The organism is Campylobacter concisus (assembly GCF_002914005.1).
Classification (GTDB): Bacteria; Campylobacterota; Campylobacteria; order Campylobacterales; family Campylobacteraceae; genus Campylobacter_A; species Campylobacter_A concisus_N.
Genome location: NZ_POZU01000061.1, coordinates 1 through 51078, shown reverse-complemented (window position 1 = coordinate 51078; position 51078 = coordinate 1). Strand labels below are relative to the sequence as shown.

Below are 51078 nucleotides of genomic sequence, written 5' to 3'. Positions count from 1 at the left end.
GTTTTTAATCATATCGTTTTGGATAGAAATTTTTGAGTCTATTTCAAAGCCATCTATAAAAGCAAGCGCTGTATGAGAAATTTCATTTTCTACTTTAAAAACCAAATCCTCATTTACATTTTTACCAAATATATTTTCCAAAAGATCTTTTGAAACACTAAAATCAAATGATCCTTTTGAGCCAAAAAATCCTTTTTTATAATTATTATTAGAAATTTTAAAGCCCTTGATATTATTTAGATCATTCACTATCCTTTGATAGTTTTTCTCCACCTCATTTGAAGCAAAATAAACCGCTCCAATGGCTACCACGATAACTACGATTAAAGCAGATATCACCTTTTTCATGCTTTTCTCCTTTTTGTAATATGTTGTAAAAAAAACCAAATTCCAAGTAACAAACAAACCATGGCAATAGGCATAATATATCCATGCTCACCAAGATAGTAGCTTGCACCTACAAAATAATCACCCGCTTTAAAGCTGGCAAATCCGATAATGATCGCCCAAAGCACTGACGAGATCAAATTTATAATACTAAATTTATAAAATGAATACTTCGTAAGTCCAAGTGCGATAGGAACCAAAGTTTTGACGCCGTAGATAAATTTCTTGATAAATATTATCTTATCGCCGTGTTTTTTAGCCAAAATTCCTGCATAAGCAAGCTTTCTTTTATGATTTTTGATATAAGGCATAAGTGAGTTTTTATTAAATCTTGCGACATAAAAAATTAGTGTGTCACCGATTGTATTTGCCACAGCAGCGATAATTATACTAAGAGTGATATCCATCTTGCCAGCAAAACTTAAAATTCCAGCGGCGATTAATGCAACCATGCCACCACCAAGACTATAAAAAAACAATACAATATAGCCGTATGTTGAAACTGAGCTTATGATATCTTGCATTAATCTCCTAAAAGTTTAGATGCAGAGGCTATTAGCTGTTCATAGGCATAGCCACTTTGCTTTAAAATTTCTTCTCTTGCACTGATGACTGCTCCACCAAAGCTAGCTCCCGCAAAGAAACCATCATTTGTGGCATATGCGTAAATATCACTTGAAAATTTAAAATCGCTTACTTTGCTGTAATTGCGTCCAATGTCACCAAAAGCTACTGAAAGCTTTGTATCAAGCGTGATCTTGGCATCTTTAATATCGTGGATAATGCTATCTTTAAATATAAAAAGTACAAGTGAACTATCTTCATAACCAAGCTGTATACCGATACTGCCGCCACTTATGCTAACTGGTAAAATTTCACTTGGCGAGTTAATGTTGCCAACAACCATAATGCCATCTCCACCCATACCACCAACTACAAAACCGACCTTTTTAATACTTGGAAAGATGATCGTTGCTTTTGACTGCTCGATTAGCTCTTTTATAGGAGCGTTTCTAGCGCCTCTCATCGTTGTTATAAACGAGTTTGCCGAGTCTAGCACGAGCTCCTCGCTGGCAAAGCCAATTGAGAAAAATAATAAAATTGAAAAAAGAAATTTCATATCTTGCCGTTATTTTGCAAAATCAACAGCACGAGTCTCTCTGATGACGCTTACTTTTATCTCGCCAGGATACTGCACCTTGCTCTCGATCTCTTGAGCTATCTCTTTTGCTACAAGTACGGCCTCGTCATCGTTTATGAGCTTAGCGTTTGCTATGACGCGAATTTCACGGCCTGCATTTATTGCATAAGCTTGCTTGATGCCATCTTTACTTTTTGCGATGTTTTCGATCTCTTCGACACGCTTTAGGAAGCTCTCAAGCACCTCACGCCTTGCACCTGGACGAGCCGCACTTAGTGCGTCAGCTGCGCAAACAGCCGCACTTTCTATACTTGTTGCCTCTTCGTGGCCGTGGTGAGCGTAGATAGCGTTGATAACTACTGGATGCTCTTTGTAGCGTTTGCAAATTTCAGCTCCAAGATCAACGTGGCTGCCCTCATACTCGTGAGTTAGCGCCTTGCCGATATCGTGAAGTATGCCAGCTCTTTTTGCAAGCTTCTCATCTCCACCACACTCAGCTGCAATGATGCCAGCAAGGTGAGCTACTTCAAGGCTGTGAGCCAAGGCATTTTGACCGTAGCTCGCTCTAAATTTAAGCTTGCCTATTAGTTTTACGATCTCTGGATGAATTTTATTTAGACCAAGATCCATGACGATGTTTTCGCCCTCTTCTTGTATGCTTTGCTCAAATTCTTCAGTCACTTTTTTGTGAAGGTCTTCTATCCTAGCAGGTTGGATTCTTCCATCCTCTACCAAAAGCTCGATCACTCTTGTTGCGATCGCACGTCTGTAAAGGTTAAAGCTGCTTAAGATGATCGCATGAGGCGTGTCGTCGATGATGATATCAACGCCAAGCACCATTTCAAGGGTCTTGATGTTACGTCCTTCTTTGCCAATGATCCTACCTTTTAGCTCATCGTTTTTAATATTTACGACATTTATCAGACGCTCAGCCGCAAATTCTCCAGCAAATCTTGACGTGGCCTGCGCCAAGATATAATTAACCCTCTTTTTGGCTTCTCTTTTTGCTTCTTCTTCATACTTTCTAACTATATGAGCGATATCTGCACGAGATTTTTCCTCAACCTTTTTAAGCACCACTTCTCTAGCTTCTTCCTCTGTTAAGCCAGCAGCATGCTCAAGAACTCTAATCGCCTCTTCTACTTTATTTTGGTAAGTAGCCTTTAAATTTAACCCCTCTTCGTAAGTGGTCTTTGCATCTTGCTTATCCTTTTCAAAAAGCTCTTTACTTTCGTTTAAAAGCTCTTGCTCATTTAGCAAAATTTTCTCTTTTTTGGTTAGTTCATCAAATTTACTCACATACTCTTTTTGAAGCTTTGTTGTTTTGTCATCGTACCTTTTTTTAGCCTCAAATTCAGCCTCTTGTACTGAAATTTTAGAATTTTTAAGCGTTAGCTCAGCTTCATACTCAATAGCTTTTGCCTTTGCTTTTGCTTGTTCTAAGAATATGTTGTAGTTTGCATCATTTATCTTTTTAGCGTATAGATACCCTGCTCCAACGCCCGCCACACCGGCTCCTAAGCCTATTAAAACCTCTATCATTTATTCCTCTTTTTATATAATTTTTGTTTGGGGTTATATAAAAGTCTGCTACCACGTCTTGTGCATTTGAAAGCACATCTTTGGTATAAAAGTCTTTTATCTCAAGAAAAACTATCCGTTTTGGCTTAATAGGCAAAGAGTCAAAAAATCTATCATAAAATCCTTTTCCATGCCCTATCCTAGCCATAGCTCCATCAACCCCAATCGCTGGAACTACCGCCATATCAAGTCTAACATTATCCATTTTTTTGCCAGATGGCTGTCTGACATTAAATTTATAAGTTATAAATGGTAGTCGCAATCTTACCATCTTTAAGCTAAGACCTACCATAAAAGGGGCAAAAATTTCACATTTATGTGATAAATTTCGCCTTATTTTAAGCACATCAACTTCGTAGTTAAGTGGCAAATAAAACAATACTTTCTTAGAATTTGTAAAATTTATCAATTTCAAAAGCGTTTTCGTAGCTTTATAGTGCGAGCATTTGGCCTTAAATTTAGTAAGTTTCATTAAATTTGCTCTTGCATTTTTTCTAAATTCATTTTTTTCTAAATTAACGCTCATTTTATGCTCTTTCTTGTATAATCCTGAAATCTTATTCAAAAGGAAATTTATGACATTAAAACGAGCAATTATAACATCACTTTGCATTTTTGCATTTTTTGGATGCGGCGACGAGAACAAGCAAAAAAACGAGCAAAATACAAGCGAACAAACGCAGGGCAAAATTTTAGATAAAAATGCCAGCAAAGATGAAAATTTAAGCAAAGACTCACTCACTCCAAAAATGAGTGAAAGTGTCCAAGATAGCGAGATAAAAGAGATAAATCTAAAGCTGCTAAGTGGCACAACTATGCAGATTACAAAAAGAAGCAATGGTTTTGACGTAAAAGATGGTAAAAAAGCAACTCTTTACGTATTTTTCGCCACTTGGTGTCCACCTTGCAAGGCCGAGATCCCTCACTTAAATAACCTAAGCGAGAAATTTAAAAACGAGCTAGATATCGTTGGGGTACTACTTGAAGATAAAAGTGAAGATGAAGTAAAAGATTTTGCTCAAAAATATAAAATAAAATACGAAGTCGCGGTCGGCGAGGGAAATTTTTTATTTGAAAAAGCGATGGGTGGCATAAAAGGCTTGCCTGCGTCAGCACTTTTTAAAGCAAATGGCGACTACGTTCAAGGCTACATCGGTCTTGTACCTGAAGAGATGCTTGAAAATGACATAAATAGGGCAACAAAATAATGCTTGACTTTCTAAAAAAAGGCCTTGAGAAGACTTTTGGAGCGATAAGCTCAGCTAAGAAGTCAAAAAAGATAGACAAAGAGAGCTTAGAAGAAATTTTACTAGAAGCTGATGTTGCATACGAGATCGTGGAAGAAATTTTATACTACTTACCACCACAAGATGAAGTTGACAGAGCTGATCTAAGACGTGTTATGAGTAGCTATTTTATCTACGAAAACGAGCGTGTGATTGAGCCTGATAAGCCATTTGTCGATCTCATTCTTGGCGTAAATGGTGCTGGTAAGACGACAACGATCGCAAAGCTTGCAAATTTATATAAAAATAATGGCAAAAGCGTCATTTTAGGCGCTTGTGATACATTTAGAGCTGGAGCGATCGAGCAGCTGCGCCAGTGGTCAATTATGCTAAATGTGCCAATAGTCGCCACACAGCAAGGTCACGACCCTTCGGCTGTTGCTTACGATACGATTAGCTCAGCCCTTGCAAAAGGTATCGACCGAGTCATCCTTGACACAGCCGGCAGACTTCAAAACCAGACAAATTTAGCAAACGAGCTAGAAAAGATTGTTCGTATTAGCAAAAAAGCTTATGAAAAAGCGCCACATCGTAAAATTTTGATTCTTGATGGCACGCAAGGTAACGCCGGAGTTGCGCAAGCGAAAGCATTTAACGATATTGTCTCGCTTGATGGTGTCATCATCACAAAGCTTGATGGCACCGCAAAGGGCGGAGCGCTATTTGGCGTGGCAAGAGAGCTTGAGCTACCTATATTTTATATAGGCGTTGGCGAGAGCATGGATGATATCATCAAATTTAACCCAGATGAGTTTTTAGACGAGCTAATGGACGCCATTTTTGAGTAGGGTAAAATTTCTTAGTAAAATTTGCTTTTTCGCTGCTCTTTTGGCAATTGATTTTCTTGCATTTACTCCAAAAAGTCCCACGATCATCGAAAATTCGTGGGATAAAGCAAATCATTTTTTAGCTTTTTGCGTCCTATACATCCTGCTCTATTTTGGCTATGAGTTTAAAATTTTAAAAAATTTAGCCCTACTTTTAGCCTTTGGCGTGCAAATAGAGCTCGTTCAAGCATTTTTACCAAACAGGAGCTTTAGCCTGCTTGACATAGTAGCTGATATGATCGGAGCAGCTTTTGGAGTGATAGTAGTTGAAATTTTAAAAAGGATAATTTATGGCAAAAGCAAAGCCAGTTTTTGAGTGTCAAGCCTGCGGTAATCAACAGGCAAAATGGCTAGGTAAATGCCCGCAATGTGGAGCTTGGGATAGCTTTGTCGAGCTTAGCCAGCAAGAGATAAAGATAAGCAAAGAGATAGCAAAAAGCACCGGAGCACCTAGCAAGGCTGTAAGCATCGACGAGGTAGAAATTCAAAATTTTACGAGATTTAGCACCAAAGATAGTGAACTCGACCTCGTTCTTGGTGGTGGCGTTGTCGAAGGCTCACTAGTTTTAATAGGCGGCAGCCCAGGCATCGGCAAATCAACCCTGCTTCTAAAAATCGGCTCAAATTTAGCAAAAGACGGTAAAAAAACGCTTTATGTAAGTGGCGAAGAGAGTCAAAGCCAGATAAAAATGAGAGCCGACAGGCTAAATGCTGTGGATAAAAATTTATACCTACTAACTGAAATTTGTCTAGAAGATATCCTGCTAGAGGTGCAAAAAAGCGACTACAAAGTGCTAGTAATCGACTCTATTCAAACGCTTTATAGCCAAAACATAAGCTCAGCTCCAGGCTCGATCACACAGGTTCGCGAGATCACATTTGAGCTGATGAGACTTGCAAAAAGCCAAAATATCTGCGTTTTCATCATCGGTCATATCACCAAAGAGGGCTCGATCGCAGGGCCAAGAGTACTTGAGCACATGGTCGATGTGGTGCTTTATTTTGAGGGTGACGCGAGCAGAGAGCTAAGAATCTTGCGTGGGTTTAAAAATCGCTTTGGCTCAACGAGTGAGGTTGGCATATTTGAGATGAGTCAACAAGGGCTCGTAAGCGCAAATGAGGTCTCAAGTAAATTTTTCACACGTGGCGGAGCGATGAGTGGCAGTGCGATCACCATCATAATGGAAGGTTCAAGGGCACTTAGCATCGAAATTCAGGCACTCGTTTGCGAAAGCGCCTATCCAAAACGAAGCTCGACTGGCTTTGAGAGAAACCGCCTAGATATGCTGCTCGCACTTCTTGAGCGAAAGCTAGAAATTCCACTTGGACACTACGACGTCTTCATAAACGTTTCAGGTGGCGTTAAGATAAGCGAAACTGCGGCCGATCTAGCCGTCATTGCAGCGATAATCAGCAGCTTCAAAAACCGCCCTATCAGCAAGGACAGCGTATTCATCGGCGAGCTAAGCCTAAATGGCGAGATAAGAGAAATTTTCAACCTTGATCAGCGCCTAAAAGAGGCAAAAACACAGAAATTTAAAAATGCGATCATCCCAAACAAGCCACTTGACACGCAAGGACTAAAATGCTTTTACGCAAAAGATATCACGCAAGTGCTTGAGTGGATGTAAATTTTCCTTACCAGCGACTTGATATCAATACTTTGATGGGGCTAGGCCATGTTTTTTGAAATTTATCTTTTGTATAAGTCTGAGAGCATCTATGCTTTTTCTTTGAAATTTAAATTATAAAAATTCCATTCTTTGCTTATAAAATACCTATGCTCTCTTATCCACTTTAAGCTTTGCCACTTTTTCTAAAATTTCAAACATACTCTTGCCACTATCAAATTCACTCTTTATAAATTTATAAAGCTCTTTAAATCTCTCATCAGCTTCAAGCTTATAGGTGTGAGATTTTTTAGTAACTTGTATAGGTATAAATTTCTTCTCTCTGGCGTTGTCTTCTTTTTCAAGGTTATCTATATTCTGAACACCTTTTTCGTTTAGCTCTTTTAATATATTAACAGCATTTTTAGCATCTTCGCCAGATAAAGTTATATTAAACCGCTCTTTTAGTGCATATTTAGCCCACTCCTCTTTAAACTCATCAACGCTCATATCACTATCAAGCAGATCAATAGTCCTTGAGTTTTGCATAAATAGCAAATCGCTATCGCCACGATATTCATTTAAAAATTCATTTACAGTGTATGGGGTATCTCTTAAAATTTTTGGCTTATCGTTGTCTGGTTTTGCTTGCTGACCTTGTATATATTCAACAAATAAACCCTTGCTTTCATTTATGAAATTTTTAAGATCTGATAACTGCTCGCTTGTAAAATCAGGATCATAGCCTCTAAGCTTTCCTATGATAGTGACTTTTGCTTCATCACCTTTTGTAAAGCCAGATAGCGGATATATGTGCCTATCATAAGCCGCAGCTTGAGCTTTTCTATCAAGCCTTGCATATTTAGGAAAGCTCATACCATATCCCATATCGTTACTAAGTATCTCGTTTATATCATTAAATTGAAAGCCCATCTCTCTTGCTATGTTTTCTCTTGAGAGATAGTTAGTAGTTGAGAGGTTATTAGAAATTTGCATTTTACTATCCTTAGTTTCTTTAGCTCCATTAAATCTTAATTAAAGATATCGTCTTTTCTTTAAAAAATTTTATAAAAATACGTTTTTTAAATTTATCAGAAGTAGTTAAAAGAAATTAAAAAGCTTTATAAAAATGCATAAATTTCAGACAATCATCACTGTAGCTAAGGCAAATCCGCCGTCGTGAGTTATGCTAAGGCTTGCTTCTTTGATATTAAAATTTGTATAAATTTTTGGGCTAAATTTTATCTTTGGTGCATTTCTTGCGTCTTTACTGAGCATAATGTCTAAAAAGCCACACTCTTTGCTGATGCCCACACCAAGGGCTTTGCTAGCTGCTTCTTTGGCCGCCCAAAATCCAGCCAAAGTCGCATCATTTTTTGCTAGCGCGATCTCATCATCACTAAGAAATTTTTTTAAAAAAAGCTCGCCGTGACGAGCCTTTAGTCTTGAAATCCTATCTATCTTAACGATATCGATGCCTATCATTGCACCACAAAATCAGTAAAAAATATATTTTTTATGTAGCCATCATTTAGCACTTCATTTAGCTTGCCGACGATCTCGTCTTTTAGCCTATCCTTGCCCTTTGCGGTGCTGACTTCTTCGTAAGTTTTAGAAGAGAGCGTTCTTATGATGATATCTCTTAAAAGTGCCTTTTTCTTATCAAGCTCAGGAGTTAGCAACTCATCGCTTTGCTCCATATCGATCTTAGTTTTAAGAAATCTTGAGCCATTTTCGCTAAGCAAATTTACAATGAACTGATCAAGCGGATATATCGGTCCCATATTTGAATAGTCGTTACTACCATGCTTTGTCTTATTTTGAGCTGGCATGGACTGCGTTTGAGTCTGAGCTGGTGCTTGCATCATGTTTGCCTCTTTTGGCTCGTCAGAACTAAGCATCAAAAACGCGACTAGCCCTCCAATAACTAGCAGCAAAACAAATATTGCAATGATAATTATCATTAATGCACCATTGCCACCTTTTTTTGCTTTTTTCTCTTCAACTTCTTCAGCCATCTTTCCTCCTTTAAGTTTTGGCTATAATTATACAAAAAATTCACAAAAATGAGAAAAGATGATACATAAAACAAATGCTGCCAGGCTCTTAGACAAGCTAAAAATCGAATATGAAATTCTTGAGTATGAAGTCGATCTAAACGACCTTTCAGCTGTTCATGTAGCACAAAGCACAAGCCAAGATATAAAGCAAATTTATAAGACTATCGTTTGTGAGTGTGAGCCTAAAAATTTTGTCGTTGCCTGTGTACAAGGTGATCTAGAGCTTGATCTAAAGGCGCTTGCTCACGCATGCGGAGCAAAACGCTGCGAGCTTATAAATTTAAAGGATCTAGAAAAAATAACTGGCTATATTAGAGGTGGCTGCTCGCCACTTGCTATGAAGAAGCATTTTGCGACTTTTATAGACGAACGCGCTAGAGAGCTTGATTACGTGCTTGTAAGTGCTGGAGTGAGAGGCAAACAGATCAAAATAGCACCAAATGATCTTTTAAAAGCTTGTGAGGCCAAATTTGCACCTATCGCTAGGCTAGCTCTTTAAAAACTCTATAAATTTAAATTTCTCTCCCAAAAACTCAGGCGAAAGCAGAAATTTTGCTTGTTTAGCTGCATTTTCGTAGGCTTGCTTGCTACCTTTTTCAAGTACTAAAGATAAAATTTCATCTATACCAAAATCACAAACTAAAGCTTCATTTTGTTTTTTAAATTTAAGCATCAAAAAGCCAGCCTCACAAAAAGCCTCTTTTACTTGCTTAAAGCAAAGACTATATGTTAGATCCGAGTTTTTAAAATATGGCTCGAGATCTGAAATTTCAAATAAAGAAAATACTTGATGATCTTTAAAAACTCTTAGACTAAAATCATTTTTTGGCTCAAATTCGCCGTAGTCAAAGCTTAAAAATCTCACCTTTTTTGCCGCATTTGCAAGCTGGAGTGCAAATTTGGCGTAGCTAGTTGATATCTCGCCCTTTTTTATGCCAAATTTCTTTGCAAGAGTTAGTAAGTTTTGATCTGCTTTTTGCCAGTGAAATTTTAGATCACTATCCACAAAAAGCATATTTTGCCCATCTATCACCTCGCAGCTAAATGCGTCAAGCAGCTCATTTGATATGACAAAAATTTCATCAAACGAGCACTCGCCCAAATTTTCATAGTGCCCTACTCTAACCTCGTCGCCAAAGCGTTTTTTAAATGTCTCAAGCTGTTTTTTGCGTAAAATTTCATGAGGCTCAATGATAATAAACTCTAAATTTTTTAAGATCTCTGGCTCGAGTGTAAAAATTCCTTGAACAAAATCAGCTAGCATTTCACCTGAGTTTGCGCCGATCTCCACAACCTTACAAGAGCTAGAAATTTCGCCTTTTCTAAGCAGCTTTAAAAAGTAGTTTGCAAGGCAAGCACCAAAGAGATAGCCAACGCTTACATTTGTATAAAAATCGCCCTTTTTGCCGATATCTACGCCGAATTTATAGTAGTTTTCATTGGTCCAGATATCAAAAAACTCGCTAAATTTCATAGATCAGGTAGCTTCCAGCCTCTGTAAAACGCAAACATCCTAACCGTAATGCCAGCAGCAAGCAAGAGCATAGTAAAAAATATATTGGTAAGACCTAGATGATATAGCACAAAGTAAGCAAGCCCCACACCAAGGCTTATCGTGCCGTAAAGTCCAGTGCGTAAAAACCATGGAATTTCATTTAGCAAAATATCTCTTAAGATACCGCCGCCAACACCATTAAAAAAGGCGATCATCATCACACCAAAGATATTGTAGTTATACTCAATGGCAACCATCGCACCAACGATCGAAAAACAGACAACATCGATCGCATCTGCGAAAATGAATACAAATTTTCGCTCCAAACCTTCTCTTTTTATGTGTAAATTTGCCACTCTTGAAACAATCAACATAAAAATGACAACGCTTACTGGCATATAGTGCGTGAACGAATAAACTGCCCTACCAACGAGCATATCACGTACAACACCGCCTCCAAGTGCAGTCAAAAACGCAGACAAAAAGACACCAAGCCAGTCGCACTCTTTTTTTAATGCAAATAAAAAGCCACTAAGTGCGGCAGATGCGATACCAACATATTCTACAAAAAGTATTAAGCTCATATTTTTTCCTTAAAAATGTTATTTTATAATGAAATCTCATAAAAGCTCATTAATAATATTTTTACCATTGGTTTATTTTAGGCTATAATGGCAGAAAAATTTATACAAGGAAATTTGATGAAAAGACTTTTAACTCTGCTTTTAATAAGCTCATTTTTTGCGTTAAACTTAAACGCCGATGTGATTCAAAATCAAAAACTAAAAAATGCTATAAATATTTTAAACGCTTTTGGTGCAAGAAATTTAAAGCCAAATACTAAATTTGAAGGCATTAAAGCGATTGCCATTATCCCAGACGTCGTAAAGGCAGGCGCTGTTGTAACTGGTTCAAAAGGTAAAGGCATATTTATCGCCAAAAACGACGATGGTGAATGGTCAAGTCCATTTTTTGTAAATTACACCTCCGGAAGTATCGGATTACAACTTGGATATAGCTCAGCTGATATGGTGATTTTGTTTAAAAATTCAGAAGCCTATGCAAATTTATTTAATGCAAAAGATACAATCAGCCTAAAAGCAGAAGCTACTGGTGGCGTTGGTAATGAAGTAGCGATCACAAGTGATTTGCCTGAAATTTCAGCATTTGCTGAGGAGCGTGGCAAGACAAGTGGTGCTTTTGTAGGCGTTAGCTTAGATGTGGCAAGGCTAAAAATAAATAGACAAGATACAAATGATTACTATGAGCGAATGTATGATTTTGAGAATATCTACAATAATAGCCCAAAAGCTAGTAAATATACTCTCAAATTTAAAGAAATAATCTCAAAATACTTCTTATAGCTCAAATTTCTTGGCTCATTAAGTGGGTCAAGAGCTCTTTTTATTTTTACTTTTTTGATTAATTTTATAGAAGTTATGGCTTAGCTTTTTACTAAACCATAAATAGTGAAACAAAGCGTTTTTTAGGGATTGGAGAAAATTGAGTCATATACTCAAACGCTTCTTCGTAATCGCCATCTGTATATTGTGCAACTTGTTCGATAAGCTCGTAAAGCTCCTCATCGTCCATAGAATCAAAACTGCCTCTATTTTCTAAAACCTCTAACAAAACGGCGTCTAATTCAAGCTCGTCGTAAGTCATTTTATTCCTTAATTTTGATTTAAAAAATGCGACACTATACCAAAACAATCTTATAAAATACTTTACTTGAAATTCGTAAGAAATTTTATGCTTTTTTTATAAGTAAAGTTGTAAAATCCTTATATTCATTATCATTTTAGTTAGGTTTTTGTGGATAATTTTGAACTATTTTATAAGCATTTTAAAGAGTTTTTAGAAGCCTTTGGGCAGAAAAGCTCAGAGTTAAAAGAACAAATTTTGCATGTACTTTTCATTAGCAACTCTCATCTAAGTGCTCAAGAAATTTCTTCAGAAATTTACAAAATCCACAAGAATGAAATTTCAATGACATCAATTTACTCGTTTTTAAATTTTCTCGAAATGCATCATCTTGCAAATTGTTTTGAAGAAAATGGAGTAAAGAAATTTGAACTAAATTTAAAATCCTCGCACGATCATTTGATATGTGAAATTTGTGAAAAGATAGTTGATTTTGAAGATGAGATGATAGAGCAAAGACAAGAGCAAATTTGCAAAGAAAAAAATTTTAGCGAGCAGTCGCATACGATGATACTTTATGGTATTTGCAGTGATTGCCAAGAAAAAAATGGAAATTAAATTTTATCATTTCATTTTACTTTTTGATAATGAAAGACAAAAAAATTTCAGATTTATTTAAGCTATGAAATAGATAATACGCAATTAAAAAAGGATGAAAATGGATATAAAAACACAGACTTTAGCACAAGTTGCAAGCTATTTTTCAATGATAGCTCACACAAACGGCAGACTAAGAGTAAGAGTTAGCCCAAAGATAAAAGAGCTAAGTAACAGCGTAAATTTAGCTAGCCTAAATGATGTGATAGCTCAAATAAATGGTATAAAAAATGTAAAATTTAACAAGCTAATCGGCTCTGTAACGATCGAATATGATCATGAAATTTTTCCAAAAAACCTTTGGGAAGATCTTTTAAAAGGGCAAAATTTGGAAGAGATTTCAACTAGAGTAAATGAAGTTGCAAAAGAAGTGAAATATGCTTAATGAACTTTTAAATGCATCATATACCAGCGAAAAGAATGCACTTAGCTTATATGAAAATTTAGCTTCGTTTGGTGATATTTTTAACGATATCGCAAATATCAGAAAAAATGCGATCATCTTGATAGAAAAATTTGCAAGCACACATGATTATGAGCTTGCTTGTGAAAATGAAGCTATATTTTTGCCGGCAAAAAATAAAGAAGATGCGCTGATACAAACTTTAAACTATGAGTTAGAGCTAAATAAAATGTATGAAAAATTTTGTGAAAGCTTAGATGACGAGGAGCTAAAAGATCTATTTTTTAGACTTTGGGCTACTTCAAATAACGAATACATTGCCTCTTTAAAGCAACGCTTAAAAGAAATTTATAGTGGCTGTGAAATAAAAAATGAGCTAAATTTAAATGAAATTTCACAAAATTTTGAGCAAAATGGCATAACAAATATTTTAGAAAACTATCAAAATGACTTTAATGAGATAACTAAAAGCTTGCAAAATATCGCAAGCGGCAAGGCTGATAAAAGCGAGTTAGCAAAGATAACTAATAATCCAAATTTCTCGTTTTTTAGCGGACTTGCGCTTGGGGCATTAGGCATTTCAGTAGTTAGTAAAAATTTTAATAAGGATGAAGAAAATGAATAATTTACAAAATCAAACAAAGAAAGGATTTAAAATGGCATTACCATTTTTAGCAGGTTTAGCAGTAGGCGGTTTAGCAATAGCTGCTTGGAATAAAAGAGATAAGATCAAAGAGTACGCCCAAGATGGCTTTGATAAAGGCAAAGAGGCTGCAAAAGATCTTTACAAAAAAGGTAAAAGCGTTGCAAAAGATGCAAAAGACTTTATAGCACAAGAAGAGAAAAAAGCAAAACGTGGTGCTGAAAAAGTAGAAAAAGAGGCTGAAAAAGTGGTAAAGAAAACAAGAAAACCACGCGCTAAAAAGCCAGCTACTCCAAAAGCTATCACACCAAACGATATAGCATAAGGATAGAGAATGCAAGAAAATAGTCTTTTTACACTTTCAAGCACAAGACTTCCATTTGATCACTTCATCAGCGGTGCTTTAATCGCTGGTATGGGTGCAGCTGCACTTGGCTTTAGTGACTATCTAAATAATAGAGCGACTAAAAAAGATGTTGCTAAAAAGATAGCGAAATACGCTGTAACAGGTGGTTTTGTAGGTGCTATTGGCATTCATGCTTCAAATTTAATAGCACAAAAAAAATATCTAAATGCAGCAGCTTTTACAGCAGCTGGTATCGGCGGTCTTTTGATAGCAGAAAAACTAATAAAATTGGAGAGTAAATAATGAATAACCCTTACATCAATGAAGAAAATGTAGCAAGTGAAACTGTAGCTAACAATGCAGCAGCTACTCAGCCAAGCGCAATCGATAATGCAATAAACAATGCAGCTCAAAATTTGCCATTTGTACCTGAAAACTTTAATGCTGCTGGTTTTGTAAAAGGTCTAGTTTTAGGTGGTATCGCAGCTTATGTACTGACTAATCCAAAAGCGCAAGAGTGCGTATTTAAAGCGATTATCAAAGGTGGCGAGCTTATAAATGCTGGCATAGAAGAACTAAAAGAGCGTTTTGAAGATGTCAAAGCAGAACTTGACTCACAAAAATAAGATCACTCTAGCTCACAAGAGTAAAAATAGAGCAAGGTTTATTTGCGAGAGCCTAAACGCTAGAAGCGATGTTAGCGCTATCGAGGCTGCGATCTCAGAGCGAACTGATGCACTAAGTGTTCGTGTAAATAAATATGCAAAAAGCATCATTGTCGAGTTTGATAAAAGCTATGAGAAAATTTTAAACTTTATTGAAAGCTATGAATTTCCAACAAAGGCAAAAGATCCAAATTTGCCAAGCAAGGCAAATATCTATAAGGCTGCTGCTGCACTTGGCATAACACCATTTATGAGCAATAAAACTCTAAAATCAGCCGTGACTCTTTATGCCACAGCGCCAAATTTAATAGAAGGCGCAAAAGAGCTAAGGCATGAAGGCGTTACTTCAAAAGTACTTGAGGCAACTGCCATTGGTACTAGTCTAGCAATGGGCGATCATTTAGCAGCAAATAGCACAAATTTGATGATAAATATCGGCGAATATATGGAAGAAAGCGCTAGTCACAGAAGTGATGATCTCATCAAAGAGCTAGCAAAACCAAATATCGAAGAAGTCTGGGTCGAGAGAAATTTAAATGGTGAAAAGACGCTTGAAAAAGTAAAAACCGAAAATTTAAAAAAAGGCGACATCGTAGTAGTCGGAGCTGGTGAGACGATAGGTGTTGATGGTTATATCGTTGAAGGTAACGCCGACGTAAATCAAGTCTCAATGACCGGAGAGGCTGAACCTATACCAAAAGCTAGAGGCGACCGTGTTATAAGTGGCACTGTTGTCGATGAAGGTAGGATAAAAATTTGGGCTGAAAATGTAGGTAGCGACACAGCGACAGCTAGGATCAAAGAGTACATACAAACTTCACTCAATGAAAAATCAGCCATTGGTGTAAAAGCGTTAAAACTAGCCGATAAACTTGTGCCTGTTACGCTCTCGCTTGCTGGACTTTCATACATTATAAATAAAAATATGAATAGCGTTGCTAGCGTACTTCAAGCGGATTACTCTTGCGCATTAAAGCTTGCTACACCAGTTGCTTTTAAATCAAGCATCTCAAAAGCAGGCAGAAACGGCATTCTTGTAAAAGGGGCGAAAGCTATCGAGGCTTTAAGCACAGTTGATACATTTGTTTTTGACAAAACTGGTACTTTGACACATGGACGCCTAAGCGTAGTTGAAATTTACTCATTTAAAGAGGGCTTTTCTCAAAACGATATATTAAATTTAACTGCAAGTGCCGAGGAGCACTACTTTCATCCAGTGGCTGAAGCAATAGTTGAAGCTGCTAACAAGCGTGGCTTCCACCATATTCATCACGATGAAGTTGAATTTATTGTAGCTCACGGCGTAAAAACTGCGATGCACGGCAAAGAGGTAGTTATAGGCAGTAGGCACTTCTTGGAAGATGATGAAATGATAAGTTTTAAAGCTCATGAAGCTTTAATAAGTAAAGCATTAAATAGCGGCTTAACTTTACTCTACGTTGGATACGACAAAGAGCTAGTTGGAGTCATCGCTATGAAAGATGATATGAGAGAAAACGCAAAAGACATGGTGGCAAAACTGCGCAGTCTTGGCGTAAAAGAGGTCGTCATGCTAAGCGGCGACATCAAAAGCAAGGCTGAAGAAGTAGCACGTGAGCTTGGACTTGATAGGGTCTATGCGGAGTGCTTACCAACAGATAAAGCAGCTATCATCGAAGAGTTAAAGAGCGAGGGCAAAAAAGTAGCCTTTGTGGGAGATGGCATAAATGATGCTCCAAGCCTAACTAAGGCAAATGTGGGCATAAGTATGCACAAGGGTGCTGATATAGCTAAAGCGACGGCTGATATAAGTCTTTTAAAAGACGACATCATGAGCGTAGCTCTTGTAAAAGAGCTAGCAAATAAAACAATGGATTTAATTAGCTCAAATTTCCGCTCAACCGTTGGCGTAAACACAGCTATACTAAGTGCTGCGACACTTGGCATGTTAAATCCAATAGCAACTGCCATGCTTCATAATGGCACAACGATTTGGCTTTTATTAAACTCAATGAAGGGCGTAAAATTCAAATCAAAATAAATTTGAAAGGGTAGATGGTGCTTGATAGTTTCTTAAATTTTTTAAACGGCAAAATGGACGTAGCCAACGACTTTTTATATGGATATTTTTTAGTCATTATTCTTGTGGCTACGGGAATTTATTTTAGTTATTTGACTCGTTTTGTGCAGTTTAGGATGTTTTTTGAAGCTTGCAGGGTCTTGGTTGAAAAAAAAGACAAGTACAATAAGCACCATTTAACGCCGTTTCAAGCACTTATGATCTCGACTGCTTCACGCGTTGGCATAGGCAATATCGCTGGAATTTCAGCTGCTATCGTCGCAGGCGGTCCTGGTGCTCTTTTTTGGATGTGCTTGATGGCATTTTTAGGATCGGCTTCAGCTTTTATAGAGAGTACGCTAGCACAAATTTATAAGACAAAAGACGTTTTTGGATTTAAAGGCGGTCCAGCTTATTACATCAAAAATGGCCTTGGCATAAAATGGCTGGCTTCTCTTTTTGCGGTGATTCTCATCATCACCTACGCATACGGCTTTAACGGCCTTCAAAGCTACACCATGACATCAGCTTTTGAAATTTACTACGATAAAGCTGGTAGCAACGTTAGCTTTGCGCAAAGCGGACTACCTATTGGTATCGGCCTTATTCTTACGGCATTTGCGGCGGTTATGTTTTTTAGCAAAAGCCACATCATCGGTAAGGTAAGCTCATACATCGTGCCGTTTATGGCACTTGCCTACATCTCGCTAGCACTTATTGCTATCGTTTTAAATTTCAAAGAAATTCCTGATGTTGTTAAGATGATTTTAGAAAATGCCTTTGATTTTAAAGCGATATTTGGCGGATTTGCTGGCAGTGTGATCGTAATAGGCATCAAAAGAGGCCTTTTCTCAAACGAAGCTGGCATGGGTTCAGCTCCAAACGCAGCAGCCGCAGCACATACTAGCCACCCAGTAAAACAAGGCCTAGTTCAAGCAATGGCAGTCTTTATAGACATGACTATATGTATCGCATCTGGCATGATCGTGCTATTTTCACAGGCCTATCTTATGAAGCAAACTGGCTCAAGTGGCGAAATACTAACGGCACTTCCGCTAGTACAAGCTGCAATGAAAGAGTATTTTGGTGAATTTGGAGTTCATTTTACCACTCTTGCAGTCGTACTTTTTGCCATCACTTCACTTATTGGCAACTACTACTACGCTCAGGCAAATATGAAATTTTTAACCAAAAACCACAAGCTTACGTTGCTATTTAAGATAACGGCCGTCGTTATGATATTTATTGGTGCTCAGATGAATTTAAAGCTCGCTTGGAATATCGCTGATATCACAATGGCTGCAATGGCAACTATTAACATTATCGCTATATTCTTACTTTCAAAAGTAGTGATAATAGCAGTCAAAGACTACGAAGCTCAAAGAAAGGCTGGGCTAAATCCAGAATTTGACCCAGAAAGTCTTGGTATAAAAAATACAAGTTGCTGGAATAAAAACTAAATGGAGAAGAATTTGAAAAACGAAACAAAAATAAGTGGTAAACTACTTGATATAAACACTCATAGACAAGTATCAAAAGTCGGTATGGGCATCACTTTAGCCTCAGTTTGCTTAAGTGCCCTTTTTATGAAAAGAAATAAAAGCATTAAGAAATTTCACGTTGCTTCAGGCATTGCATTTACTTGTTTTGCTCTTTATCATGCTGGACTTTATGACAATGGAATCTTTAAAAAAATGATAATAAAAGCAAAAAATGAGGTAAAAAAGGCATAAAATGATACTTAGCGACGCAGAAATTCTAAGCTATATAAACGAAGATATACCTTACTTTGATCTTACTACGTCGCTTCAAAATATCGATAAAAAAGCCTCACTTGAAATTTATTCACGTGATGAAATTTGTGTTAGCTGCGTTGATGTAGCCGCAAGTGTTGCAAGGCTACTTGGGTGTGAGAGTGAAATTTTTGTGCAAAATTCTCAAATTTGTAAAGCTAGCGATGTAATCATAAAAATTTATGGCAGCTACGAAGATGTGCATAAAGCTTGGAAACTAGCTCAAGTCGCACTAGAATATGCTAGCGCCATCGCAACTTATACAAATAAAATGGTAAATACTGCAAAGAGTGTCAATGAAAAATGTGAAATTTTAGCAACCAGAAAGAGCTTTCCATTTGCTAAGAAATTTTGCGTAAAAGCAGTACTTGAAGGTGGCGGTAAAATGCATAGGCTTGGGCTTAGTGATAGCATTTTATTTTTTAAAAATCACATGAAAGCCTACGGTAGCTTTGATAAATTTTTATCTCATTTGCCAGAGTTTAAAGCAAAAATGGCTGAGCGAAAAATATGCATCGAAGCCGAAAATTTAGATGAAGCAAGCAAGCTTCTAAAAGCAAAGTGCGACGTCGTGCAGTGTGATAAATTTAGTCCAGAGCTCATCGAAAATGTACTCTCTTTAAGAGATGAGATTTCGCCAAATACCATTATCCTAGCAGCTGGTGGTATAAATTTATCAAATGCAAAAGATTACGCAAATGCCGATGCGATAGTAACGTCAGCGATGTATTCAAAAGGCGTTGCTGATATCAGCACCAGACTTGAGATTTTATAAATTTTTACAATGACCGATACAGCAAAACATCTATCAAAGTTAAAAATTTACAGAAAATGCATTTTGGCTCTGGAATTTGAACGATACGCAACAAAAAATTAACATTTTTTATTTCAAATTTATCTCATAGCTACAAGCAAAAATACAAACTAATAAAGTTAAATTTTCTAATTTGTTTTCTCTAAAAATAATGACACTTATATTTCGCTTTACACCATGTGCATATAAAACTCAATTAAAATTTTAAAATTTATAAACAAGCACATCACACTTTTAAATTCAGTAACAGACGATAACGAGTGAGTAAGATTTATAATTTGCCTAGAAATTTTCAAATTCCAGGCAAATTTCAGTCAAGTCTATCTTCTAACGACATGTAAAAACTGCATATGTTTGCGGTATTGCTCGATGACGTCGTTTATCAGCGTGGCCTCGCTCCAACCAAGCACGTCGTAGTCCTGACCGCCCTCTTTTAGATAGACTTCAGCTCTATAGTAAAGATCATCGCCGTCAAGCTCTCTGGTGTAGTCTGGGCTCTGGCTCTTGGTGAGATAGACGCCATATCTAAAGTCCATCTCGTCGCCAAGTCCGACATTTAAATTTACAAAATTTTCGCCATTTGTGACCTTTGCTTCAAGGCCGTTTTTGGCAAATTCCTCTTTTAGCTCGTTAAAAGCTTTTAGTACAACCTCGTTTAAAAATTTCTTGCCGTCTTTCTTGCCTGGAAGCGTGATGATCGCACTTAGGCGCTCTTGCCACGGCTTTGAAAGATCACTAAGAGGCATGTTGCTAAAGTTATTTGTCTCTTTTTTGGTTAGATCCACACGTAACGCCTTAAATAGCCCATAAATGGCACCAAGTAGCACTATAGCAAATGGCAGCGCGGTCGTGATCGTAAGTGCTTGAAGTGAGCCAAGACCGCCTGCTAGCATCAAAAATGCCGCCACGACACCCACTGTAACGCCCCAAAAGACCTTTTGCCAAACTGGTGTATCATCCCTACCGTTTGAACAAAGCATATTCATCACGATCGCCGCAGAGTCGGCGGAAGTGACGAAAAATATAACGATCATAAAGACTGCGATGGTGCTTAGCACGCCTGAGAAGCTAAATTTCTCCAAAAACATAAAAAGCGCCGAAGCTGAGTCAGAATTTACAGTCGTTGCTAGCTCGCTAAAGCCGCCTTGCACCAAAGCGATCGCCGAGTTACCAAAAAAGCTCATCCATGCAAATGTAAAGCCGGTTGGCACGAAAAGTACGCCGATCACAAATTCTCTTATCGTCCTACCCTTTGAAATTTTGGCGATAAATAGCCCCACAAACGGTGACCAAGATAGCCACCAAGCCCAGTATAGCAGCGTCCAGCCGCCAAGCCAGCTCTCGTTTTGCCTCTCGTAGGCGTAGAGGTTAAAGGTGTTTGAGATGAGCGTAGAGATGTAGTCGCCGCTGTTTTGCACAAACGACTTTAGAAGCTGCGTCGTATCGCCCAAAAATAGTATCAAAAACATAAAACATATAGCTAGCGCGATATTTGCGTTTGATAAGATTTTGATGCCCTTATCCACGCCGCTTGCCGCTGAGATGGTAGCTGCAAAACAAAGCACTATTAGAAGCGTGATGTGCATAGTCGGCAGGCCAAAAACGTGCGTAAGGCCAGCATTTACCTGAAGCACGCCATATCCTAGCGATGTCGCCACACCAAAAAGGGTCGCCACGACAGCAAATGTATCGATGGCGCTACCTATCTTGCCATAAATTTTATCTCCGATGATCGGATAAAACGCCGATCTAAGCGTGAGTGGCAAGCCGTGCCTATACGAGAAAAAGGCGAGGATAAGCGCCACAATGGCATAAACCGACCATGCGCCCATGCCCCAGTGAAAAAATGTGATATTCAACGCAAGCTTTTGCGCTGCGATAGTTTGCGCGTCGCCAACTGGTGGGTTTAGATAGTGCATGAGCGGCTCGGCCACACCAAAAAACACTAGACCTATGCCCATGCCAGCGGCAAAAAGCATAGAAAACCACGAGATATTTTTGTGCTCTGGCTTTACGTGATCGGCTCCTAGTTTGATCTCGCCAAGCTTACTAAAGCCAAGGATGATGACGCTTAGCAGTATGACGGCTACGGCTAGGATGTAAAACCAGCCAAATTTGGCCGCGATGTAGTTTTGCATACCCTTAAAAAACTCATTTGAGAAATTTGGAAATATCGCTGCAAATGCCGTTATTAAAACTATGACAACAAGCGATGGGATAAATACTGAGTTGTTAAATTTTGACCTTTGAAATTTAAACATTTTTCTCCTTTTTGTAAATTTCAACTTCCTTTCAAACTAACAAAAAAGAGTAAATAGGTCAAATTTTCTCTTTAAAGTTTTTATGAAATTTTAAGCTTTAGCCACCAAAAATAGCCACTTTGAAATTTATCTCAAGTCGCTTTTATCTCTCTTTGGTTTTGCAAGAGTTGTTAGCACTATGACGACAAAAGCGATACCAAATGTGATATACAAAATGATCTTTGGCGAGTCATACTCTATCCTCGATCTTGCAACCTCTTCGCCGCTGGCCTCCACTAGCTCGCCACGCTTTATCATATCGCTGATATCTTTTGCGCTAAGCTCTTTAGATGCTCTTGTTAAAATTTCTATGACGCCAAGATCCGCCACCTCATAAACGCTATGCTTTATGCCATAAAATGGCTTTATCTTGCTAAAAAAATAGATCTTCTCACCGTTTGCATAGACTGCGCCATACTCGCCATCTTTTACCAGCCCTACCTCACGCCAAGAGGAGCTTGGGGCAAATTTATATAAAGAGACTGTTTGCGCCTCTAAGTGCCTGCCATGCTTTGAGCGCCGCCACTCTTCGCCTTGCTGTAAGAAATACGCTGAGCTCTCATCTACAAAAACGTCAGCATAGAGCCTTTTTAGCTCGCCTTTTAGCTGGTAGTCTGAAATTTTAGCCTGCTCGTTTTTCGTGCTATCCCAAAAGTAAATTCCATCTTTGCTGGCAAAAAGAGGCCAAAACGAGTGCACGTTATCCACGCTATAAATGGCACTATAAGGCATATTTTGGGTGCTAAATTTGAGCTCATTTGCAAACGCCGCCCCACTTTTTGGCTCAAAAAGATATTCTATATCATGCTTTGGGTCATAGCATATCCGGCGCGTCTCATCTGTGTAGCTTGCATCAAGCCTATAAAAGCCCATAAACAAGCTTTTGCCATCTGTGTAATATCCGCTAGGAGCGCCATTTTCTGCCGTGATGTATCTTAGCTCGCTAGGCTGCGCGTCAAGCTTTTCGCCCTTGTAGTAAAGCGTGCCGCCATCTCTTGCAAAGCCAGCGTCAAAGATAGGCTCTAAATTTGTGCTTTCAACCCTTTTTGTCCTGTAAAAATAAGGGCTATCATCGTAGTTTTTTATAAAAACGTGAACAAGGTTTTTCATAATGGCGCCAAATTCGCTAAATCCTGGCTCTTTCTCGCTTCTAGTGCCACAATAATAACTTATCTTGCCATCACTTATATAGCCATTGCCAAGCACTTTGGCACTTTTTGGATCAAGACCAGGTAAAATTTCTCTAGCGCAATAGACATGATTTTTATCAGCCGCCACGTTTGAGTAGTCGTATGCGTGTTTTAGCTTTAAGACCCTAAAACTAGCCTCATCGACGCCTTTTAGCTCATACTTGCCGCTGCCTGAAATTTGAACGTAAATTTTACCCTCAGGCGAGCGGTAAAACTCGCTACTATCAATGTTTGCAAAGCTTCTTTGATGCTCGCCCTCATGCCATAGATAAAGCATCGCCAAAACAAAAAATAGTGTCAAAATGACAAAAAGATAAAGTATCTTAGTCGCAATTTTTCTCATAATCTATAATCATCTACCCTTTTTTTAAGCTTTTTTGCTTGCTTTTTATTTTTAAAAATAGCGGCAAGCACCGAAACCGCAAATGCTATAGCAAGAAATATCCAGTAGGCATATTTTTGCGAGTAATCATCAAAGTCGCTTATCGCATCGATCACCACCTCGCCCTCAGCTGGCGTCATAGCGCCTTGATCTACCATTTTTACTATCTCATCAAGTTTTAAATTCTTAACATTTGAGCCATAAGGACGAGTGAGAATTTCAACCACACCAAGGTCGTTTATATCATAAACGCTGCTGTTAAAACGCCAGCCATAGCCGACGTTATCAAAATAATATGTCTTATCTCCGTTTGCATATACTGCTCCGTAGCCATCGTTTCTTACAAGGCCGATCTTTCGCCACTGCTCTTTTGTATCAAGCCTTACGATGCAAGTGTGGCGTGAGCTTAGACTGTGATCATTTTTCGTGTTGTGCCAAATTTCATAGGTTTTTAGAAAATACGTCTTGCCATCACTTATCACCACGTCGCCATATAGCGGCGTTATCTCGCCTTTAAACGGATCGTCGCCATCTCTTACAAACTCGCCCTCATCTATGCTGTTATACCACTGCCACTTTCGTTCCCAGTGATAGATCCCACCTTTACCGCGAAAAAGAGCGTGATAGGCGTGCTCGTCTTCTAGGTTAAAAAGTGGCTCGTACGGGGCAAATTTGGGGTCAAATTCGTGATCATTTGCATAGACCATGCCAGAATTTGGCTCATAAAGATAGTGAATGCGCCATATCTCGCCGATATCACGCATTTGCGGGCTAAATTTGATCCCTAGTTTTGTGCTGTCATAATAGACATTTTCTCCGTCAGTCGTAAAATGCACGCTCTTTCTGCCAGATGCCTGCTCGATGTAACGCATTTTGCTGGCATTTGCGCCCTCTAGCTCTTTGCCCTCATGATAGACCTTTACTCCGTCGCTTGCATAGCCAAATCCCAAGATCGCTGCTAAATTTGTGCTATCAACCTGTCTAAATTTATAGATATGAGTTTGCGCTTTTGGTGTATTAAACATTTTATGTGAGAGGATGTCCCAAAACTCTTTAAGTGCGGATATTTCAAGGTTCGTCTCGCTTACGCTATCGCAAAAATATGTTATCTTGCCATCACCAAAGTAGCCATTACCAAGCGCTCTAACGCTTTTAGGATCAAGTCCGCTCATAACGAGGTTACCGCAATATACCGCCTTATCGCTAGCGCCAACGTTTCTGTTGTCGTATTTGCCAGTGTCAATGTATCTAAATTTACTGGCTTTCACGCCTATTAGCTCAAATTTACCACCACTTGGCACCAAGGCATAGACCTTGTCATCTTTGACGTAAAAAAAGCTATTATTTAGCTCTTTACTATCGCCAATGTCGTCATCTAAAATAGAAACTAACCCAAAGATAAAAAAGTAGGTAGCAAAAAATATCACAACAATGGCGATCACTACAGAGATTAGCGGATGTTTTTTTAACATTTTAGCTCCGTTTTAAACAAATTTAGCGACCTCATCATGCCGCAAACCTTTCATGTATTTAAATTTCAAAACACCTATCCAAATATAAAATATCTAAAAATCAAAAACTGATAATATACTACTCTAACTACTGTATTTAATAGCCAAACAACATATAATGCCAAAATAGCTCCAATAATACTAAATTTCTTCAAAACCCCATAATAAATCACCATCAACAAAAAAAGAGAAAAGCAAAAAAACATAATCATATAAAATAAATTTTTCAACCTTTCATATAAGTCCGAATTTTCTCTATTTGTCGCGATTAGCCTAATGCTATCTATCTTATTTAAAAACCCAACTCTTTTATATTTTATCTGGACTAGATCGCCTACTTCATATTTTTCTATCTCTGGTGAAAACACCCCACTAAATCTCTCTTTACCTATCAAAAGGCTCATGCTTGTGGCTAAATTTTGTCTAACAACTCTCGTATTTAGCGCGCTTATCCTACACCGATCTTTTTCAAGCTACTCTAGCTCCTCGGCGATCTCTAAAACTTCAAAATACTCATTTTCTAGGCTTTCAAGCTCGGCTTTTGCCTTTTCAAGCTCTTCATAAAGCTTGGTAAGTCCCACTTCTTGATAAATTTTAGGATCGCTAAGCCCCTCATTTAGCTCAGCCACTCTTGCTTCAAGAGCTGAAATTTTATCTGGATATGTGCTTAAAATTTGTGTTTGTTTGTAGCTTAGCTTTGCGCTAGTTTTACTCTTTTGCTTGGCTTCATTTTGACTATTTGAGAGCTCTTTTTCAAATTTATCAAGCTCTTTTAGCTCATCTTCAAGTTCCAAATAAACGCTATACTCTTCATGTAAGACATTTATCTTTGTGCCCTCAAACGCCCAAAGCTTATTTGCCATCTTATCAACAAAATATCTATCGTGGCTAACTAGTAAGATCGCTCCCTCAAAGCTTTGCAAGTAGTCTTCTAAGATGTTTATAGTTGCGATATCTAGATCGTTTGTCGGCTCGTCAAGGACCAGCACATCGTAAGTTTTAGTAAAAAGAAGTGCGAGTGCCACGCGGTTTTTCTCGCCGCCACTTAAAACACCTATCTTTTTGTCTAGAAATTCCTTTGGAAAGAGGAAATTTTTAAGATAACCATATACGTGCATATTTCGCCCACGAACCAGCACGTGATCGCCGCCATTTGGGCAAAATGTCTCTATAAGGCTCTTCTCATCATCAAGGACATTTCTAGCTTGATCAAAGTAGCCGATGCTCACCTCGCCTCTTTTTATCTCGCCGCTACTTTGCTTTTCAAGCCCTAGCAAAATTTTAAGTAGCGTGCTTTTGCCGCTACCATTTCGCCCGACTATGGCGATCCTCTCGCCTTGCAAAACTCTTGCGTCAAATTTTTCAAAAAGCACCTTACCATCTATGCTTTTGCTTAAATTTTTAAACTCAAAGAGCATTTTTTTGCGGTTTTGGCTCTGCGTTTGGTTGAAATTTTTACTCGCGCGCTCAAGCTCAAGCCTCACGCGTCTTATCACGCCTGGGTTTTTCTTGGCCTCCTCGCGCATGGCGAGCACTCGCTCTTTTCTGCCTTCATTTCGTTTTAGTCTAGCTTTTACGCCGCGCCTTAGCCACTCCTCTTCAGCTTTTAGCTGCTTTAGTAGCGTTTCATGCGACTTTGCAAGGCTTGCTAAAATTTCCTCTTTTTTGGTTAGATAGTTTGCATATCCGCCCTCGAAATTTTTTAAGCTTGCATCCTCGACCTCAACGCACCTGGTTGCCAGTGCATCGATAAAATACCTATCGTGGCTTATAAAAACTATGCTTTGATTTGAGCTCTTTAGCATATCCTCAAGAAATTTGACCATATAGACATCAAGGTGGTTTGTCGGCTCGTCAAGCAGCAAGACATCTGGCTTTTTAAGGATGAGAGCACCCAGTGCTACGCGTCTGATCTCGCCGCCACTTAGCGAGCAAATGGGTCTATTTTCATACTCTTTTAGCTTAAATTCTTGCAAAATTCGCTCGATCTTGTACTCGATATTCCAGCCATCCTTTGCCTCTATAAATTTTAAAAGCCTCTCTTGCTCTTTTAAAATTTCTTTGTTTTCAGGATCATTTGCTAGCAAGACGCCACTTTTTTCATACTCGCTTATCGCATCAAATATCTCTTTTAGCTCGTTATTTAGTGCCTGCCTTACGGTAAAAGTTGCGTTAAAATTTGGAGTTTGAGCTAGCATCTCGACGCTTATTAGGCTTTGCACTATGCGTCTGCCACTATCAGCTGCCACTTCGCCAGAGATGATCTTCATAAGCGTGCTTTTACCGCTGCCATTTTTACCGATGATCGCTATTTTTTCATTTTCATTTACACTAAAATTTACAGCGTTTAAAATCTCATTTGCACCAAATTTTTTACTTACGCCTATCAGGTCGATTAATGCCATTTTTCTCTCATTTTTTAAATTTCTCGCGATTATATCAAAAGGGAGCTAAAACCTAATTTTGGCTATAATCGCCAAAATTTTTAAAATAATTAAGGAAAATTTAATGAACTTATCTATGAGAAAACTCGTAGTTCCGATATTTTTGGATATGTTTTTACACTTCATTACGCTTATCATCAACACCTACATGGTAACGAAAGTGAGCGTGCACCTAGTTGGCGCCATGGGTGCAGGCAACCAAGTGATGGATCTTTTTATGACTATTTTTAACTTTCTAAGCATTGGCTGTTCGGTAGTAGTAGCCCAAGCACTGGGAGCTAAAAAGAACGATCTTGCTTCAAACGTCATACACGCAAGTATCACGTCAAATACGCTCTTTGGTATCTTCTCAGCTATCGTCATCTACGTCTTTGGCTACAACATCTTAAATTTACTAAACGTGCCAAAAGAGCTTATAAATGATAGCTTCTCATACCTGCATATCCTTGGTTTTGCCTTGCTCTTTGATGGTATCGGAATGGTGCTAGCTGCGGTACTTCGTGTTTATAACCTAGCAACTGCTGTTATGCTAACTTCAGTTTTAATGAACGTAATTACGATTTTAGGCAATGCTATCTCCCTTTTTGGTTGGTTTAATCTACCAAATTTAGGCCTACAAGGAGTCGCTCTCTCGACACTTGTTGGCAGATTAGTAGGCATTTTTGTGCTAGCTTATATGCTAAGTCAAAAGGCAAAAGTTAAAATTTACTTTAAAAAGCTACTTGTCGTGCCATTTGAAATTTTAAAGAAAATCCTCTCAATCGGCCTTCCAAGTGCAGGCGAAAATTTACTCTGGATGGCACAATACATGGTCGCTTTTGGCTTTGTGGCAAGCATGGGCGAGGCTAGCCTTAGCGTGCAAACTATCTACTTTCAGATCACGCTTCTTATCTTGCTTTGTGGAGCAAGCATTAGCGTGGCAAACGAGGTCATTGTAGGACATTTAGTTGGAGCAAGTGAGTTTAACGAGGCCTATACAAGGACATTTAAGGCGCTAAGACTCGGCGTTTTTATAACGCTAGTAGTCGTACTTATAGCTTATGCGCTAAAGCATCAAATCATGGACGCACTAAATTTAAACGAAAATTTACGTGCGATCATGCTACCGCTTTTTACACTTTCGATATTTCTTGAAGCGGGTAGAACCTTTAACATAGTCATCGTAAATGCCCTTCGTGCAAGCGGTGATGCAAAATTTCCTCTTGCGACTGGCCTTATCTTTATGTGGGGGCTTTCGCTGCCACTTGGATATTTCTTAGGCATCTACCTTGGCTGGGGAATTATCGGCGTTTGGATAGGGTTTTGTGCTGATGAATGGCTAAGAGGCCTTGCAAATACATGGCGTTGGAGAAGCAAAAAATGGCAAGAAAAACGCCTAGTTTAAAGCAAAAGAGCATAAATTTAGACTTTTATGGGCTAAGCGTTTTAATAAATTTTAAAACAAATGTAAAATCCATGCGTTTAAGAGTTGGCAAGGACGCTAAGATCACGCTATCTATGCCATTTTACAGCACACAAAAGATAGCTCTTAGCTTTCTTGAGATGCATAAAATTTGGCTTGAAAATACTTACAAAAAAGCTCTTGTAAATTTGCCAAAAGATGATGAGATGAAATTTCTTGGACAAGTTTATAAGATAAAATTTGATGAAAATTTTAAAGAGCCATTTTTTGATGGCGAGTTTGTCTTTACGCCAAATTTAAAAAGCCTTGAGTGTTTTAAAAAAGTAAGAGCAAAAGAGCTATTTTTAGAGCTTGTAAGCCATTTTCAGCCTTTTATAAATAAGCCAATCAAGCGCATCGTCATACGAAATAGCAAAACTCGCTGGGGCAGCTGCAATCACAAAAAAGGATATATAAACTTAAGTTTAAGGCTCATCGAAAAGCCCATCTCAGCCGTGCGCTACGTAGTGCTTCATGAGCTAACACACCTACTCTATCCGCATCATCAAAGCAGCTTTTATAAATTTATAGAACGTATCATGCCTGATTATAAAGAGCAAGAAAGAATTTTAAGAGCGTAATTTATTTTCATCAAGTAAGTGTAAAAATTAATATGCTAAAATTGCATGTTAATTCACAAAAAGGGAATTTCAATGAAAAAAATGATTTTTATCTCAATCTTAGCTGCTTGTGCTTTCGCAGGCGATTTTGAAGATGGCTTAAAAGCGTATGCTGGTTCAAATTTTAAAGAAGCTTTGGCTAAATTTGAAGCAGGATGTTTAGCTAATGACGTAAAATCTTGCGTAAAAGTTGGAGCGATTTACCAACTAGGAAAAACAGCTCTACCTAATCCAAGCAAGGCCTTAGAGTACTATAATAAAGCTTGCGAAGCTGGCGAGGTTGAAGGTTGCTCGGCAGCTGGTGGGCTTTATCTAAATACTGAGCCGCAAAAAGCAAGAGAACTTTTTAATAAAGCTTGTGATAAGAATGATGGATATTCTTGTGAGATGGTAGGTTCTATCTTGATAGAAGCTAAAGAATTTAAAAAAGCTTATGAATTTTTAGTAAAAGGCTGCGAATTAGGCGATAAGATGTCTTGCGAATTTGCAGGCGATCTAAGACGCTCAAAACAACTATAATTTTTAGGCTTTCGAGCCTAAAAATTTCTCATTTAAATTTATTACATCAATATCCTTAAACAAAAAATCCAAAAAACACTTATTTTAAATAGAAATTACTCAAAGTATAAAGGTAGTCTAAAAAATTTATATTAGAAATTTAGGCAAGAGTGATCTTGCCTAAGATTAGATTATTTTTATTTGATCAAGCGGCTTGTCTTTAATGCCCCATTGAGTCATAAAAACAAATCCATAAAGTACAGCAGCTACGATATAAGCAGTGTATTCGTTTGGTATAAGATTAAATTTCACACATATATTTGGTACAAGAGCTAGTGGCACAACTGGAATCAAAAGAATACGCTCCCAAATTCTAAGCTTTGTGACATAGTAGCCTTGAAGTAAGCTTGAAAAAGCAAACATTCCCACGATTGCCATACCAAAGACAAGTAAAATTTCAAGCGGATTGCTCATCCAAACGATCCCTTTTGAATCAAGCGGATCGCCCTCATTTACGCTTTCTATTAGCATAAGTTTGTTGTTAAAGAAAAAAGCAAATGGCAAGATCGCCGTTCTTAGATCGTAAAAGAATCCTTGAACGCCGACAGTTATAGGATTTGCTTTAGCGATACCAGCTGCTGCATAAGCTGCGATGCCAACTGGTGGCGTATCATCAGCTAAAATTCCAAAGTAAAATACAAAAAGATGTACGGCAATGGCTGGGATCAAAAAGCCATTTTTATGCGCTAAAAATAAAATAACAGGTGCCACAAGGCTTGAAACTACGATGTAGTTTGCCGTCGTTGGAAGACCCATTCCTAGTATAAGTGACATCATTGCAGTAAGAAGCAATATCATAACTATATTATCACCAGCAAGTAACTCAACTAGATCTGAAAGTACTTGACCAAGACCAGTTAGAGAGATAGAACCCACGATGATACCTGCAAGTGCGGTTGCTATAGCGATCGTTGTCATACTTTTTGCGGCTGCAACCATCGCCCAAAATATATCTTCAAAGCCTATTAACACATCATTTATTCCAACTTTTTCGCCACTTGCTAGTTTTTTAACTGGCTCTTGAAAGATCATTATTAAAAATAAAAATCCAATCGCATTAAATGCCGCAGCGATGGCTGACTCTTTTGCGATTAATAGCGTATAAAGCAAAATCAAAATCGGAGTTATATAGTGAAGTCCGCTTACAAAAATTTTAAATCTTGAGTGAAACTCGCTTTGATTTATACCTTTTAAGCCAAGCTTCACACTCTCTAAATGAACGATAAAAAATAGCGACAAATAACAAGCAAACGCTGGGATAATCGCTGCCATCATGACATTTGTATATGTCATGCCTAAAAACTCAGCGATAATAAAAGCAGCTGCGCCCATGATCGGAGGCATAAGCTGGCCATTTACGCCAGCTGCAACCTCGATGGCTCCAGCTTTTGTGCGTGAAAGACCGGCTTTTTTCATAAGTGGTATGGTAAATGTACCAACTGTTACAACATTTGCAGTGGAGCTTCCTGAAACCATGCCAGTTAAGCCACTTGCGATAACTGAAGCCTTAGCTGGACCGCCTCTATATTTTCCAAGAAGTGAGAAAGCTAAATTTATGAAATATTGCCCAGCTCCTGCCCTCTCAAGCAATGAGCCAAAAAGAACAAAAAGATAGATAAAACTAACGCTAACTCCGATAGGTACACCAAAGATACCTTCGGTCGTTAAAAACATATGACCTGCGATCTTTTCAAAGCTGGCACCTTGATGAGCGATGATGTCTGGCATATAAGGGCCAAAGTGATCATATATCAAAAATAATATACAAATAATTGGAAGTGCTGGCCCCATTACGCGCCTGCCAGCCTCAAGCAAGACAATGATCGCTAAAAACGATATGACGATATCTTGCGTGATGTAGTCCCCTGTCCTATCAGCTAGTTCATAAAAATAAACCGCTGGATAAAGCACAGCAACAACGCCTGCCACACAAAAAACTAGATCGTAAAATGGCAAACTAGAATGTGCCTTTTTATGAAAAGTGACTGGATATAGCAAAAATACAAGCCCAACCGCAAATGCCAAGTGTATTGAGCGCGAAATGTTGGTATTTAGCGGAAAATATGCTATATAAAGCTGAAAAACTGACCAAGAAAAGCATACGATCGCAATAAAATAGTTGTAAAAATTGCTATTTATCTCCCTTGTCTTTACTTCGACAAATTGTTCTTCGTTATCTTTGACTTCGTTCATCTCTCTCCTTTAAAATTTAAATATATAAATTAAAAATTTGCATATTTAAATTTTATCCAGAGGCAAAGCCCCTGGAAATGGATTATTTTAAAATACCAGCCTCTTTAAATGCAGCCTCTGCAGCTGGATGAAGCGGAGCTGAAAGACCTTGAACAAGATCTTCTTTATTTACTGATTTTAGTGCTGGGTGAAGAGTTTTGTACTCATCAAAGTTGTCTAAAATAGCTTTTATCACAGCTTTTACAGCCTCATCTTTTGTATCTTTATTAGTTACCAAAACAGCTTTTACACCTATAGTATTTACATCGTGATCAACGCCGTCATATGAGCCTTTTGGGATCACACCTTTTGCAAAGTATGGCTTCTCTTTAAGAAGATTATCGATCTCGCTACCTTCGATATTTAGGATATCGATCGGCAAAGATGTCGCAGCATCAGTGATGTTTGCGGTTGGGTGGCCGACGACAAAGCTGTATCCGTCTATCTTTTTATCTTTTAGTGCGTGTGGGCATTCGCCAACTGTTAAAACGCCGCGATATCCTAGTTTTGAAACGTCAAAGCCTTTTGCTTTAAAGACTTCAAGCGTGCTCACTTCGTTGCCACTGCCTGGGTTTCCAACGTTATATTTTTTACCTGCAAATGAAGCAAGATCACTTGTAAGACCGCTATCTTTTGCTACAACAAATGCAAGAAGTTCTGGATAGATAGCAACTACTGAGCGTAAATTTTCATCTTTTGCTCCGTCAAATTTGCCAGTGCCGTTAAATTTATCATAGACAACATCACTTTGAACAAAACCAAATGTAAGCTCTTTTTTGAGGACGTTATTCACGTTATAGACTGAGCCGCCAGTTGATTGGACTGAGCATTTTACATTAGTATTTTTGTTTGCTAAACGGCAAATCGCTCCACCTATCGGATAATAAGTACCTGTCATGCCGCCAGTACCGATACTAATAAATTCTTTTGCTGAAAGAGTTGTTGCTAAAAGCAAGCCAGCAAGTGCCAAAGAAGTAGTTTTCATCTAAGATCCTTTCAAAAAATTTAAGGCTATTTTATTCTATAAATTTAGCTTTTTACCTTATTTAATATGATATTTTCATGCCGTTTTAGTAAAGTTGCAACCATTCTACACAATCAAGACTTAAAAAAATATTTTCTTAAGATTAAATTTATATTTCTTTATCAGCCAAAATAAATTTGATAAACCGGCTATTTAAATATCATTTTTTATTGTATAATTCACCGCAGTTCTAAGTTTTAGAAAAACTGTTGCAAATTTACAACTAATCAATAGCTTTTATAAACGTTAATAACAATCAAATTTTGGAGGTTTTTATGAAAAAATCACTTATGTTGGCTGCTTCTATGCTGCTTTTATCTCTAAATTTCGCTTCTGGTGCGGATGAGAAAACGCAAGTTAGCTTTAGTGGCTCATCTACTCTGGCTCCAGTCATCGCTAAAATTTCAACCGACTTTATTGAAAAGTACGAGACTTGGGACAAAGTTGATAGCTCTTTACCAAACAAAAATATCACCATCTTTGTCTCAGCTGGTGGCTCAGGCGCTGGCGTGAAAGCCGTGCTTGATCATGTCGCTGACTTTGGCATGCTAGCTCGCGATATAAAAGATAGCGAAAAAGCAAAGATAAAGGATATGAAAGCCTATACGCTTGGCATAGACGCACTTTGCGTGGCTGTAAACCCAGAAAATGAGCTGATAAAGCTAAAGGGCGGAAATTTAAGCAAAGACGAGATCGTCAAAATTTTCTCAGGCGAGTACAAAAAGTGGAGTGACCTTGACAAATCCCTACCAAATGACGAAATAGTCGTAGTTACAAGAGATCTTGGTGGCGGTGCTCACGAGGTATTTCAAAAAAAGATCATGAAAGATGTCAAAGTTAGTAAAAACGTCATCCAATCACCATCAATGGGCGCGCTTGTCTCAAAAATAATCGAAAATAAAAACGCTATTGGCTACGCATCTTTTGGTATCACAAACCAAAACAAAGGCAAGCTAATACCACTAAACGTTGATGGCGTCGAGCCAACTGTTAAAAACATAGTTGATGGCAAATACTACATCTCTCGCCCACTCATCATTGTAAAAAGTGGCGATCTAAGCAAGAGCGAGCAAATTTTTGTTGACGTGCTAAATTCAGCCGAAGGTCAAAAGACTATCGAAAAAATGGGATTTATACCAGTAAAATAGCCAATGACAGGGCAAATTTTTAAAGGCGGGGTATATGCTTTCACACTTTTATCCGCCATGCTTTTGCTTTTGCTTGTGGGATTTTTACTGATAAATTCCACGAGTTTCTTTGCAGAAGTAAGCCTTTTTGACTTCTTACTAAACGGCGACTGGGACGTTAGCACAGAGCCTTTTAGCTTTGGGCTGTTTAATATCCTGGTCGCAAATTTCGTAGTTGCGTTTTTAGCTTGCATATTTTCATTTTTTATCTCGCTTGGTGTTACTATTTTTATTTGCTTTTTTGCGAGCGCCTGGCTTAGGCACGTGCTAGACTGGATGATACGGATACTAGCTGGCATACCATCTATCATATATGGATTTTTCGCACTTTACACGGTTGTAAAAATTTTAGAGTCAGGGTTAAAAATGTCCGCTGGCGAGTCAGTCTTAGCAGCTAGCCTCATCCTTAGCGTCATGATACTGCCCTTTTTTACCTCGCATTTGCTCCAAAGCGTGGATCTGCTAAAACAAAATTTCAAAACAAACTCAGACGCGCTTGGCGTAAGCACTGGATATTTTATAAGAAAAGTCATTTTTAGGAAATCTATAAAAGCTAGCATTTCAGGCTTTATACTAGCATTTTCAAGAGCAGCTGGCGAGACGATGGCTGTGATGATGGTCATAGGCAACACCCCGCTTTTTCCGCACCTGCTCTCAAAAGCTCAGACCATACCATCTCTAATAGCCCTTGAAATGGGCATGAGTGAAGCTGGCAGCCTGCACTATCACGCTCTTATTGCAAGCGGACTTGTCCTGCTTGTTTTTATATTTATGCTAAATATTTTTATCTTTAAATTTGAGAAAAACAATGAACGCTTTTAAAGATCATCTAGTCAAATTTTACGCCTATCTTTGCGTATTTATAGTGGTTGCGGTGATGTTTTGGATATTTTATTTCATCTTTGCAAATGGCATCTCTCAGATAAATTTAGACTTTCTAACTAAAAATCCGCAAGGTTTAAATTTAGGTGAGAGTGGCGGCATAAGGAACGCTATCATAGGCTCATTTTTGCTGATGATACTATCTATGATATTTTCAGCGCTTCTTGGCGTTAGCTGCGCCATTTATAGGCAAATTTACTGCACCTCTAGCACGATCAAGCTTGGGCTTAAATTTATCATCCAAACGATGGCTTCTATTCCTTCTATTTTGCTTGGGATGTTTATTTATGGGCTTTTTATCGTTAGTCTTGATATCCCTAAAAGTCTGCTAACAGCTAGCATTACGCTTGCTTTGATGGTCTTTCCATTTGTGGAAGTTAGCACAGAAAAGGTAATCTCGCAGATCGATGAGAAGATGTTAAGAGATAGCTTTGCGCTTGGCGTTGATAAAAATTTCATGGCTAGAAAGCTTGTTTTGCCAACTATTAGAAAAAATATCATATCGATCTTGATACTTGCTGGCAGCTACGCTATAGGGGCAACTGCGCCACTACTTTTAACTGGTGTCGTCTTCATGGCAAAGGCAGAAGGCCTGCTCTCGCCAGTCATGGCACTACCATTTCACCTGCACATGCTCCTAAGCCAGTCAGTCGCAACGCAAAATGCCTACGCCACGGCACTTGTACTTATCTTTATACTGATCATTTTGCACCTGCTTTCAGCCGTAGTTTTATTTGATATAGGAGAGAAAATTGCCAGATATTTTAAACATAAAAGATCTTAGTATCTTTTACCAAGAGAATGAAATTTTAAAAGATATAAATTTAAGCGTCGCCGAAAACGAGATCATCTGCCTAATGGGTAGCTCGGGATGTGGTAAATCGACATTTCTATCAGCGCTAAATGGCTTTTTAGAGCAAAAGGGCGGCAGATATAGCGGCGAGATCCTATTTAAAGGTGAAAATATCAAAGATAAGGGCGAAATTTGGCTAAGACGAAAGCTAGCCATACTCTTTCAAGACTCCACGCTCTTTCCTTTTAGCGTCGAGAGAAATTTGACCTATGCGATGGAATTTTATGAGGGGAGCATAAAAGATAAGCAAAAAAGAGTAGAAGAGCTGCTCAAAAGCGTAAATTTGCTAGATGAGATAAGTGACCTAGATATGCCAGCTAGCAAACTTTCCGGCGGTCAAAAGCAAAGACTTTGCATCGCAAGGATGCTAACTACAAAGCCTGAAGTGCTCATGCTTGACGAGCCTTGTTCGTCGCTTGATATGAAAAATATCTTGATTATAGAGGAGCTTTTAAAAAGCTTGTCGCAAAGATACACCATCATCATCACCACGCACAATGAAGAGCAGGCAAAGAGGCTTGGCGGCAGGATAGTCCGCATAGTGGATAAGAAATTTACATTTTAAAAGAGCTAGAAATTCTAGCTCCAAATTTAGTCGATAAATCTCTTTGTGATATTTGCGTAGGCATCGATCCTGCGGTCTCTTAAAAATGGCCAAATTCTGCGGACTTCTTCGCTTCTTTTCATATCTATCTCAACGATCTTGCAAAGCTCATCTGTGCTGTTTGCACGGAAAAGCTGCTCGCCCTGTGGCCCGAAAACAAAGCTATTTCCCCAAAACTTAATCCCATCCATAACGCCGCTATCATCTTTTTCAAAGCCCACGCGATTTACTGCAACAACCGGCAAGCCATTTGCTACGCTATGGCCTCTTTGCACTGCCACCCACGCTTCAAGCTGTCTTGACTTTTCATCATCACTATCACCCTCAAACCAGCCAATGGCCGTTGGATAGATAAGAATTTTTGCCCCTTTTAGCGCCATGAGCCTTGCTGCCTCTGGATACCACTGATCCCAGCAAACCAAAACGCCAAGCTTGCCAAGGCTAGTTTCAATAGGCTCAAAGCCAATATCACCAGGCGTGAAGTAAAATTTCTCGTAAAATCCAGGATCATCAGGGATGTGCATTTTTCGGTATTTGCCAGCCACACTGCCGTCACGCTCGAAGACAAAAGCGGTGTTGTGATAAAGTCCGTCAGCCCTCTTTTCAAAGAGCGAAGTGACCAAAACTACGCCGTTATCCTTAGCCACCCTGCCCCAAAAAGCGACGTCATCTTGCCAGTCATTTGCGTGATCAAAGAAATTTGTATCCTCACTTTGGCAAAAGTACTGCGTCTGGTGCAGCTCTTGGCAGACGACGAGATCAGCACCTCCTTTTTTTGCCTCAGCGATTAGCTCAAGCGTCTTTGCGATAGTTGCCTCTTTTGTGCCTTTAAATTCTTGTTGAAGTAGTGCTACTTTCATCTCATTTCCCTTCTTTGTCGTTGTACGGGTCTAAATGCGTGGTTATCTGCCACGAATAATCCCTAAATTTCTCTCTTATCTCAGCTTCAAGCGAGTCGGCCACCTCATGCGCATCGTAAAGCGAGATATCTTTGTCAAAAACTAAATGTAGCGTTAAAAATATGGTATTTGCGCTCTGCCTTGTGTTTAGATAGTGAAAATCAGAAATTCTTTCTTTTGCCTTTATCATCTTGATGATCCCCTCTGTGACTTCAGGGCTTGCTGCGTGATCTAGCAAGACACCAAGAGCGTCTTTGCCAAGGCTTATCGCGCTTTGAGCGATGTAGCCACTTATCACAATACCAAAGATCGCATCTATCATCACAAATCCGCTAAATTTAATGATAAGTAGCGAGATGATGACAGCTAGGTTGCTAAAAAGGTCGATCTTATAGTGCAGTGCGTCTGCTTTTATGATAAGATTGCCACTTTTTTTAGAAATTTGGTTTAAAAATAGCACCAAACATAACGTCACAACTACCGAAAAAACCATCACACCAAGGCTTAAGCCAAGGTCTATCTCTAAATTTGGCTCGCTAAATTTTTTAATACTCTCATAAAAAATATATCCAGCAGCCACAACGATGATGACGCACTCAAATAGCGCTGCTAACGCCTCTAGCTTTGTGTAGCCAAAGTTAAATCTCTCATCGGCTTGCTTTCTTGACTTTCTAAGCGCAAATAAATTTAAAAGCGAAACTATAAAATCAAGCATCGAGTCAATCGCCGAGCCAAGCACAGCGACCGAGCCACTAAAAAGTCCAGCTGCAAATTTCACAAGAGCGAGCAAAAAAGCGCAAGCTCCAGCTGCGATAACGGCCTTATTTTCGCCCTGAGTACACTCCTGCTTATTTATGCGGTTAAACTCATAATCAAACGGACTTGACAAGGCTAAGCCCTTTTGTATCTATTTTGGCTTGAGCAGTGAAGCGAGCCATTTTGACGGACAAAAACTAACGAATTTACACCGATGATCTTTCTATCTGGAAGCGCACGGGCTAGTAAATTTAGCACCTTTTCATCGTTTTCGTCGTTATATGTTGGCACGATTAGCGCACCATTTATAAAGATAAAGTTTGCATAGGTGCAGCCAAGCCTTTTACCCTCATAAAATTTAGGCTTAGGAAGTGGCAGAGCAAGCAGCTTAAAGCCAGTTTTTTTAAGCTCTTCTTCCATCTTTTTTAGCTCATCAAAGTGCTCGTCACTCTCGTCATCGCAAGCTGCGTAAGCGATAGTATCAGGCGTGATAAAACGCGCTAAAGTATCGATGTGGCTATCTGTGTCATCGCCTTTTATAAAACCACTTTCAAGCCAGATGATACACTTTAAGCTAAACAAACTCTTTAGCTTCTCCTCGATCTGCTCTTTACTAAGAGTCTTGTTTCTATTTTCATTTAGAAGGCATTTTGAGGTGGTTAAAAGCACGCCATCTCCATTAAACTCGACACTTCCACCCTCTAGTATCATATCAACTGGCTCAAGCTTGGTTTTGTAAATTTTAGCTAGCTCTAAATTTATCGCATCATCCTTTGAGCTCTTAAATTTACCGCCCCAAGCGTTAAATTTAAAGTCGTAGCTCTTTACGCCATCTTCAGCATAAACGTCGATCATACCGTAGTCTCTGATCCAAGTATCATCAGTATCAAGCTTAACAAACTCAACATTTTTAAATTTCTTAAACCTAGAAAAATTTGCCTCATCAGGGCAGATGAGCACTACCTTTTCAAACGGCGTAATAGCAGCCACTAGCTCTTCATAACTAGCTAAAATCTCCTCTAAATAAGGCTCCCAGTCGCTCTTACTATGTGGCAGCGACAAAAACAAAAGCTCCTGCTCTTCCCACTCTGCGTAAGCTCTCACGCTCTCTCCTTATAAATTTTATAAATTCCATAAATCGTAATGAATATCCAAAAGACCTCTATCAAAAATGAACCGAGGTTAAAGTGCACAAAAAGCGAGATGATAAGTAGCACCGCACCTGCTAAATTTATTATCTGATAGGCTAGATCGCGGCTATTTAGGCGGCCGATCTGAAGTAAAAAGTAGCCCATCACGATACAAATCATCCCTAAAAAGCCGATGATCTGAAAAAGATCGATCAAATTTTATCCTTTTTGCAAGCTTAAATTTAAAGCAAGATCATATCTAATTAGTTTTAAATTTATGATTATAAGATAAAATAACTCCATTTTTCAGATTGGATTAAAGTTTTATGGATTTTGAGTTTATTGAGAAATTTTATCCGCTTTATGTTAAGGCCGGAGTGCTTACCTGTGAGATCGCCTTTTTAGGGATCATTTTTTCTATTTTGATCGGTATTTTTTGTATGGCTGTAAAATTTTACAAGCTAAAATTTCTATCAAAAGTGATTGACTGCTACGTCGAGCTCTCAAGAAATACGCCACTTCTTATACAGCTTTTCTTTTTATATTATGGCTTGCCAAAGCTTGGAGTGTCGATGAGCGGCTTTGCCTGTGCGGTCGCTGGGCTTAGCTTTCTTGGTGGTAGCTATATGAGTGAGAGCTTTAGGCTTGGTTTTGAGGCGGTTAGAAAGTCGCAGATAGAAGCAGGACTTAGCATCGCACTTAGCAAAAATCAGCTCTTAAGATATGTTATCTTGCCTCAAGCATTTAGTGTAGCGGTGCCAAGCATTAGTGCAAATATTATCTTTTTACTAAAAGAGACAAGCATCGTTAGCATCGTGGCACTTGCCGATCTAGTTTACGTCGCAAAGGATCTTATCGGGCTTTATTACAAGACAGATGAGGCACTTTTTATGCTAGTAATTAGCTATCTCATCATCATCTTGCCAGTCTCGCTGGTGCTTAGCTATGTCGAAAAAAGGGTGAGAAATGCAAGGAGTTAGTATATTATTTGACACGCAAAATTTACTAAGACTCTTTGACGGTCTAGTCATTAGCACAGAAATTTCATTTATCTCTATCTTTATCTCTATAATCGGTGGCTTAGTGCTTGGCGTGCTTATGAGTATGAAAAACAAATTTATCTATTTTATTTTAAAAATTTGCCTAGAAATCGTTCGCATAATGCCTCAGATTGTTTGGCTATTTTTATTTTATTTTGGTGTCAGTAAGGCGTTTGATATTCACATTTCAGCATTTACAGCCTCACTCATCGTCTTTAGCTTGTGGGGAATTTTTGAAATGATGGACATCGTGCGTGGTGCAATAACATCAATACCAAAACATCAATTTGAATCAGCTGCCTCACTTGGGCTTAGTAAATTTCAAATTTACTCTCACGTCATAATCCCGCTTGCTACAAGAAGGCTGGTGCCTGGAGCTGTAAATTTACTAAGCCGTATGATAAAAACAACCTCTATCGTCGTGCTAATCGGTGTTGTGGAGGTAGTCAAGGTCGGTCAGCAGATCATCGAGCGAAATGTATTTACAAATCCTATGGCACCATTTTGGATATACACGCTCATATTCTTTTTATATTTTGCGATCTGCTATCCAGTCTCAAAACTATCAAAAAAATTAGAAGAAAAATGGAGCTAAAATGAGCGAAAATATACTAGAACTTAAAAAAATAAATAAATTTTATGGAGAGCTTCACGCCTTAAAAGATATAAATTTAGAGGTAAAAAGCGGTGAAGTGGTCGTACTTCTTGGCCCATCAGGCTGTGGCAAGAGCACAACTCTTAGATGCATTAACGGCCTTGAAAGCATCGCAAGTGGCGAGATAATAATCGATGGCGAAGTAATTGATGCTAAATTTAATGATTGGCAAAGGATCCGCCAAAAAGTCGGTATGGTCTTTCAAAGCTACGAGCTGTTTGATCACATGAACGTCATAGATAATGTCCTTCTTGGTCCTTTAAAAGTACAAAAAAGAGATAGGGCCGAGGCTGAAAAAACCGCTGATATGTGGCTAAGCAAGGTTGGACTGCTTGATAAGAAATTTGCCTATCCAAAGGAACTAAGTGGCGGCCAAAAGCAGCGTATAGCTATAGTAAGAAGCCTTTGCTTAAACCCTGAAATTATGCTATTTGACGAGGTTACGGCTGCGCTTGATCCAGAGATCGTTAGAGAAGTGCTTGACGTGATACTAAATTTAGCTAAAGATGGTATGACAATGCTAATAGTCACCCACGAGATGAGCTTTGCAAGGGCGGTTGCAAACAAGATCGTATTTATGGACGCTGGAGCGATCGTGGAGATCAGCGAACCAGAGGAATTTTTTACCAACCCAAAGAGTGATCGCGCGAAGAAATTTCTAAATTTATTCTCGTTTTAGAAAAAATAAGAGATAATTTGCCGTTTTTTTCAAAATGCGTTTAGAGCGAAAATTTAACGCTCTTATTTATTTAACTTTTTTACAAGGAGAAAGAGTGAGAAAATTTAAATTTTTCTTATTAGCATTAATCGCTACCGTCTTTCTAACGGGTTGTGGTAATGACAAAGGTGCCGACACGGCAAAAGCTGCTTCAAACGAAGCTGATGCGATCGCAAAGATCAAAGAGCGCGGATATGTAAGAATTGGCGTTTTCAGCGACAAACCACCATTTGGCTACGTCGATAAAGACGGCAAAAACCAAGGCTATGATATTTACTTTGCAAAACGTATCGCAAAAGACCTACTAGGCGATGAGAGCAAGGTAAAATTTGAGCTAGTTGAGGCTGCTGGTAGAGTTGAAGTTTTAGTAGCTGATAAAGTAGATATCACGCTTGCAAATTTTACAAAAACACCTGAGCGCGCACAAGTTGTTGATTTTGCGCTTCCATACATGAAGGTTTCGCTTGGCATCGTAAGCCCTGAAGGTGCGGTAATAAAGAGCATCGATGAGATAAAAGACAAAACCCTAATCGTAAATAAGGGCACAACCGCAGACGCGTTTTTTACAAAAAATTATCCTGACATTAAGCTTGCAAAATACGACCAAAATACTGAAACATTTGCAGCTTTGGTTGATAAAAGAGGTGCTGCACTAGCGCATGATAACGCCTTGCTTTTTGCCTGGGCGAAAGAGACTCCTGGTTTTGTTGTAGGCGTTGAAGCGCTTGGTGATGTGGACGTGATAGCACCAGCTGTTAAAAAAGGTAACAAAGTTTTACTTGACTGGCTAAACAATGAGATCATTGAGCTTGGAAAAGAAAATTTCTTCCACAAAGACTATGATGCTACACTAAAACCGATCTATGGTGACAGCGTCAATCCAGAATCACTTGTCGTTGAAGGCGGCAAACTCTAAAATTTAATGGCGTAAATTTTTACGCCATCTCTCTATCTTTTAAATTTAACTAATATGTTCGTAGGCTTTCTCAGTAGGTGATATTGTCATAAAATACATAAACTTGCATATCTGACTGAGCAGTAAGCTAGTAGGCGAGCTCCTTGCAATAATGAGCTATTTTTAAAAAAGAATGCCGACAATAGATAGGTTACTTGTGGATTTAAATTGCATTATCCGCATGAACATTCAAAAAGGCTAAGGCGCATGTATTTTATAAATTTAAATTCTAGATAATATGTATTATATAGAGCCCACAAAAAAAGAAACCCACGAAAGCTAGGCGAGAAAGATACAACTTAGTTTTTAAATATTTAAATAAAATTCTAAAAGGCATTTTGGAGTAAATTTAGCCCAAAATGCCTTTGCAAGCTACATTAAGCTCTTTAGTAGATTTGTTACTTTTTGCTCGATCTCTTCTAGAAACTCCTTACTCTTTGCCTCAAATCTAGTAACAATAACTGGCGTTGTATTTGACGCACGCACCAGCGCCCAGCCATTTTCAAACTGAATCCTTATACCATCAATATCAATGATATTTTTTATCTTTGGCAGGTCACAACTCTCGTTTTTCACGCACTCTTTTAGCTTGGCAACTATCTTAAATTTAGCCTCATCAGTCGTCTTTATCTTGATCTCATCGGTACTAAAGACAAGCGGCATCTTATCAAGCTCACCGTCAAGGTCAAAGCCTTTATGAACTAGCTCAAGCACCCTCATCATTGCATAAAGCGCATCATCAAAGCCAAAGTATCGCTCTTTAAAGAAGATATGGCCGCTCACTTCGGCTGCTAGATCTACGTTTAACTCTTTCATCATTTTTTTGATGTTGCTATGCCCAGTCTTGCCCATGAAAACTTCGCCTATTTTTGCGATCTCATCATACATATTTTGCGAGCATTTTACCTCGCCAAGCACCTTTGGATGTTTCATATTTAGAGCATAAAGATATGCTAGTTCATCGCCTTTTATATCTCTTTTTGGCGTTATAACCGCGATCCTGTCGCCATCTCCGTCAAAGCCAAATCCAAGGTCAAATTCCTTCTTTTCAATGAGTGAAAATATCTCTTTTAAATTCTCTTTTTCACTTGGGTCTGGGTGGTGATTTGGGAAATTTCCGTCTGGATCTTCATATAAAATTTTCGCATTTAGCCCAAGTGCCTTGACGATAGGCACCAAGCTCACGCCAACAGCGCCATTTGCGCAGTCAATGACAAAAGGCTTTTTGAAATTTTTAAGCTCACTAAATTCTTTTACAAAAAACTCAACGTATTTTTCTAAGATATTAAATTTCTCACAGCTCTCATCGTCTGCTATTTGCTCACCAGAGGCGATTATCTCATTAACTTTATCTTTTAAAATTTGCAGATCTTTGCCAAAAAAACTATCTTTTTTGATAGTGATCTTAAAGCCGTTATACTCTTTTGGGTTGTGAGAGCCAGTGATCATGATATTTGCGTCGAAATAATCAGCATAAACGCTAAAGTAGCCAACAGGAGTTGGAAGTAAGCCGATGCTATAAATTTTAAAGCCGCCAGCCTTGTTTAGGCCACTTAGCAGATACCTAAAAAGCGTGCTAGCACTTAGCCTTGCGTCAAAGCCAACACTTAAAGTTTTTACGCCAAATTCATTAAATTTCTTACCCAAAGCAAGCCCTATAGCCTTGACGCTATCTTCTGTCAAGTCTTTCTCAAAAATGCCGCGGATGTCGTATTCTCTAAAAATTTCATCATATTTCATTGTAAATTCTCCCTAAAAGAAAGCAAAATGATACAAGAATAAATTTAAAAAGGAGTAAATAATTTTATAAATTTAGTGAGGTTAAAGTTTAAATATAAATTCGAGCTAGAAGGCTCTAGCTCGAAAAGGGCTGCTACATCATGCCACCCATTCCGCCCATTCCGCCCATGTCAGGCATTGCAGGCATTGCTTTTTCTTCTTTTATCTCGCTGATAGTTGCCTCAGTTGTTAGTAGCAAGCTAGCCACGCTAACAGCGTTTTGTAGCGCGACTCTCTCAACTTTAACTGGGTCGATGATACCAGCTTCAAACATATTTACATATTCGCCAGTTGCAGCATTAAAGCCAAAATTTGCATCTTTGCTTGTCTCAACTGCATTTGCTACTACGCCTGCGTCAAAGCCAGCGTTTTCAGCGATTTGGCGAAGTGGAGCACGAAGCGCTCTTCTAACGATCTCAGCGCCGATTGCCTCATCACCTTGTAAATTTAAATTTACACTCTTTGAAGCAAGGATAAGAGCTGAACCGCCACCTACTACGATACCCTCTTCAACAGCTGCACGAGTAGCGCTTAGAGCATCATCAACGCGGTCTTTTTTCTCTTTCATCTCAGTTTCAGTCGCAGCACCTACTTTAATAACTGCCACGCCGCCACTTAGTTTTGCAAGGCGCTCTTGAAGTTTTTCTTTGTCATAGTCGCTTGTAGTCTCAGCGATTTGCGCTTTGATCTGAGTTATTCTAGCGTCTATCGCTGACTTCTCGCCTGCGCCATTTACGATAGTTGTGTTATCTTTGTCGATAACTACGCTTGAAGCTTGACCAAGGTCGTTTATAGTAGCGCTTTCTAGTGTTCTGCCTAGCTCTTCGCTGATGACTTCGCCACCTGTTAAGATAGCGATATCTTCAAGCATCGCTTTTCTTCTGTCGCCAAAGCCAGGAGCTTTAACAGCTGAGATGTTTAGCACGCCACGAAGTTTATTTACAACAAGCGTTGCAAGTGCCTCGCCCTCGATATCTTCAGCGATGATTAGAAGTGGTTTGCCACTTTTTTGTACTTGCTCAAGCACTGGAAGCAAGTCTTTTAAATTTGTGATCTTCTTGTCAAATAACAATATAAATGGATTGCTTAGCTCAACTTGCATCTTTTCAGGGTTTGTGATGAAGTATGGGCTTAGATATCCGCGGTCAAACTGCATACCTTCAACAACGCTTAGCTCGTCTTGGATAGACTTTGCCTCCTCTACTGTTATGACGCCATCTTTGCCGACTTTTTCCATCGCATCAGCGATAAGTTTGCCGATACTCTCATCTGAGTTTGCAGAGATAGTAGCGATCTGTGCGATCTCTTTTGAGCCTGAAACTTTTTTAGAGATATTTTTTAGCTCTTCGATAAGCGCTGCTACTTCTTTGTCCATGCCACGTTTTACTTCGATAGGGTTTGCACCGGCAGTTACGTTTCTAAGACCCTCTTTAAATATCGCGTGAGCTAGCACAGTTGCTGTTGTAGTGCCGTCGCCTGCTTGGTCGTTTGTCTTGCTTGCTACTTCTCTAACTAGGCTTGCACCCATGTTTTCGATAGTATCTTTTAGCTCAACTTCTTTAGCCACGCTAACGCCGTCTTTTGTGATGTTTGGAGCGCCAAAGCTCTTTTGGATAAGGACATTTCTACCTCTTGGTCCCATTGTCACTTTCACAGCATCATTTAGTTTTTTTACGCCCTCATATAGGCGGTTTCTTGCATCATCAGAGTAAAAAATTTCTTTTGCCATTGTTTTTCCTTTTTAAATTATTTAATCACGCCTAAAACATCGTCGATGTTTAAAACAAGATATGTTTTATCATCTAAATTTATCTCAGTACCACCGTATTTTGCAAATACAACTTTATCACCAACTTTTACACCCTCTACTTCAGTACCAACTGCTTTTACCTCACCGCTTAAAGGTTTTTCTTTTGCGTTATCAGGTATAATAATGCCCGAAGCTGTGGTCTTTGTCTCCTCTACGCGTTCGACTAGAACACGCTTGCCTAATGGTTGAAAGTTCATTGTTCATCCTTTTGGTTTAATTGTCTTTTTTAGCACTCTTTATTTTTGAGTGATAAAATTCTAGCACTTTTTTCTAAAAAAGTCAATAATTTATAGTTAAATTTTATTAAAACTTTAGTCACTTGCACTAAAGTTTTATGATATGTAAAACTAATATAAAGGAATTTTATGAAAAAAATAGCCTATATAGTAGCGGCTTTGGCGCTGATAATCCTTTGCATTTTTGGCTTTATCTTTAGCTCTTTTGGTAATAAATTTATAGCCAGCAAAATAGAAAAAGAGGCACTTACTCGCGGTATCGATGTGAAATTTAAATATTTTAGTTTAGGATTTAGCACGCTAAATTTAGAAGCGACCGTGATGAATGCCATAAATTTAAAGGCAAATGGCGAGCTTTCACTACTTGCTCAAAGTATGAATTTAAACATAGATATAAACGCCGACAAGGCAAAGGCTAGCGAGCTTGGTCTAAAAAAAGATGTCGCGCTTAAAGCAAACGTTGCTGGTAAATTTAGTGACTTTAAATTAGCGGTAGCTGGCACGGCGCTTGGCTCAAACATAAATTTAAATGCAAATTTAAAAGACTACCTGCCAAAATCTCTAAATCTTGACGCTAAAAACATCGAGCTTTCTGAGATCTCAGCTCTTGCTAAAAAGCCAAATTTAGCTAGCGGTAAGCTTGATCTAACGAGCAGTATGCAAGGCTTTGATGAGAAAAATGAGCCCATCATTAACGCTCAAATTTTAGCAAGCGACGCAGCGATAAACAAAGAAATTCTTAAAAATGAATTTGGGCTAAATTTAGCAAAAGATATAAGCTTTAAAGGTGGCGTAAATGCTAAATTTGCAAATGAAGAAGTGAGCGCAAAAACCCTCATCATCGCACCTGAAGCCACTTTAAAAGTAAACGAGATGACTTATGATTTAGCTAGTAAAAATTTAAAGAGTGACTTTTCGCTAAATGTGCCTGATCTTGCCCTTTTTGGCAAGCTTATAAATCAACAGCTAAGCGGGACTGTGGATGCAAACGGCGAAATTACAATGCAAGAAAACGCCCTTAAAAACCTAAAGGCTGGCATAAACGGCCTTGGCGGCAAGATAAATGCAAATTTCGATAGTAAAAATTTAGTCCTAAATGCCACAAATATCAAGCTAAAAGAGCTTCTAGCGCTTGCCTTGCAGCCTAGCTACGCAGACGGAGAGATAAATTTAAACGCAAATTTTAGCGGCTTTGACGAGCTAAAAAAGCTTGCAGGCGAGGCTAAATTTGAGATAAAAAATGGCCTTATAAATAATGGTCTTGCAAAACTTAAAAATGCGGCGAAATTTGAGCTAAAGGGTGGCGCCACCGCAAAAGGCGAGCTTGTAAATTTTGACGCAAACGTGCTTAGCGACCTTGGCGAGCTAAAGGATGTAAAGGGCGTTTATGACCTAAAAAACAGCCAAATTTTTAGCAAATTTGCCCTGCTCATTAGCGACCCTGAGAAATTTAAAGCGGTTAGCGGCTTTGAGGTAGGCTCAAAGATGGCGCTTGCAGGCGATGTGAAGGTCAAAGATAGCAATATAGATGAGCTAAATTTAGGCGGCGATGCCTTTGCTGGCAAGCTAAACGCCACCATAAAAAATGAAAATCTAGGTCTTAGTCTAAAAGAGGCGCAGCTAGGAGAGATCTTGGCACTTAGCGGCAACGACAGGCTGGCAAACGCTAAGACAAATGTCCAGGCAAAGGGACAAAATATCTTTAGCAAAAGTCCAAGCGTCACTGCAACGATCACTTTAAATGATGGCAAATTTAACGCCGCAGCGCTTAGCAAAATGCTTGATAAAAAATTCCCTGAAAACGAGAAATTTAGCTCAAATTTGAGCTTAGACTATAAAGGCGACGTAGCAAAATTTAGTGGCGACTTTCTTAGCTCACTAGCTGATATAAAGGGCATAGCCGGCAGCTTTGACGTGAGCAAAAGCACACTAAGCTTAAAGCTTCAAGCGGTGGTTTATGAGCTAAATAAGCTTGCGTTTTTAGCTGGCCGCGAGCTTCACGGTAAATTTACAGCCATCGTAACGGCAAATGGTAAAGTGGATGATCTAAGCGTAAAAGCCACTTCAGATGATCTATTTAAGGGCAAACTAGAGGCAACCTACAAAGGCGGCGTACTTGATGCGGTGTTAAAAAACTTTGAGGTTAAAGGCCTAACGCAGACTTTGGGGCTTGATCATCTCTATGACGGCAACGGCGATGCTAAATTTGACTACGAAACAAAGCAAAAGGTCGGCAAATTTGATATCTTGCTAAAAGAGGGTCACCTAGCCAGCACAAACCTCACAAACAACATCAAAACCTTCACCGGCAAGGACATCACAAAAGAAATTTACAAAGACGGCAAAATTTATGGTGACATAAATGGCGATAATATCGTCTTCAACGTGGATTTAAGCTCTCCAAAGAGCGACATAAAGGTTACAAACGGCACTTATAATACTGCCACAAAAATGCTAAACGCACCGCTTGTTTGCAGGCTTGAAAAGACCGATCTAAACGTGAAAATTTCAGGCACGACAGACAACCTAAAATACGATGTTGGCTCGCAGTATCTTGAGGGCAAGGTCAAAAAAGAGATAGGTAGATTTTTGGACAAAAAGCTGGGCGGCAAAGATAGCAACTCAAGCAGCGAAAAGCAAAATTTAAAGGGGCTTTTAAAAGGGCTATTTTAGATGAAAAAGGCGGAAAATTTAAAGTATCTAATGGGGCTTGGGCACTTTTGTAGCGACATAAACCAAAGTGCCCTTGGCGCGATGCTGCCCTTTTTTATCGCGAGCTACCACTACGACTACGCTACTGCCGCCTCGCTCGTGACCGCCACAAATTTAGCAAGTTCGCTCATCCAACCACTTATCGGCCGCCTAAGCGACAAAAAAGAGCTACCCTACATCGTCCCGCTTGGGCTGCTGCTTGCGGGTGGGGGCATGAGCCTCGCTGGCTTTGTCACAAACTACTACCTCATCTTGGTCTGTGTGATGATAAGCGGTATCGGTGCCGCACTCTTTCACCCAAGTGCCGCAAGTATCGTAAACTACGCCTCAAACGCCAAAAATAGAGCTAAAAGCATAAGTATATTTTCTTTTGGAGGTAATGTCGGCTTTGCGGCTGGGCCCATTTTAGTCGCCGTTTTTGTGGGAAATTTTGGGCTAAAAGGGACGCTGGTCTTCATCATACCTCAAATTTTGCTAACACTTTTATACCTCAAAAAGGGCAAATTTATAAAAGCGCTAGAAGGCAATCACAAAAAGCAAATTTCACAAAAAACAAGCGTTCTAAAAGACGATTTGGGCGCATTTTTGAGGCTTTGTCTATGTATATTTTCACGCTCGATCGTCACATTTGGCTTTTCGGCATTTTTTAGCATCTACCTCAACAAAATTTTTGGTCTTAGCAAAGAGGCTGCAAATGTAAATTTAAGTATGTTTTTTGCTGCAGGTGCGATAGCTACGTTATTTTGTGGGGCACTAGCCGATAGATACGGCCTAGTTAGGCTCATCAAAATAAGCCTAAGCATAGCTGCGCCACTAGTCGTGCTGATGCTCTTTATCGACAGCTACGCGCTATTTCTCGCGGCTTCCATGTGTGTGAGTGCCTGCATCAGCCTATCTTTTAGCCCTTCAATCGCACTTGCGCAGCTTTATTTACCAAATCAAATCGGCCTAGCCTCAGGCGTAATGCTTGGCCTTAGTATAACGATGGTTGCATATTCGCAACGGTCATCGGCAAGATCGCTGACATCTTTAGCCTTATACACTCATTTTACTTTGTCGCAGCAGTATCGCTTATATGCGCGGTTTCTAGCTACTTTTTAAGGCCAGTCACGAGATAAATAAATACCAAATTAAAATAAATTAACCTGATTTAAAATATTTAAATATTTTTTAGACTAATTACAATAAAATAACTAATTTAATTTAAGGAGTAAATTTGGAACCGTTACAACAAGAAAAAAAATATATGTTAAAAAGTGCCAGAGAGTTGGGGATTATATCTTGTATTGTGGCGATATTTAAGTATCTAGTTTTCGTTTCAGGGCTTTACAAAACCCTTGATCGTGATTTCAGTCTTATCCTCAAAGCATCCTGCGACTCTATCAGTTGGCTACTTTTATTTTTTGCTATTTCATTGATATGTTCTGTTTATAATTCCTCAAAACTAAGAACATATTTTAAAATTTTTACTATTTTCATTTTAATATATGTGATTTTAACTCTTTTGACTTTTAAAATTGTTATGTATCTAGGAGAAAGAAATTTTAACAATGATGATTTTATCTTTACGATATTGAATCATTTTTATAGCGACGAAGAGATCATGTATAATCATGACCTGTTTAAACAGCTATTTATTTATCGTAGCTATTTATTGAGAGTATTATTCGTAACAGCATCACTATTTTTATTTATATCTATCACAAAATTAATAAAAACAACAAAAGAAAAAATGTTTTGGACTTATGCATTATTTGGCGCATCTCATAT

At 38.7% G+C, this 51078-nt stretch carries 55 protein-coding genes; 30 read left to right on the top strand and 25 right to left on the bottom strand.

The annotated features are described in order from the left end of the window. The 5 genes from CYP54_RS06825 to CYP54_RS06805 form a co-directional block, all read right to left on the bottom strand. The coding region (locus tag CYP54_RS06825; protein ID WP_141108517.1) for a DUF945 family protein at positions 1–348 on the bottom strand (348 nt) is incomplete at its 3' end. Next, positions 345–911 carry a DedA family protein gene (locus CYP54_RS06820; RefSeq protein WP_103604678.1) on the bottom strand — a complete coding sequence of 189 codons (567 nt, stop codon included), beginning with the start codon at positions 909–911 and terminating at the stop codon, positions 345–347. The genes CYP54_RS06825 and CYP54_RS06820, both read right to left, overlap by 4 nt. Further along, entirely contained in the window at positions 911–1507 is a 597-nt protein-coding gene (locus CYP54_RS06815) for a lipid-binding SYLF domain-containing protein (RefSeq protein WP_103604677.1), read from the bottom strand. Before CYP54_RS06815 ends, CYP54_RS06820 begins: the two co-directional genes overlap by 1 nt. A gap of 9 nt (positions 1508–1516) precedes the next feature. Then, positions 1517–3070 carry a ribonuclease Y gene (rny, locus tag CYP54_RS06810; RefSeq protein WP_103604676.1) on the bottom strand — a complete coding sequence of 518 codons (1554 nt, stop codon included), beginning with the start codon at positions 3068–3070 and terminating at the stop codon, positions 1517–1519. After that, the gene (locus CYP54_RS06805; RefSeq protein WP_103604675.1) at positions 3003–3635 is read right to left on the bottom strand and encodes a 5-formyltetrahydrofolate cyclo-ligase; all 633 of its coding nucleotides are present in this window, start codon (positions 3633–3635) and stop codon (positions 3003–3005) included. Before CYP54_RS06805 ends, rny begins: the two co-directional genes overlap by 68 nt. Before the next feature lie 49 nt (positions 3636–3684). Between CYP54_RS06805 and CYP54_RS06800 the strand changes: the two genes are divergently transcribed. From CYP54_RS06800 to radA, 4 genes are read left to right on the top strand one after another with little or no spacing between them, the layout of a single operon-like run. Next, positions 3685–4317: a TlpA family protein disulfide reductase gene (locus CYP54_RS06800; protein WP_103604674.1), complete on the top strand. Its 633-nt coding sequence runs from the start codon at positions 3685–3687 to the stop codon at positions 4315–4317. Continuing rightward, the gene (gene ftsY / locus CYP54_RS06795; protein WP_103604673.1) at positions 4317–5183 is read left to right on the top strand and encodes a signal recognition particle-docking protein FtsY; all 867 of its coding nucleotides are present in this window, start codon (positions 4317–4319) and stop codon (positions 5181–5183) included. Before CYP54_RS06800 ends, ftsY begins: the two co-directional genes overlap by 1 nt. Next, positions 5176–5538, top strand: coding sequence for a VanZ family protein (locus CYP54_RS06790; RefSeq protein WP_103604672.1), 363 nt, complete (start codon positions 5176–5178; stop codon positions 5536–5538). The genes ftsY and CYP54_RS06790 overlap by 8 nt, the downstream gene beginning before the upstream one ends. Next, positions 5513–6853, top strand: a complete 1341-nt coding sequence (gene radA / locus CYP54_RS06785; protein ID WP_103604671.1) for a DNA repair protein RadA — start codon at positions 5513–5515, stop codon at positions 6851–6853. Before CYP54_RS06790 ends, radA begins: the two co-directional genes overlap by 26 nt. Positions 6854–7000: 147 nt before the next feature. Here radA and CYP54_RS10170 read toward each other — a convergent pair whose 3' ends face one another. From CYP54_RS10170 to fliL, 3 genes are all read right to left on the bottom strand, one after another. Then, the gene (locus tag CYP54_RS10170; protein ID WP_103604670.1) at positions 7001–7828 is read right to left on the bottom strand and encodes a Cj0814-related protein; all 828 of its coding nucleotides are present in this window, start codon (positions 7826–7828) and stop codon (positions 7001–7003) included. Positions 7829–7972: 144 nt separating this feature from the next. Beyond that, complete coding sequence (acpS, locus tag CYP54_RS06775; RefSeq protein WP_103604669.1) at positions 7973–8317, bottom strand: holo-ACP synthase; 345 nt, start codon at positions 8315–8317, stop codon at positions 7973–7975. Continuing rightward, positions 8314–8850 carry a flagellar basal body-associated protein FliL gene (gene fliL / locus CYP54_RS06770; RefSeq protein ID WP_087580705.1) on the bottom strand — a complete coding sequence of 179 codons (537 nt, stop codon included), beginning with the start codon at positions 8848–8850 and terminating at the stop codon, positions 8314–8316. Before fliL ends, acpS begins: the two co-directional genes overlap by 4 nt. Before the next feature lie 58 nt (positions 8851–8908). On the opposite strand from fliL, the gene ybaK reads away from it, so the two are divergent. Next, a complete protein-coding gene (ybaK, locus tag CYP54_RS06765) occupies positions 8909–9391 on the top strand; it encodes a Cys-tRNA(Pro) deacylase (protein ID WP_103604668.1) in 483 nt (160 codons plus the stop codon). On the opposite strand, the gene CYP54_RS06760 is transcribed toward ybaK, so the two are convergent. Both CYP54_RS06760 and CYP54_RS06755 read right to left on the bottom strand, forming a co-directional pair. Continuing rightward, the gene (locus tag CYP54_RS06760) at positions 9380–10366 is read right to left on the bottom strand and encodes an SAM-dependent methyltransferase (RefSeq protein WP_103604667.1); all 987 of its coding nucleotides are present in this window, start codon (positions 10364–10366) and stop codon (positions 9380–9382) included. The two genes, ybaK and CYP54_RS06760, sit on opposite strands and share 12 nt — an antisense overlap. After that, positions 10363–10971, bottom strand: coding sequence for a trimeric intracellular cation channel family protein (locus CYP54_RS06755; protein WP_103604666.1), 609 nt, complete (start codon positions 10969–10971; stop codon positions 10363–10365). Before CYP54_RS06755 ends, CYP54_RS06760 begins: the two co-directional genes overlap by 4 nt. Before the next feature lie 117 nt (positions 10972–11088). Between CYP54_RS06755 and CYP54_RS06750 the strand changes: the two genes are divergently transcribed. Continuing rightward, positions 11089–11751, top strand: a complete 663-nt coding sequence (locus tag CYP54_RS06750) for a lipid-binding SYLF domain-containing protein (RefSeq protein ID WP_103604665.1) — start codon at positions 11089–11091, stop codon at positions 11749–11751. A gap of 91 nt (positions 11752–11842) precedes the next feature. Here CYP54_RS06750 and CYP54_RS06745 read toward each other — a convergent pair whose 3' ends face one another. Beyond that, positions 11843–12052 (bottom strand): hypothetical protein, encoded by a 210-nt coding sequence (locus tag CYP54_RS06745; protein ID WP_002942234.1) that lies wholly within the window; start codon positions 12050–12052, stop codon positions 11843–11845. Between the two features lie 150 nt (positions 12053–12202). On the opposite strand from CYP54_RS06745, the gene CYP54_RS06740 reads away from it, so the two are divergent. The 10 genes from CYP54_RS06740 to modD all read left to right on the top strand — a co-directional run bounded on the left by CYP54_RS06740 (position 12203) and on the right by modD (position 19351). After that, the gene (locus CYP54_RS06740) at positions 12203–12649 is read left to right on the top strand and encodes a Fur family transcriptional regulator (RefSeq protein WP_054196789.1); all 447 of its coding nucleotides are present in this window, start codon (positions 12203–12205) and stop codon (positions 12647–12649) included. A gap of 100 nt (positions 12650–12749) precedes the next feature. Continuing rightward, on the top strand, positions 12750–13073 hold the full coding sequence (locus CYP54_RS06735; RefSeq protein WP_103604664.1) for an HMA2 domain-containing protein: 324 nt from the start codon (positions 12750–12752) through the stop codon (positions 13071–13073). After that, positions 13066–13716, top strand: a complete 651-nt coding sequence (locus tag CYP54_RS06730; RefSeq protein ID WP_103604663.1) for a ferritin-like domain-containing protein — start codon at positions 13066–13068, stop codon at positions 13714–13716. Before CYP54_RS06735 ends, CYP54_RS06730 begins: the two co-directional genes overlap by 8 nt. Before the next feature lie 31 nt (positions 13717–13747). After that, complete coding sequence (locus CYP54_RS06725) at positions 13748–14059, top strand: hypothetical protein (protein ID WP_258033685.1); 312 nt, start codon at positions 13748–13750, stop codon at positions 14057–14059. A 9-nt stretch (positions 14060–14068) separates the two neighbouring features. Next, entirely contained in the window at positions 14069–14383 is a 315-nt protein-coding gene (locus CYP54_RS06720; protein WP_087577963.1) for a magnetosome protein MamC family protein, read from the top strand. Next, positions 14383–14706 (top strand): oxidoreductase, encoded by a 324-nt coding sequence (locus tag CYP54_RS06715; RefSeq protein WP_087585277.1) that lies wholly within the window; start codon positions 14383–14385, stop codon positions 14704–14706. Before CYP54_RS06720 ends, CYP54_RS06715 begins: the two co-directional genes overlap by 1 nt. Next, positions 14690–16765, top strand: a complete 2076-nt coding sequence (locus CYP54_RS06710; RefSeq protein ID WP_103604661.1) for a heavy metal translocating P-type ATPase — start codon at positions 14690–14692, stop codon at positions 16763–16765. The genes CYP54_RS06715 and CYP54_RS06710 overlap by 17 nt, the downstream gene beginning before the upstream one ends. A gap of 14 nt (positions 16766–16779) precedes the next feature. After that, positions 16780–18243, top strand: a complete 1464-nt coding sequence (locus CYP54_RS06705; protein ID WP_258033683.1) for an alanine/glycine:cation symporter family protein — start codon at positions 16780–16782, stop codon at positions 18241–18243. A 12-nt stretch (positions 18244–18255) separates the two neighbouring features. Then, on the top strand, positions 18256–18516 hold the full coding sequence (locus tag CYP54_RS06700) for a helicase (RefSeq protein ID WP_087585279.1): 261 nt from the start codon (positions 18256–18258) through the stop codon (positions 18514–18516). 1 nt (position 18517) lies between these two features. Continuing rightward, on the top strand, positions 18518–19351 hold the full coding sequence (modD, locus tag CYP54_RS06695) for a ModD protein (RefSeq protein WP_103604659.1): 834 nt from the start codon (positions 18518–18520) through the stop codon (positions 19349–19351). A gap of 359 nt (positions 19352–19710) precedes the next feature. Here the strand turns inward: modD and CYP54_RS06690 are convergent, their stop codons facing one another. The 5 genes from CYP54_RS06690 to abc-f form a co-directional block, all read right to left on the bottom strand. Then, a complete protein-coding gene (locus CYP54_RS06690; RefSeq protein WP_103604658.1) occupies positions 19711–21651 on the bottom strand; it encodes a BCCT family transporter in 1941 nt (646 codons plus the stop codon). A gap of 126 nt (positions 21652–21777) precedes the next feature. Continuing rightward, complete coding sequence (locus CYP54_RS06685) at positions 21778–23223, bottom strand: DKNYY domain-containing protein (RefSeq protein ID WP_103604657.1); 1446 nt, start codon at positions 23221–23223, stop codon at positions 21778–21780. Beyond that, on the bottom strand, positions 23220–24734 hold the full coding sequence (locus tag CYP54_RS06680; protein ID WP_103604656.1) for a DKNYY domain-containing protein: 1515 nt from the start codon (positions 24732–24734) through the stop codon (positions 23220–23222). The genes CYP54_RS06685 and CYP54_RS06680 overlap by 4 nt, the downstream gene beginning before the upstream one ends. Before the next feature lie 74 nt (positions 24735–24808). Next, positions 24809–25168, bottom strand: coding sequence for a hypothetical protein (locus CYP54_RS06675; protein ID WP_181001540.1), 360 nt, complete (start codon positions 25166–25168; stop codon positions 24809–24811). Positions 25169–25246: 78 nt separating this feature from the next. Then, entirely contained in the window at positions 25247–27178 is a 1932-nt protein-coding gene (abc-f, locus tag CYP54_RS06670) for a ribosomal protection-like ABC-F family protein (RefSeq protein ID WP_103604654.1), read from the bottom strand. Between the two features lie 103 nt (positions 27179–27281). Between abc-f and CYP54_RS06665 the strand changes: the two genes are divergently transcribed. The 3 genes from CYP54_RS06665 (at position 27282) to CYP54_RS06655 (ending at position 29797) form a co-directional block, all read left to right on the top strand. Next, positions 27282–28601 (top strand): MATE family efflux transporter, encoded by a 1320-nt coding sequence (locus CYP54_RS06665; protein ID WP_103604653.1) that lies wholly within the window; start codon positions 27282–27284, stop codon positions 28599–28601. Then, on the top strand, positions 28556–29239 hold the full coding sequence (locus tag CYP54_RS06660) for a M48 family metallopeptidase (protein ID WP_103604652.1): 684 nt from the start codon (positions 28556–28558) through the stop codon (positions 29237–29239). Before CYP54_RS06665 ends, CYP54_RS06660 begins: the two co-directional genes overlap by 46 nt. A gap of 72 nt (positions 29240–29311) precedes the next feature. Continuing rightward, positions 29312–29797: a tetratricopeptide repeat protein gene (locus tag CYP54_RS06655; protein ID WP_103604651.1), complete on the top strand. Its 486-nt coding sequence runs from the start codon at positions 29312–29314 to the stop codon at positions 29795–29797. A 165-nt stretch (positions 29798–29962) separates the two neighbouring features. Here CYP54_RS06655 and CYP54_RS06650 read toward each other — a convergent pair whose 3' ends face one another. Both CYP54_RS06650 and CYP54_RS06645 read right to left on the bottom strand, forming a co-directional pair. Further along, a complete protein-coding gene (locus CYP54_RS06650) occupies positions 29963–32029 on the bottom strand; it encodes a TRAP transporter permease (protein ID WP_103604650.1) in 2067 nt (688 codons plus the stop codon). Between the two features lie 82 nt (positions 32030–32111). Continuing rightward, positions 32112–33053: a TAXI family TRAP transporter solute-binding subunit gene (locus CYP54_RS06645; RefSeq protein WP_072594373.1), complete on the bottom strand. Its 942-nt coding sequence runs from the start codon at positions 33051–33053 to the stop codon at positions 32112–32114. A gap of 314 nt (positions 33054–33367) precedes the next feature. Between CYP54_RS06645 and CYP54_RS06640 the strand changes: the two genes are divergently transcribed. The 4 genes from CYP54_RS06640 to CYP54_RS06625 are packed head-to-tail and all read left to right on the top strand — an operon-like array spanning position 33368 to position 36579. Continuing rightward, the gene (locus tag CYP54_RS06640; protein WP_103604649.1) at positions 33368–34240 is read left to right on the top strand and encodes a phosphate ABC transporter substrate-binding protein; all 873 of its coding nucleotides are present in this window, start codon (positions 33368–33370) and stop codon (positions 34238–34240) included. Between the two features lie 3 nt (positions 34241–34243). After that, positions 34244–35101 carry a phosphate ABC transporter permease subunit PstC gene (pstC, locus tag CYP54_RS06635; protein ID WP_103604648.1) on the top strand — a complete coding sequence of 286 codons (858 nt, stop codon included), beginning with the start codon at positions 34244–34246 and terminating at the stop codon, positions 35099–35101. Continuing rightward, positions 35088–35945 carry a PstA family ABC transporter permease gene (locus tag CYP54_RS06630; protein WP_103604647.1) on the top strand — a complete coding sequence of 286 codons (858 nt, stop codon included), beginning with the start codon at positions 35088–35090 and terminating at the stop codon, positions 35943–35945. The genes pstC and CYP54_RS06630 overlap by 14 nt, the downstream gene beginning before the upstream one ends. Next, complete coding sequence (locus CYP54_RS06625; protein ID WP_103604646.1) at positions 35914–36579, top strand: phosphate ABC transporter ATP-binding protein; 666 nt, start codon at positions 35914–35916, stop codon at positions 36577–36579. Before CYP54_RS06630 ends, CYP54_RS06625 begins: the two co-directional genes overlap by 32 nt. A 26-nt stretch (positions 36580–36605) precedes the next feature. Here CYP54_RS06625 and CYP54_RS06620 read toward each other — a convergent pair whose 3' ends face one another. Genes CYP54_RS06620 through CYP54_RS06605 form a run of 4 tightly spaced genes read right to left on the bottom strand, consistent with a single transcriptional unit; the run spans position 36606 to position 39619 of the window. Then, the gene (locus tag CYP54_RS06620) at positions 36606–37478 is read right to left on the bottom strand and encodes a carbon-nitrogen hydrolase (protein WP_103604645.1); all 873 of its coding nucleotides are present in this window, start codon (positions 37476–37478) and stop codon (positions 36606–36608) included. A gap of 1 nt (position 37479) precedes the next feature. Further along, positions 37480–38406 carry a cation diffusion facilitator family transporter gene (locus CYP54_RS06615; RefSeq protein WP_103604644.1) on the bottom strand — a complete coding sequence of 309 codons (927 nt, stop codon included), beginning with the start codon at positions 38404–38406 and terminating at the stop codon, positions 37480–37482. Between the two features lie 2 nt (positions 38407–38408). Beyond that, positions 38409–39377 carry an agmatine deiminase family protein gene (locus tag CYP54_RS06610; RefSeq protein WP_103604643.1) on the bottom strand — a complete coding sequence of 323 codons (969 nt, stop codon included), beginning with the start codon at positions 39375–39377 and terminating at the stop codon, positions 38409–38411. Further along, positions 39374–39619 (bottom strand): CBU_0592 family membrane protein, encoded by a 246-nt coding sequence (locus CYP54_RS06605; protein ID WP_084110060.1) that lies wholly within the window; start codon positions 39617–39619, stop codon positions 39374–39376. The genes CYP54_RS06610 and CYP54_RS06605 overlap by 4 nt, the downstream gene beginning before the upstream one ends. 110 nt (positions 39620–39729) lie before the next feature. On the opposite strand from CYP54_RS06605, the gene CYP54_RS06600 reads away from it, so the two are divergent. The 4 genes from CYP54_RS06600 to CYP54_RS06585 all read left to right on the top strand — a co-directional run bounded on the left by CYP54_RS06600 (position 39730) and on the right by CYP54_RS06585 (position 42732). Next, complete coding sequence (locus CYP54_RS06600; protein ID WP_103559227.1) at positions 39730–40383, top strand: amino acid ABC transporter permease; 654 nt, start codon at positions 39730–39732, stop codon at positions 40381–40383. Beyond that, the gene (locus tag CYP54_RS06595) at positions 40370–41038 is read left to right on the top strand and encodes an amino acid ABC transporter permease (protein WP_103604642.1); all 669 of its coding nucleotides are present in this window, start codon (positions 40370–40372) and stop codon (positions 41036–41038) included. Before CYP54_RS06600 ends, CYP54_RS06595 begins: the two co-directional genes overlap by 14 nt. Before the next feature lies 1 nt (position 41039). After that, positions 41040–41777, top strand: a complete 738-nt coding sequence (locus CYP54_RS06590) for an amino acid ABC transporter ATP-binding protein (protein WP_021091230.1) — start codon at positions 41040–41042, stop codon at positions 41775–41777. A gap of 94 nt (positions 41778–41871) precedes the next feature. Next, positions 41872–42732: a cysteine ABC transporter substrate-binding protein gene (locus CYP54_RS06585; RefSeq protein WP_103604641.1), complete on the top strand. Its 861-nt coding sequence runs from the start codon at positions 41872–41874 to the stop codon at positions 42730–42732. Positions 42733–43143: 411 nt separating this feature from the next. Here CYP54_RS06585 and CYP54_RS06580 read toward each other — a convergent pair whose 3' ends face one another. From CYP54_RS06580 to groES, 3 genes are all read right to left on the bottom strand, one after another. Then, the gene (locus CYP54_RS06580; protein ID WP_103604640.1) at positions 43144–44511 is read right to left on the bottom strand and encodes a phosphomannomutase/phosphoglucomutase; all 1368 of its coding nucleotides are present in this window, start codon (positions 44509–44511) and stop codon (positions 43144–43146) included. Between the two features lie 133 nt (positions 44512–44644). Then, complete coding sequence (groL, locus tag CYP54_RS06575) at positions 44645–46279, bottom strand: chaperonin GroEL (RefSeq protein WP_103604639.1); 1635 nt, start codon at positions 46277–46279, stop codon at positions 44645–44647. 17 nt (positions 46280–46296) lie between these two features. After that, positions 46297–46557 (bottom strand): co-chaperone GroES, encoded by a 261-nt coding sequence (gene groES, locus CYP54_RS06570; RefSeq protein WP_087577938.1) that lies wholly within the window; start codon positions 46555–46557, stop codon positions 46297–46299. A gap of 168 nt (positions 46558–46725) precedes the next feature. Between groES and CYP54_RS06565 the strand changes: the two genes are divergently transcribed. From CYP54_RS06565 to CYP54_RS06555, 3 genes are all read left to right on the top strand, one after another. Continuing rightward, positions 46726–49269: a translocation/assembly module TamB domain-containing protein gene (locus tag CYP54_RS06565; protein WP_103604638.1), complete on the top strand. Its 2544-nt coding sequence runs from the start codon at positions 46726–46728 to the stop codon at positions 49267–49269. After that, positions 49270–50409 (top strand): MFS transporter, encoded by a 1140-nt coding sequence (locus CYP54_RS06560; RefSeq protein ID WP_181001538.1) that lies wholly within the window; start codon positions 49270–49272, stop codon positions 50407–50409. 115 nt (positions 50410–50524) lie between these two features. Next, positions 50525–51078 (top strand): hypothetical protein (locus CYP54_RS06555; RefSeq protein WP_141108516.1); only part of this gene is annotated, 554 nt, incomplete at its 3' end.

What these genes read in the sequence shown, in the direction of transcription:
- CYP54_RS06820 (WP_103604678.1), bottom strand. Translation starts at nt 911, where the DNA reads ATGCAAGATATCATAAGCTCAGTTTCAACATACGGCTATATTGTATTG.
- CYP54_RS06815 (WP_103604677.1), bottom strand. Translation starts at nt 1,507, where the DNA reads ATGAAATTTCTTTTTTCAATTTTATTATTTTTCTCAATTGGCTTTGCC.
- rny (WP_103604676.1), bottom strand. Translation starts at nt 3,070, where the DNA reads ATGATAGAGGTTTTAATAGGCTTAGGAGCCGGTGTGGCGGGCGTTGGA.
- CYP54_RS06805 (WP_103604675.1), bottom strand. Translation starts at nt 3,635, where the DNA reads ATGAGCGTTAATTTAGAAAAAAATGAATTTAGAAAAAATGCAAGAGCA.
- CYP54_RS06800 (WP_103604674.1), top strand. Translation starts at nt 3,685, where the DNA reads ATGACATTAAAACGAGCAATTATAACATCACTTTGCATTTTTGCATTT.
- ftsY (WP_103604673.1), top strand. Translation starts at nt 4,317, where the DNA reads ATGCTTGACTTTCTAAAAAAAGGCCTTGAGAAGACTTTTGGAGCGATA.
- radA (WP_103604671.1), top strand. Translation starts at nt 5,513, where the DNA reads ATGGCAAAAGCAAAGCCAGTTTTTGAGTGTCAAGCCTGCGGTAATCAA.
- CYP54_RS10170 (WP_103604670.1), bottom strand. Translation starts at nt 7,828, where the DNA reads ATGCAAATTTCTAATAACCTCTCAACTACTAACTATCTCTCAAGAGAA.
- acpS (WP_103604669.1), bottom strand. Translation starts at nt 8,317, where the DNA reads ATGATAGGCATCGATATCGTTAAGATAGATAGGATTTCAAGACTAAAG.
- fliL (WP_087580705.1), bottom strand. Translation starts at nt 8,850, where the DNA reads ATGGCTGAAGAAGTTGAAGAGAAAAAAGCAAAAAAAGGTGGCAATGGT.
- ybaK (WP_103604668.1), top strand. Translation starts at nt 8,909, where the DNA reads ATGATACATAAAACAAATGCTGCCAGGCTCTTAGACAAGCTAAAAATC.
- CYP54_RS06760 (WP_103604667.1), bottom strand. Translation starts at nt 10,366, where the DNA reads ATGAAATTTAGCGAGTTTTTTGATATCTGGACCAATGAAAACTACTAT.
- CYP54_RS06755 (WP_103604666.1), bottom strand. Translation starts at nt 10,971, where the DNA reads ATGAGCTTAATACTTTTTGTAGAATATGTTGGTATCGCATCTGCCGCA.
- CYP54_RS06750 (WP_103604665.1), top strand. Translation starts at nt 11,089, where the DNA reads ATGAAAAGACTTTTAACTCTGCTTTTAATAAGCTCATTTTTTGCGTTA.
- CYP54_RS06745 (WP_002942234.1), bottom strand. Translation starts at nt 12,052, where the DNA reads ATGACTTACGACGAGCTTGAATTAGACGCCGTTTTGTTAGAGGTTTTA.
- CYP54_RS06735 (WP_103604664.1), top strand. Translation starts at nt 12,750, where the DNA reads ATGGATATAAAAACACAGACTTTAGCACAAGTTGCAAGCTATTTTTCA.
- CYP54_RS06730 (WP_103604663.1), top strand. Translation starts at nt 13,066, where the DNA reads ATGCTTAATGAACTTTTAAATGCATCATATACCAGCGAAAAGAATGCA.
- CYP54_RS06725 (WP_258033685.1), top strand. Translation starts at nt 13,748, where the DNA reads ATGGCATTACCATTTTTAGCAGGTTTAGCAGTAGGCGGTTTAGCAATA.
- CYP54_RS06720 (WP_087577963.1), top strand. Translation starts at nt 14,069, where the DNA reads ATGCAAGAAAATAGTCTTTTTACACTTTCAAGCACAAGACTTCCATTT.
- CYP54_RS06715 (WP_087585277.1), top strand. Translation starts at nt 14,383, where the DNA reads ATGAATAACCCTTACATCAATGAAGAAAATGTAGCAAGTGAAACTGTA.
- CYP54_RS06705 (WP_258033683.1), top strand. Translation starts at nt 16,780, where the DNA reads ATGGTGCTTGATAGTTTCTTAAATTTTTTAAACGGCAAAATGGACGTA.
- modD (WP_103604659.1), top strand. Translation starts at nt 18,518, where the DNA reads ATGATACTTAGCGACGCAGAAATTCTAAGCTATATAAACGAAGATATA.
- CYP54_RS06690 (WP_103604658.1), bottom strand. Translation starts at nt 21,651, where the DNA reads ATGTTTAAATTTCAAAGGTCAAAATTTAACAACTCAGTATTTATCCCA.
- CYP54_RS06685 (WP_103604657.1), bottom strand. Translation starts at nt 23,223, where the DNA reads ATGAGAAAAATTGCGACTAAGATACTTTATCTTTTTGTCATTTTGACA.
- CYP54_RS06680 (WP_103604656.1), bottom strand. Translation starts at nt 24,734, where the DNA reads ATGTTAAAAAAACATCCGCTAATCTCTGTAGTGATCGCCATTGTTGTG.
- abc-f (WP_103604654.1), bottom strand. Translation starts at nt 27,178, where the DNA reads ATGGCATTAATCGACCTGATAGGCGTAAGTAAAAAATTTGGTGCAAAT.
- CYP54_RS06665 (WP_103604653.1), top strand. Translation starts at nt 27,282, where the DNA reads ATGAACTTATCTATGAGAAAACTCGTAGTTCCGATATTTTTGGATATG.
- CYP54_RS06660 (WP_103604652.1), top strand. Translation starts at nt 28,556, where the DNA reads ATGGCGTTGGAGAAGCAAAAAATGGCAAGAAAAACGCCTAGTTTAAAG.
- CYP54_RS06655 (WP_103604651.1), top strand. Translation starts at nt 29,312, where the DNA reads ATGAAAAAAATGATTTTTATCTCAATCTTAGCTGCTTGTGCTTTCGCA.
- CYP54_RS06650 (WP_103604650.1), bottom strand. Translation starts at nt 32,029, where the DNA reads ATGAACGAAGTCAAAGATAACGAAGAACAATTTGTCGAAGTAAAGACA.
- CYP54_RS06645 (WP_072594373.1), bottom strand. Translation starts at nt 33,053, where the DNA reads ATGAAAACTACTTCTTTGGCACTTGCTGGCTTGCTTTTAGCAACAACT.
- CYP54_RS06640 (WP_103604649.1), top strand. Translation starts at nt 33,368, where the DNA reads ATGAAAAAATCACTTATGTTGGCTGCTTCTATGCTGCTTTTATCTCTA.
- pstC (WP_103604648.1), top strand. Translation starts at nt 34,244, where the DNA reads ATGACAGGGCAAATTTTTAAAGGCGGGGTATATGCTTTCACACTTTTA.
- CYP54_RS06630 (WP_103604647.1), top strand. Translation starts at nt 35,088, where the DNA reads ATGAACGCTTTTAAAGATCATCTAGTCAAATTTTACGCCTATCTTTGC.
- CYP54_RS06620 (WP_103604645.1), bottom strand. Translation starts at nt 37,478, where the DNA reads ATGAAAGTAGCACTACTTCAACAAGAATTTAAAGGCACAAAAGAGGCA.
- CYP54_RS06600 (WP_103559227.1), top strand. Translation starts at nt 39,730, where the DNA reads ATGGATTTTGAGTTTATTGAGAAATTTTATCCGCTTTATGTTAAGGCC.
- CYP54_RS06595 (WP_103604642.1), top strand. Translation starts at nt 40,370, where the DNA reads ATGCAAGGAGTTAGTATATTATTTGACACGCAAAATTTACTAAGACTC.
- CYP54_RS06590 (WP_021091230.1), top strand. Translation starts at nt 41,040, where the DNA reads ATGAGCGAAAATATACTAGAACTTAAAAAAATAAATAAATTTTATGGA.
- CYP54_RS06580 (WP_103604640.1), bottom strand. Translation starts at nt 44,511, where the DNA reads ATGAAATATGATGAAATTTTTAGAGAATACGACATCCGCGGCATTTTT.
- groL (WP_103604639.1), bottom strand. Translation starts at nt 46,279, where the DNA reads ATGGCAAAAGAAATTTTTTACTCTGATGATGCAAGAAACCGCCTATAT.
- groES (WP_087577938.1), bottom strand. Translation starts at nt 46,557, where the DNA reads ATGAACTTTCAACCATTAGGCAAGCGTGTTCTAGTCGAACGCGTAGAG.
- CYP54_RS06565 (WP_103604638.1), top strand. Translation starts at nt 46,726, where the DNA reads ATGAAAAAAATAGCCTATATAGTAGCGGCTTTGGCGCTGATAATCCTT.
- CYP54_RS06560 (WP_181001538.1), top strand. Translation starts at nt 49,270, where the DNA reads ATGAAAAAGGCGGAAAATTTAAAGTATCTAATGGGGCTTGGGCACTTT.